This is a genomic window from Streptomyces sp. CB01201 (genome assembly GCF_002803085.1).
GTDB classification, from domain to species: Bacteria; Actinomycetota; Actinomycetes; order Streptomycetales; family Streptomycetaceae; genus Streptomyces; species Streptomyces hundungensis.
Genome location: NZ_NNBJ01000022.1, coordinates 54,854 through 111,422 on the forward strand (window position 1 = coordinate 54,854; position 56,569 = coordinate 111,422).

Consider the following 56,569-nt stretch of genomic DNA (forward strand, 5'->3'; position numbering starts at 1 on the left):
TCAAGACGTCACCCGGATCAGTGAGCTGGTGCGGGACGACGCGGACCTGCGGTCGCTGACGGAGTCCATAGAACGGCAGGCGGCCGAACTCGCCCCCGCCCGGCCGGACTTCGAGCATGCCGCCACGATCGTCGACCCGGGCTCCGACATCTGGGGAGCGGGTCTCAACTACCGTCGCCACAGCGAGGACTTGGAGTCCGAACAGCCCCGCTCCGGTCCCGGTTCCTATCTGCGTCCAGCCAACTGCCTCATCGACAACGGCGGTTACATCGAACTCCCTCGGCAGTCCGGGCGGGTGACGGCGGAAGCGGAGCTGGGGCTCGTCATCAAAACCCGCTGCAAGAACGTCGACCGCTCCGAGTGGCGCTCCGTCGTGGCGGGCGTCACCGCCGTCCTCGACATGACCGCCGAGGACGTGATCCGCGAAAATCCCCGGCACATTCCGTGGGCCAAGGGATTCGACACCTTTTGCAGCGTCGGGCCCGTCCTGGTGACCCTGGACGAATTCAGCGACGCCGACCTCGCTTCGCTCCGGATCGCCACCGTGCGCAACGACGAGACCGTGGCGGCCGCCACGCCCGCCGACATGAAGTTCGGCCTGGACCGTCTCGTGGAGTACTTCAGCGCCGGACGAACCCTCGAACCCGGCACGGTGATCTGTACGGGAACCCCCGGCGCCGTTCCACTCGGCGCGGGCGACACGGTGCGGGCCGTCGTGGAGCACGTCGGCACCCTGACCCACCCGGTCCGCAAGGACGAGGCACACCCCCAGGAGATCCAGCGCCCCGCAACGCACAGCGAAGGAGGCTGACATGGTGAAGGAGGCCGACGTGCCGCCCGAAGGCGAGTCCCCGCAAGACAGCTCGGTGAAGGACAGGCCCGTCAAAGGCGGGACCGTGGCGGGCGACGGGTCCGTGGTCGAGGCCCTGGACCGTGCCGTGCGGGAGTTCCCCGGCCACGACGCGCTGCGTACCGCGGACACGACCCTCACCTACCGGGAGTTCGGCACCCGTGTCGAAGAGTTCGCACGCCGATTACAGGACCTGACCGCACCGGGCGAGTTCATCGCCATCGAAGGCGACCGGGGCCCGGCAGCGATCATCGCCATGGCCGGAGCCTTGAAGGCGGCGCGGCCGTTCGTCTTCGTCGACGACCGCGACAGCGCCTCGTCCAACGCCGGGAAGACCGGCCTCCTGGGTGTGCGCCTGATGGCACGCGCCCCGTCCGGGAACGGCCCGGCTGAGTTCACACCGATCCCCGAAGCATGGCGCACCGGCGACGGCACTCCCGCCGGAGCGCGCCCCGGGGCTCCTCAACTCCCTTTCCAGGAGGGGGAGATCGGGTACGCGATCCACACTTCGGGATCCACCGGAACACCCAAATGCGTCCTCGTCAGGGCGGCCCCGCTCGCCCCGGTCATCCGTGACCACGTCGAGCGGCTCGCCGTCGGACCGGACAGCAGGACGCTCCAGTTCGCCCGGCTCACCTTCGACGGGTGCATCACCGAGATCCTCTGGACGCTGACCGCGGGCGGCTGCCTCGTGGTGCTCGACGAGGCGCACTTGGCGCCCGGCGCCGTCCTGCGCGACACCCTGGAGCGCTTCGCCATCACGCACCTCAAGACGACCCCGTTCGCCCTGACGGTGACCGAACCCGGCGACGCGATGCATTTGGAACACGTGGTCAATGGCGGCGGCCCCTGCCGGCCCGCCGTGATCCGCACCTGGTCCAAGGTGGCGAGCTTCCACAACGCCTACGGCCTCACCGAGACCACGGTGTGCAACCTGCTCAGCGACGCGCTCGATCCGGACGACTGCCGTGACGGGGTGCCCCTCGGGGACCTGGTGGGCGACTGCGGCCACCTGATCCGCGAACCGGCCACGGGCGCCACGGGCCCCGGCGTACAACGGGGCGAACTCGTCGTGACCGGCGCGAGCGTGGCGGCGGGGTACCTCACCGCACAGGGCGTGCGGCCCTTCCTCGGACCGGACGGCACGAGTGCGTACGCCACCGGGGATTTGGTCGAACTCCGCTCCGACGGGCTCCACTTCGTGGAGCGCCTGGACCGTCAGGTGAAGGTCCGCGGCTACCGCCTCGACCCCGGCGAGATCGAAGCGGCGGTGTGCCGGCATCCGGACGTGCGGGACGCGGTGGTCGTCGCCGAGGCCCACGACGAGGGCGACCCCTCCGACCGGGACACGCTGGTCTGCTACTACCGGGGCGAGCCCGGTCCCCGCTCCGTACGTGCACATCTGGAGGGCATCCTCGACCCGTTCAAGATCCCCTCGGTCCTCGAACAGGTCGACGCCTTCCCGCACACCGTGAACGGCAAGGTCGACCGGGACGCCCTGCGGGCGCGCCGCCGCGGCCAGGCCACCCAGGACGCGCCGGCCACCCCGGAGGAGCAGGTGCTGCGCGTGGTGCGCACCCTGACCGGCGTCGAGGACGTACGCCTCGACGACAACTTCTTCGACGTGGGCGGCGACTCGGCCTCGGCCGTCGTGCTCGTGTCCCGGCTGAAGAAGCTCGGCTGGGCCGATGCCGGAGTCCGTGACGTGCTGCGCGCGGCGGACCTCGGGGCCCTCGCCGACCGACTGCGGGAACGGAGCGTGTGACGCATGTGTGGCCTGTGCGGGACCTACGCCCCGGACAAGACCCTCGACCGGTCCGTAGCCGCCGCGATGCACGCCCGGCTGATCCACCGAGGACCGGACGAGACCTACTCGCTCAGCACACCCACCCTGTCCGTGAAACTCGGCCGCCTCGGCATGACCGCCCTGAAGGACGGCTGGCAGCCGGCCGAGGACCCCGGCGGCCGGTACGTGGCCATGACGAACGGCGAGATCTACAACGGCGCGGAACTGCGCGCCCGGCTCGGCGGCGCCCGGCCCGACAACCGGGTCGACGTGGCCGTCCTGCCGGAATTGTTCGCCCGGTACGGGCCGGCCGGCCTCGAAATGGTCGACGGACAGTTCGCCACCGCCCTTTACGACCGGGCGGAGGACCGGCTGTACCTGGGCCGGGACCGCTTCGGAGTGTGCCCGCTCTTCTACACCGTCGTCGGCACGCATGTGCACTTCTGTTCCGAGTTGAAGCCGCTCGTGCAGAGCGTCGAGCACCCCTGGGGGCTCGACGTCGGCGCGGTCGACCAGTACCTGACGCTCGGCAACATCGTGGCTCCGCGCACGCTGGTGGAGGGCGTCCACGCGGTGCCGCCCGGCTGCCTGGTCGGCTTCGGCGATGGCGGGCCCGTGACCGAACGGTATTGGCGCTACGGGGAGTTCACCGAGCCGGACCGCCCCGTGACCGCCCCGCGGATCCGGGACGCGCTTCGGGGAGCGGTGGCCGACCGGTTGCGCGCGGACGTGGAGATCGGCGCCTACCTCAGCGGCGGATTCGACTCCACCGCACTCGTCCTTGAGGCGTCCGGCCTGCGGCGCGAACCCACCCGCACGTTCTCCGTGCTCTTCGACGACATCGCCCTCGACGAGGGACGGTTCCAGCGCGAGGTCGCGGACAAGGTGGGCAGCGAGCACCACCAGATCCACTGCACGCCCGATGATGTCACCGCCCGCTTCGAGGAGATGGTGCGCCACTGCTGCTATCCGCAGCGCGAGACGTACAACGTGGCGGCCCTGATGCTGGCCGGCGAGGCCCGCCGCACCGGGCTCAAGGGCGTGATCTCGGGGGAGGGAGCCGACGAGCTGTTCTACGGCTACGACTCCTACGCCTTCGACGGCGCCCGCAGAAAGCAGCCGCCGAGCCACACCGAGAACGAATCGGCATGGGGCAGGGCCGACTTCTCCTGGGAGGTCGACCGGGCCAGGGCCGCCCGCCGGCGCGAGACGTGTCTCACCTCGCGGGCAGCCGAGGCCCTGGTCGGCAAGGAGTACTGGCGGGACCGCCTGATCCCGTTCGACGAGCGGGAGACCGCCGGGCTGACCCGGATGCAGCTCCGCTCGATCGCCGATGTGTATGTACAGCTCAGTGGTCATCTGCTCGGCGACCACGGCGACACCATGCTCATGGCGAACTCGGTGGAGGGCCGCTACCCGTTCCTGGGGAACTCCGTGGTCGCCCTGGGCCTGAGCATCCCGGACGAGCGGAAGGTGGCGGACTTCGAGGGCAAGGCCTGCCTGAAGGAGGCGTACGCCGACATCGTCCCGCGTGCCGTCCTGGACCGCGCCAAACAGGGCTTCACCGCGTACGGCCTTTCCGCGACGTCCGACGGTGCGACGCTCTCACGATGGCGGGACCTGGTCGCGGCCAGCGGTGTCTTCCGGCCGGACGCCCTGGACACCCTGGCCGCCGACCCCACGCCCGACAAGTGGGACGTCCGTCTGAGCCTCATCAGCATCAGCGCGGTCATCGACGAGTTGGGACTGACCTCATGACGGATCCCATGACGGACACCTGGCACGAGGTGATCCACGCAGACCGGTGGGCATCGTCGTCGACCCTGTGGGTCGAGGACGGCATCGAATACACCGGCGCGCAGGCAGGACGGCTCGCCGCCATGGTCGAGGAGGCCATCCTCGCCCATGGCCCGGCCCGTGTGGTGAGCATTCGCTCCCCGCACAAACTGGGCTGTTTCGCCGGGCAGTTGGGGGCCTGGCGGGCGGGCTCCGTGGCCGTCGCCGACGACCACACCCTCAGCGGGCGCGACTTCGAGCGGGTACGGCCCGACCTCACCCTGGAGGTCCGGTCCGGGCCGTCCCCGACGGTCGAGGCGACCGCTCCGCCGGGGCCCCGGCTGCCTCGGGACCGCATTCCCGAGGAGGTGGTCGCCGTCAACTTCACCTCGGGCAGCACCGGCAGCCGCAAGGCCGTCGCGGTGACCCGCGGCAATCTGCTGGCGCTCTTCGGCTGCCGGGACCTGGACGTGCTCGGCGGCCGGGATCCGGACACCTCCGGCGAAGCACCCGTCACGGCGGGCAGCTTCGCGACCCCCACGTACGACGGCTGGTGGTTCGATACCTGGCGTACGGTCGCGACGGGCGGGCGCGTGGTGTGCCTGCCGCACGTCAACGACGACGTCTTCGCCTGGCCCGACCTCGTGGAGACCTACGGCATCAGCCGCCTGCTGCTGCCGGCCGCCGTCATCACGACCGTCGTCGAAGCCGTACCCGACTGCGTGGCGGACATCCCCTGGCTGTTCAGCGGCGGCGAGCAGTTCCGGCTGTCGACCTACCGGCGGGCCAGGCAAGCCGGCCTGCGGGGACACTTCGTCAACCTGTACGGACCGACGGAGGCCACGTTCGCCACCCACCACTACCGGCTGCCCGAAGATTTCTCGGCGCCGACCATCCCCATCGGCCGCCCCCTGGACGGCTGCCGGCAGACCCTGCGCGACCCCGGTGAAGGACCCCCGGACGCACGGGAGTTGGTGGTGCACGGACCGTTCGTCTGCCTGGGATACCTGGACGACGGCGTTCTGGTCCACCGGTTCCGGGACCCGGCGGGGCAGCCGTCGTACCGCACCGGAGACCTGGTGCGCCCGGACGGGAACGACGACCTCGTGTTCGCCGGACGCCTGGACGGCGAGGTCAAGGTGAACGGGATGCGCGTCGACACCGCGGCCCTGGAACAGCGGATCAGCACCCTGCCCCGGGTCCTCGACTGCCGGGTCACCCAGGACGAACGGCACACCGTCGCCTTCGTCCGGACCGACCCCGCCGCCCTCGACGACCCGTCGGCCCGCGACCGGATCGAGTCCGTCGTACAGGACTTCTCCCCGGCGATCGGGGTGCGGCTGGTGGGTCGCTACCCGGTGAAGGCCGGCGGCAAGGTCGACTTCCGCACCCTCATGGACCGATACCGACAGACAGAGAAGGTGGACGAGACATGACACAGATATCGCCCGACGCCATCACCGACTGCCTGCGCACCGTGCTCGACCGCGAAGTCGCGGCCGACACCGACATCTTCACCGCCGGAGTCGACTCCCTGGCCGTACTGCGCTGCCGCGCCCTCCTCAAGGAACGGACGGGAGTCCGGGTCCCCGGGCACGTCTTCTTCGAGGGCCGCACCCCGGTGCGCATCGCCGATCTGATCGGAGCCGAGCATGCTGGTCGTTGAGGACAGCCCGCTGTACTCACCCGAGTTCTTCGCCGACGACGACCCCTGGGCGTACCTCGCCGGACTGCGCGAGCACGACCCGGTCTCGCTGCACCGCAGGGACGACGGCTACGAGTTCTACGCGCTGACCCGGTACGCCGACGTGTACGCGGCCTATGTGGACCACCGGCGGCTCAGTTCGGCGTACGGCACCATGATCGACGGCTCGTACCTGCCGCAGAAGGACTCGGCATCCGGCCGCATGCTCATCGTCTCCGACCAGCCCGAGCACACCGCGATCCGCAAGCCCATCAAGACCAGCGGCTTCAGCCGGGACATGCTGGGCCGGGTCGGGCAGACGGTCCGGCGCAACATCCGCGGCGCCCTCGACAGCCTGTCCGTGGGCGATCGGCTCGACTTCAGCAAGGTGATCGCGCCCGAGCTGCCCAAGGGCGTCCTGGAGGTGCTCTTCGGCATCGGCGCTGAGGACGCCCGGCACCTCCTGGATGCCACCCGCACGATGATCGGCTACCGCGACGAGGCGTACGCCGGTTCGCGGCCGCTGGACGCGCTGGTCGACGCACAGCTCGACGTGCTGGAATTCATCGACGACCTCATCGTCAAACGCTCGACCACCGGCCCCGCCGAGGACATGATCGGCTTTCTCGCGCAGTGCGTCGCCGAGGGCGCCATGCCCCGGGACGTCGCCGTCCTCAACGGCCTGAACGTCGCGGTCGGAGGAAACGAGACCACCCCGCACACGGCGAGCCTGACCGTCCACACCATCGACCAGGAACGCGAACAGTGGCGGAAGGTGGCGAGCGGCGAGGTGGGGCCCGACGTGGCCACCCAGGAGTTCCTGCGGTGGACCTCCACGAACAGCTATGTGCAACGGCTGACGGTCGAGGACTTCGAGGTCGGCGGACACACCATTCCGGCCAACAGTTTCGTGGCCCTGTGGAACATGTCCGCGAACCGGGACGCCGAGGTCTTCGACGCCCCCGACAGCTTCCGGATCGACCGGACGGAGAACAAGCAGATCGCGTTCGGGGCCGGTGTCCACCGGTGCGTCGGGGCGCCCGTGGCGACCCTGGAGATCCAGACGTTCATCGAGGAACTGGCCGACTGGGACAAGGCGTTCGCGGTGGTCGACCCGCCCCGGCGCCTGCACTCCAACTTCATGCTCGGTCTGACCGAGCTTGAGGTGGAGGTGGTCGACGCGAAGGAACTCGGCACGTGAACGAGCCCCCGGCCGGACCGGACGTCTGCGTCTGCTTCCCGGCCGCCGGCGGCGGCGGTGCCACCCTCGCTCTGCTGAGGGACATCGCCGCCCGCCGCGGCATGACCGTCCTGGCCCTGTCGAACGCGGAGTCCGTGGCCGACTTCGACTCGGGCCGGTGGAAGGACCGGGCCGTACAGGAGGTCCGGCGGGCCGTGGCCGACACATCCGGCCGCCGGGTCGTCCTGGCCGGGCACTCCATGGGTGGGCTTTCCGCCATCTGCCTGCACGCCGCCCTCGGCACGAGGATGAGCGTGCCGACGGGGGTACTGGTCATCAATACCCCGTGCCCCGACTCATCAGGACGCATACCGACGATGTCACAGCTCCCCGACCGCGAGATCGCCCAGGTTCTCGCCCACGACGGCTTCCCGCCGGAGTTACTCGACGACGAGGACATGCTGGCGGAGATCGCACACGGACTGCGCCGCGACGCCGTGGTGGCCGACCGGCTCGCCGAGGTGATCGGCTCCGCGGACCACCTCGACCGGCTGCACGTACTCTCCGGACGCGACGACAGGTTCATTCCACCCGAACGCTGCGCCGCCTGGCGGCACCGGGTCAGCGAGGAGTTCCACCTGACGATCACGCCCGGCCGGCACGCGCTGGACGCGACGCATACCGCCGCAGTGGAGCGAGCCCTCGACGGACTCCTCGCGGCCACTCCGTACCGGGAGGCCGCGGCGTGAGCGGACTGCAGAAGTCACTGGGCGGCGCCGTGGGCACCTTCCTCGCGCTCTCCACCATCCTGGGCAGCGGCATGATGATCCTGCCCGGCACTAGCTACCACGAACTGGGCCGCTCGGCCTGGATGCCGTGGGCCATCGCGGCCGTGTCGGTCATCCCGCTCCTGTACTGCTACGCCTGGCTCGGCCGGCGCTACCCGTCGGCGTCCGGGGTGGCCCACTACTCGGAGGTCGCCTTCGGCCGGCCGGCCGGGCGGTCCGCCGGACTGCTCGCCACGCTCGCCCTGGTGGCCGGCATCCCGGCCACCGCCATCACCGGTGGGCGCTACGTCGCCGAGTTCTCCGGCGTCGCGAGCCTGGCCTGGCTCTTCCCGGTCGTCGTCCTCGCCGCGGCCACCGTCATCGGATGCCTGGGGACCAATGTCTCCGGCAAGGTCCAAGTGGCCCTCGTTCTGGCCCTGTTCGTCCTCGTCACCTGTATCTCCCTGGTCGCCCTCGGCGTGCACGGCGTACGGGCGCCGAGCGCCGAGGTACCGCCGCTGGGTGAACTCGGCAGCGTTCTGACGGCCGTCTACGTCGCCTTCACCGGCTGGGAGACCGTGGCCTTCACCTTCGAGGAACACAAGCGCCCCGATGCCATCCCGCGCATCTTCGCCGCCTCGTACGTGATCGTGGTCGCCCTGTACGGGCTGGTACTGCTCGGCCTGTTCAGCGCGGTGGACCCCGGCGACAAGGCCCTGGACCAGGCCCCGCTGCTGCTGCTGGCGGAGCGCTCGCTCGGTGACCTCGGCCGGCCGGTGACGCTGGCCCTGGTCGTCGCCGCCATCACCGCGAACGTCTGCGCCTCGGTACTCGCCCTGTCCCGGCTGGTGTTCGGCATGGCACGCAGCGGATTCCTGCCCGGTGCGCTGAGCCGGGTACGGGAACGCGACGGAAATCCGGTCACATCCGTGCTCGCGGTGGGCGTGGTCCTGACGGTGATCGCGGTCCTCGGCGCGACGGGCGTCATGTCCTTCACGCTGCTCTTCGTCCTGTCCGGCGGGATCTACTTCGTCCTGTACGGCTTGGGCGCGGCCTCGTACACCAAGCTGGCCGGACACGGCCCGCCCCGGCTCATCGCCGCGCTGTGCGGGGTGACGGTGGTCGCGGTGACCGTGCTCGCGGGGCCGCCCATGTGGATGTGCTGGGCGCTGTTCGCCGTCGTGCTGCTGGTGACCGCCGTCCTGGCGCGCCGCGCGTCGCGACGGGATCCGAGCACCCGGGTACGGGCGGACGAACACGCCCGATGACCGACCTGGAGATCCCGACGACCGCTCTGAAGATACGGAGGCTGTGATGACCGACGCCGTGTTCTTCCCCGGCGCGGGTTCCTTCGGCGGGGAGTTCCGCCCGCTCACCCGAGCGCTGGGACCCAAGTCCCGGCTGGTGCGCTACCCGGGCCGGCAGGGACGGGACTTCGGGGTCCCGGCCCCGTCGTTCGACGCGGTGGTCCGCGCCTGTGCCGAACAGATCGTCCGGCACGCGATGGTGCGCCCACTCCTGTTCGGCCACAGCTATGGGGCCTACGTCGCCTGCGCGACCGCCGCCCGCCTGCGCGAGTCCGGGATCGAGGTCGCCTCGCTGGTGGCGGCGGGCGCCGCCGGCCCAGGGCGCTTGGAGCTGCCGGGGCCGGCTGTGAACGGTCCGGCGGAGGCGGTCGCGTACCTGGAAGAGGTCGACCCGGGCCTGCTGGCCCAGGCGCCCTCGGACGAATGGCGCGAGATCGTCGCGGAGACGACCGTGTGGGATCTGCGTCTGCTCGGCGAATTCGACCCGGCACAGGAGCCGCCCCTGCCCTGCCCGGTCTTGGCGGCGAGGGGGGCCGACGACCCGTTGACGACGGAGGACTCGATCGCCGACTGGGAGAACGCCACGACGGGCCGGTTCACCAGCCGCACCTTCCCGGGCGGCCACTCGGATCTGCTGGCTTCGCCCGACTGCGCCTCCTGGCTCCAGGATGCTGTGCGGACGGCCGGCGCCTGAGCGATCGCCCGGGTCAGTGCGGTGGTGGTACTGATCGGTGTCGCAGGGTGGGGGTACGGCCCCGGGGTGCGTAGGTGCGGCGGACCTGAGGGGGCATGGTGCGGATCAGAAGCTGCACACGACCATGCCTGCGGTGGCTCCGCCCGCCCATCCGATGAGGCCGCCCGGGAGTGCTCCGACTCCGCCGGCGAAAGCTCCCGCGAAAGCTCCGGTGATGGCGGTGCCGACGGCCCACTGGGCCACACACTTGTCCCAATCACCGTCCTTCTTGAGCTTGTCCTCGTACGCCTTCTTCTCTGCATCCGAGCAGGTGTGGCCCTGGTATCTGGCACAGGCGTCACCGACATTGTCCATGGGCGACATCCGCGGAGGCTGCGCCTTCAGGCTCTTCGTCCTGGCCGCAGAAGCCTTCAGCAGCGCGCTTCCGGGGAAGGTGCCCGGGCCGAACGTGACCGAGGACGGGTTTTCGGTTCCCTCGATCGTCGTGCCAGTGGCCGCTTCGATGGACTGGGTGAGAGTGTTCCCGTCGACCGTCAGCTTGAAGGCGTGCTTGACGCCCTTCGTGTCGGTCACGCTGCCCGGCTCCATCCGCATGATGGGCGTGCCCTGCGTATCGACGATCTGCGCGCCGCTCGCGGTGGGAGCGAGGCGGGTTCCGGCCGGGAGGTCGAGCTTGGCACTGGTGGATGTGGCGGCGAAGGTCTGCACGGCGGCCCCTTGTGCCGGGCTGGTGCCGCTGGTGGGCATGTCCGGGCTGGCGTGCGCCACATACATCGTGGAACCCGCCGTGGAGTCGACCACGGGCACGGTCACCGTGGAGTCCGTGGTCCACGGCTGGTGGTCGGTGTCGAACGTCCACGTACCGGTGACCTTCTTGCCGACAGCGGCGAAGTCGACCCATCCGTAATTCTTGCTGGGGACGGTGACCACGACACCGTTGACAGTGGTCGAGTCCGACTGGTAGGTCGTCGTAGCCGTCAACTGGGCAGAGATCATCGCCTGCACGGGCACCGAGACTCCGACCGACGTGGAAAGGCCGGACGACAACGACTGCGACCATCCGGAGTGGTAGACGGTGGTGAAGACCTGGGTGACCTTGTCGGAGGTGTCGTTGTACCAGACCGAGGACGCTTTTTGACGAGGCAGCGCTTCGGGCTGGCCCTCGGAGGTTTCGGTCCATGAGCAGGTCGACGTCTGCTTCGAGCAGAGGTCGGCGTAGTAATCGAGCGCCAGACTCCTGGCCTCAGCCGCCTTGGAGGCCGGTATGGTCCATTCCTGGCTCAGGCTGCCGTTGCAGGGGTTGGGGCTGGCGAGGATGCCCCAGAGGTGCAGGCCGCTGAGGTTGTCCATGCAGTACTCGGCACCGGTGCTGGTGTCGCGGCGGACGATTCCGAAGGTGTTGGGCTTGCCGTCGATGGGGCGGAAGTGCCACTGTTCGCCGTCTTTCCCGCATGACTGCTGCTGGGCAGGCTGGGTGGCGTAAATGCACTTTCCGGAGGAGGTGCTGGCGATATTGAACATGCCGGGTTCGCTCAGCTTGATCAGGCGCCAGTTCGTGAAGTTGGCGCCGTCAGGAGTGACGGAGACCTGGTTTCCGTCGTTGGTGCCCGTCGCGTTGAGGGTGCCGTCCCCGTTGGTGAAGGTGTAGGGGTCGGTCGCGGCGGCTGCGGACGTCGCGGTCACGCCGAGAGCCGGTAAGAGCAGGGCCACAGCGAGCGCTGGCACCGATAGGAGTCGCGCGGCTCTATTTCTGGTTCTCCTCATGATCAATCTCCGTGGTGAGCTTGTGGTTCTCCATGGGTCTGCTGTCGCCGGCGAACGTAGAGCAGCGGAATGAAATCCTGAGGAAATCGCCCACTGATGTGGAGGTCGGCAACTCGGTGCTCGGCCGTGGAGAGCACTTCAGGCAACTCGCGCATGGGTCGTCGGCGACTGGCTCGCCTCGAAAGGAGGGCCGTTCAGCGAACGGAGCCGCGCGGAAAGCGGAGGCCAGGAAGGCTGAGGCGGTGACCAAGTGGTCTTGTGCTCGCTCTTTCTGCGGACGGAAACGCGGGGTACCGGCCTGTCCAGACGCCATGGTCGTCCTGGGAGCGACCGCGTCCTCGAAGGCGGCACGCCTCCGCAAGCGAGGGCAGCACGCCTCCCCAAGCGCTCGCGGTGCTGAAAGGCGAAATTCGTGTCGCTGGCCGACAGCGGCCGGAAGGCAGTTGGTTCCCGACCGGGGCAGGTGGGATCCGTGGCTGTGCCTCCCGGCCTCAAGTGCGTTGACGGTCAGTGCAGTTGGAACTTCTGGGCGGGGCTGCCGTTGCAGTCCCAGATCTGGAGCCTGGTGCCGTTGGCGGTCGCGCCGCTCGGTGAGTCGAGGCACCTGCCGGACTGCGGGTTCAGGAGCGAACCGTCCGACTGGACGACCCACTTCTGGCCGCCGACGCCGTTGCAGTCCCACAGTTCGACCTTGGCGCCGCCCGCCGTGCCGTTGCCGTTGATGTCGAGGCAGCGGCCGAGCGTGCGCAGGGTGCCGTCGGCGAGGTGTGCCCAGTGCTGGTCCTCGGCGTACTTCTGGCAGTCCCAGAGCTGCACCGCGGCGCCGTTCACCCCGGTGTCGTCGGCGGCGACGTCGACGCACGCGCCGCCGGGGCCGGTGAACTGGCGCTGGTCGCCGTTGGGTTCGTCGGTCTGGCCCGTGTAGCCGACCGAGGTGATGTTGGCCTGGACGGCGTTCTCGGCGGCGTCCGTCGGATAGCCGGCGACCATCACGCCCTCGAAGAACGTGCCGCGGTTCCAGTTGCTGTTGTCACCCCCGGTGCCCAGGATGATGCCGCCCTCCTGTTGCATCGGCGCGTAGCCGCCGCGGTTGGGCAGGGCTCCGTCCCACCAGGTCGACAGGCCGCCCGACTGCGCGTCGGCGCCCTTGAGCGCGTACCTGGTCTGCCCGTTGTTCTTGAGCATGGCGGTGACGTACGGGGTGCTGTTGCCGCGGTTGGCGGTGTTGGAGCCGTTGGCACCTTGGAACATGCCGTTCTCCAGGTCGGCCTCGATCCAGGGTCCGGAGCCGGTGCACGGCGCGAAGTAGCAGGTGGTGGCGATGGACACGGCGTCCATGTGGCCGTTGCCGGTGTCGGCGGGGGTGCGTTCGGCGTTGCCGTAGTCGAAGCAGCAGGCGGAGCCAACGTGGGTGCCGCTGGCAACCATGTAGGCGCCCTCGGCCTGGCCGTTGACGGCGGTGCCGGATGCCTGGCCGTTGGAGCGGTAGCCGACGCCCGGCGAGATCCAGATGCCGTACACCTTGTGGCCGCCGGCGGTCACCGAGATCTCGGCCGCGTCGGCGCCCCGGTCGGCGCCCATTCCGGCCGTGCCGGCCGGGCCCGGCAGGAGGTCGTTGTGCCGTGCTGTCTGGTCGTAGACCTTGCTGATCGAGCAGGTGGTGTTCTGGCAGAAGGCGTCCTGCGCCGCGGCGTTGGCGTAGCCGCCCGGGGCGAGCACGCCTATGTCCTTGGCCGCGCCGTCGGAAACCCGCTTCACCTGGTAGAGCGGGCCGTTGTAGGAGGAGAAGAGGGCGCGTGTGGTGCTGTGCGCGGCGACGCACGCGGTGCCGGCGCTGCCGTAGATGTCGCAGGGCAGGGACACGGCGGCCTGGGACGACGCGGGCAGCGCCAGGAGCGTGCCCAGTACGACGCTGAGGACGGCCATGACGGAGAGTGCGGCCCGGCGGGCGCGGCCGGCGGGGCCGTGACCGGAGCTGCCGGTTCCTGTGTGGGGGAGTGGCGCTCTGCGCATGCTGTGCTCCCGAGGGGTGTGGGGTGGAGCCTCAATGGGCGTGCAGGAGACGCGAGTTGCCGTGGTGCGGCTGAGGCGGAACGTAACCCCACTGTTTGATTAGGTCAATGTTTGTTGCTTCTGATTCGATTCTTTGGCGGAAGATTTGGGATTTGGCGCGAGCGCGAGGGTTCCCGGCAGGCCGGGCCTACCTCATGGAGAGGTCGACCCGGTGTCGGAGGAGAAGCGGCTGCCGTCCCATGCGCTGTTACGTCAGGACGAGCCAGCGCCGGCCGTCGATGAGCTCGCGTGCCGCGTCGAGGTGGCCCGCGTGGCACGCGGTTTCGGTGATGACGTGCAGCAGTACATCGCGCAGGGTGTGCAGATGCGGCTCGCCGAACAGATCGCGCGGCCACCAGGCAAGGGCCGTCTCGGGCACGCCGGCCGCACTGATGTCATTGGCGATCTCGGCTTCGCGGCGGTACGCGTCGAGCACATCGGCGGCCGGCACCAGCGGCGGCACGATCCAGGCTTCGTCGCCGCTCGGCAGGCTCCGGATGACGTCCTCGTCCCCGGCCACGACCGCACGGAACCAGAAGCGCTCGACATCGAGCGTGAGGTGCTGGACGAGCCCCAGGCAGTGCCAGCCGGATGGCAGCACGGGCCTGCGCAGCGCTTGCGCGTCGAGTCCGTCGAGGATGCCGAGCACATGGCGCCGCTGCGCATCCAAGGCCTTGAGAAGCGCCCTGATCTCGCCGTGCGCGGAGGTCTCACTGTTGCTGTCGGTCATGGTCCCATGATTCCCGACTCCGTAAGGATCGGGAGCAGAGGTCGGCTATAGAGTGGGGCACGATGACGCCCGCCAACTGCCGTGCAGGCATTGGCCGATGGTGACGAAGTCGGCTCCGACGCCGCGTGAGAGAGTGGCGTGCCCGGGGCCCGGCTCGGGGCAGCCGCCCCTGCCGTCGGCGGTGCCGGACGCCGCGCCCGGACCGTGAGAGGACCCGATGCACGCCAACGAGCAGGCCCAGACTCCCCAGAGCAGGACGCCTCGCAGCGGCGCGGTCAGGGCGCCCGCTCCGGAGCAGGCGACACCCCCTGGCCTGCTCGCCCTCCAGCGGACCGCGGGTAACGCGGCCGTGCTCCAGATGCTCCGCAAGTCCGGCCACGCCTGGTCCCAGGACCAGCACGCGCACACGGACGGCTGCGGTGAACAGCGCCACGGCAGCCGTCCGGAGGCGGCGGTCCAGCGCCGCTCCGCCGTCCACGATGTGCTGCGCTCTCCCGGCCGGCCCCTGGACGACGACACCCGTACGGACATGGAGGCCCGCCTCGGCGCCGACTTCACCGGCGTGCGCATTCACGACGGAGCCGAGGCCAAGGCGTCCGCCGCCGAAGTCGGTGCGCGTGCCTACACGAGTGGCGACCACGTCGTCATCGGTGAGAGCGGCGCCGACAAGCACACGCTGGCGCACGAGTTGACGCACGTCATCCAGCAGCGCCAAGGGCCGGTCACCGGGACCGACCGGGGCGACGGCCTGAGCGTCTCGGATCCCTCGGACCGGTTCGAGCGCGCGGCCGAGGCCAACGCCCGCCGGGCGATGTCCGGCTCGGCGCCGGTCCAGCGGGCTGCCGTACCCGCCGTCGGCCCGACGCATCAGGGTTCCCCGGTGATCGCCCGGATGCCCGCCGAGGAGTCCGCGACCGAGACGGCCAAGCCGTGGCTGGTGTTCGGCGTGGACGGGCGCAACAAGGAACAGCTGACCTCCGCCGTCGAAGCCGGGTACCGGCGCTTCGACACGGCGGAGAGCTACCGCAACACCGAGACCGTCTCCGAGGTGCTGCACGCCCTGCCTCGCGGCAGTTACGAGATCCTGTACAAGTTCGATGTCCGCTCGGGCGAGTCGGCCGCGGTGCTCCGCGCCCGCCTGGAACGCGCCGCCGCGCTCTTCGAGGGACGCCTCGACGGCCTGGTGATCCACAACCTGGACGTCGACAGGAAGGACCTGTCGGACGCCTGGCAGGTCCTCGCCGAGCTGAAGCGCGACGGGATCACCGGGCAGGTCGGACTGGGCAACGTCGGTGAGGACCACACGGAGCTGCTGGCCGAACTCGGCGGGGTCGACGCGGTGGAGAACTCCGTCGAAAGCCTTCTGCTCAGCGAGAACGTGCAGAACGCGATCAAGGAGTCGGGCGCGCACCTGTACTACTACGACGTCATCAGGACGGCCCGCCAGATGGATCTCGACCTGACCTCGCCCGACGACCTGAACGGCCTCATCTACACCATGGCCGGCACCTTCCACCGGCCCGACGGCACCTCCAACGCCACCATGATCAGCAGCAGTGGATCGTCCGGCACGCAGGCGGCCAACCTGGAGAACTACGGCGGCGGCCCCGACCACGAAGACTTCACCGGGGACGAGCAGTACGGTGCGATGGAGAAGATCGACAAGTGGCGTAAGCAGCAGAGCTCCGGCCAGACGAACGACAGCTCGTTCGCGCTCCGCCCCCAGCTCGCCGGCTGGCTGATGGAACTGTGCGAACCGGGCGCCGCCGACACACTGCGCGACAGTCTCCTGGACGCGGCCAAGCAGAAGGGGACCTCGGTGAACCAGGCGTTCATCGAGGAGTGGCTGGTGGAGCAGGGCCGGGTCACGGCGGAGGAGCTCGGCTCGGTACGGATCCCCTCCCGGGTGGGTCTGAAGCGGCGCTACATCGGGATGACCCTGCGGGACACCCTGTCCGCGCTGTTCGGGGTCAAGAACTGCGACTGGAAATGGTCCATCGAACTGGTGCAGTTGATGTTCAGCGACACCGACCAATGGGACAACGTGCTGCGGTTCGCCGCGGGGGAGATCGTCCAGCAGTGAGTGGCGCGGGGTCCGACCCGGTGGAAGACCCGGCCGCGAGCGGGGGCCGTCACGGGCGTGAGGGTGCTGTACGGCGCTCCGAGCGCACCTTCACGGGATGGCCCCCGGAGGCTTTCGACGTGCTGCTGCGGTTGGAGGGGGAGCCTTCGCCGTCCGTGCGGGAGGAGTGCCGCAGGGACCGCGAACGGCTGGTGCGGAAGCCGATGATCGCGCTGCTCAACGACATCGCCGACACGGACCCGGCGTACGAGGACTTCTCCGTCTGGCACTACCGCACCAACTCGTGGTGGTGGCAGCACCAGGGTGCGGTGATCCGGCTCGCGCGCAACGTGGAAATGGGCCTGCGCTTCGACCTCGACGGCCTGCGCATCCAGGGGGCTTGGTGGTACCCCGTTCCGGAGCAGATCAAGAGGTTCCGGCAGGCGGTGGCAGCGGCGGGCAGTGGCCCCCAACTCCTCTCCATCGCGCAGGAGTTGACAGCGCGGAATTATGAAGTCACCGGAGACCTCATGAAGCGGGTTCCGCGGGGCTACCCGGCAGACCACCCGCGTGCCGAACTCCTGCGGCATCGCTCGTTCATCGCCGCCCGGCCGCTGGGATGCGCTGCCTGGCTGCACGCCCCGGAGGCCTTGGACGTGGTCCTCGACGCCATCGACGAGCTCAGGGACATGATGTCCTGGCTGCTCCGGCACGTGAAGGTGTGACCCTGGCCGAGGCATGCCCGGCGCGACGGACCTGCTCGCCCGAGCCCCCCGTCACACCCTCGATGCACTGACCGACCCGAGCCCTGCGCGTGGCGGAGGCGGCCGATCGCGGCGCCGCGCGTCGTGCTGCGGCCGACCGGTCGTGCCAGGTGGTGCGAGGCGGCGCGACGTGGCGTGGGGAGCTGGTCGGATCCGTATTGAGGGGTGGGTAGCGTTGTGCGGGTCGCGCTGGATGACCAGTGCCGACGCGAGACGGCCCCCGGACCTCGTGGGCCCGATGGGGATTGGGAGTGTGGGCGATGAGCAGCAATCTGGAACGGCCTGTTGTTGAGGTTCCCCGTGGCCAGGCGCCGCAGTTCCTTGAGATCAAGGACCTGTGGGTGGGGGAGGGCGACGAGGCCGTGAAGGGGAGCCGCGTCTCCGTGCAGTACGTCGGGGTCGCGCACTCGACGGGCCAGGAATTCGACGCGAGTTGGAACCGGGGCGAGCCGTTCGAGTTCGACCTGTTGGCCGGCCAGGTCATCAAGGGCTGGGACATGGGAGTGAAGGGCATGAAGGTCGGCGGACGGCGCCGGCTGGTCATCCCCGCGCACCTGGGCTACGGCGACCGCGGCGCAGGACCGGCGATCCGCCCCGGCGAGACCCTGATCTTCGTCGTGGACCTGCTCGCGGTGAAGTAGCCGAGGGTAGCGGTCGGCACGCGGCGGGCCCCTGCCCAGGCAGGGGCCCGCCGGGGGTTGGGCCACGCTTCAGGCGGGACTTCCAACTGTGTCCGGACTATGTCTGGCGAGCATCACAGTGTCTTGCCCGCGTGCGTGGTGAACGAGTCGTGAACGAAGGGCCACCTATACCCGGGAATTCCTCAGTCATGTGACGCATCAGTCTCGGGATTCGTCTCCCTTCGGCACCGTGTGAAGGTGACGTGGGCGGGCAGTCGGCGTGAGAACCCGGTCCGCGCAGGGACGGCCAATGCTTCGGCACCGCTCATGGTGTCGGAAAGGGAAGAATTTCCTGCGATGCCCGTCCTTGGGTCGTGACAAGGATCAAGGTATTCAGCTGATGGGCCACAGCGCAGATGAGCTCAACGACGTCCACGCGTTGAAGAGGAATTGCGGCTGGCGGCCGACGGGCGCATCCGGGTTCTCGGGGTCGGAATCGACGTTGGTAGTCCTCACGTCGGTATCGGCATTCGTCCGAACAGAACTGAGGTGGATCGCATGAATGACAACGCCAAGATAGGGGTGGCCGTTGCGGGTGGATACCTGCTCGGCCGCACCAAGAAGGCCCGTCTGGCTCTGGGTCTGGGCATGTATCTGGCCGGGAAGAAGCTGAGCCTCGACCCGAAGCAGCTGCGCCAGATGGTCATGGACAATCCGGTGCTGAGCGGTCTCGGTGACCAGGTGCGTACGGAGTTGGTGGGCGCCACCAAGAGCGCCGCGACCGCCGCGCTGACCCGGCGTGCCGGGTCGCTGGCCGACAGCCTGCGTGACCGGACCCAGGTCCTTCAGGGGCAGGCCGGCCCCGCCAAGGGCGAGAAGGACGAGCCGGAGGACGAGCCCGAAGAGCACGACGAGGACGACGAGGCGGAGCAGCACGACCGCGACGACGACTTCGAGGACGCGGACGAGGAGCAGCCCGCGAAGGCGCCCCGTCGCAAGACCGCCACCCGCGCGAGCGGGAAGGCCACCGGTACATCGCGGACGCAGGCGAAGGCGTCGGGCAAGGCGTCCGACGACGAGGACGCCGAGCGCCCGCGTCGCAAGGCCACGAACGGCTCGCGCAGCAGCTCCGGCAGCGCACGCGGTACCGCCCGTAAGTCCTCGGAACCGTCGGGTCGCAAGGCCCCGGCGCGCAAGACGGCTGCCCGTAGGACGTCCACCCGAGGGGGCGACGATGCCTGAGCAGACTTCGAATTCGATCAAGGACCGGATCGCGGGCAACCCCGCGGCCGGCCGCCTCAAGGAAGAGCTGGGGAACTACCTCCAGACGCGCGCGGAGCACGCGGTGAGCGGGCTCGGCGAGAAGCTGGGCAATGGCCTCGCCAGAATGGGCGAGGGCCGCAGCAGTGACGGCGATGGCTCGTCCGGCGGGCTCATGAACGCTCTGGCCAAGGGGGGAAAGGTCCTCGCGGACGGCGGTTCGCCGGCCAAGGCGGCGCTCTCCGCGGGCGGCGGGGCACTCAAGGACAAGGTGACCGGGCTCTTCAGCAAGGGCAAGGGCAAGGGCGGCGGCGGCTCCAAGAGCGTCAATATCGTCGAGGACATCGACGTCGGTGTGCCCGTGCGGGAGGCCTACGACCAGTGGACGCAGTTCCAGGAGTTCAGCACGTTCGCCAAGGGCGTCGTGAGTGTCGAGAAGAGCGACGACACCAGCAGCAACTGGCGGGTCAAGGTCGCCAAGTCGACTCGGAGCTGGAAGGCGAACGTCACTGAGCAGATACCCGACGAGCGCATCGCCTGGACCACCGACGGGGCCAAGGGGACGGTCAAGGGAGTCGTCACCTTCCACCCGATCACGGACAACCTCACCCGGGTACTGCTGAACCTTGAGTACTTCCCCCAGGGACTGTTCGAGAAGACGGGCAACATCTGGCGTGCACAGGGCAGGCGGGCGCGGCTCGACCTGAAGCTGTACCGCAAGTTCATCATGATGCGCGGCGAGGCCACGGACGGCTGGCGTGGGGAGATCCGTGACGGCGAGGTCGTGGTCGAGCACGACGACGCGGTGGCGCGAGAGGAGAACGGCGACCAGGTCGGCCCGGACGAGGAAGAGAACGACGGCCACGCCGCCGACTCGACCGAGGACGTCGACGAGTACGCCGATGAATACGCGGACGATGACGCTCCGGATGACGGAACCGAAGGCGACGCAGCGGCAGAGCACGAGGACGAGGACGAGGACGCGGACGACGTCGACTACGACGACTACGAGGACGCGGACGAGGACGCGGACGCGGACGAGGGTCGCGACGGTCGGCCTGCGCGTGCCCGGGCCGATGACGACGAGTACGAGCAGGACGAACTCCCCGAGGGCCACGGCGACGCCCGGACCACCGGAGACGCTACCGAGGACGACGAGGACGAGGACGAAGGCGAGTTCGACGACCTCGACGACGAGGACCTTGAGGATGCCGAGGACGACGGCCACCCGGAGGACGACGTCGACGAGGCGGAGCGACCCGACGAGGACGACGAACAGCCGCGGAGGCGGCGTACAGCTTCCCGACGCTGATCGCTGATCGCTGATCACTGACCGCCGGCCGGTGACCGCTGATCGGTCACCGCTGGAGGGGTCCCGAGGCATCCGAGCCGCCGGGCCTCAGAGGCGGCCGCACGGCATGGCCCCGTCAGAGGCAGCAGTAGTCCTGGCGACCCTTCGGTGCGGCCGTCGCGGGGCTCTCGCGCGGTACCCGCGCGTCCGCCACGCATGCGTAGACCCAGCCCACATATTCGGCGCCGGGGACGAGGCATATGAGGTGCGAAGGCGGGCAAGCGGCCACGACACGCACATCGGGAATAGCCGTTCCCGTGCCGCTGAAGCACCAACGAAGGCAGCAGCCACAGCAGCAGCGAAAGGAGTACCGCATGGCCTCCGAAACAGCCTCGGACACGACGGCCGAACGGACCTCGGAAAGAAGCAAGGCGAGGTCGGCGTCGACGGGTGAAAAGTCGACGGGTGAGAAGTCGGAGACGCGCGAGGGCGAAAGGCCCCGACCGCGGACCAAGCGGGCTCCCGCGAAGCCGTCCATGCGCGTAGTGATGAGCAAGGCAGTCGAAGAACTCTGCGAGCTTCTGCGCTGCCCCTCCGGTTCGGTGTCCGCCATCAAGCCGTCCGATTCCGGATGGACGGCGGACATCGAAGTGATGGAGCTCGAAAGGATTCCTGACACCAGCAGTGTTATGGCCTCCTATCGAGTGCAGCTCGACGAGCGTGGGGAACTGACCGGATACGAGCGCACCCGGCGCTATCAGCGTGGTGCGGTGGACCGCTGAGCGCATCGGGCGCTCGCCGGCGAATTCTCCGCGTCCCGATCCGATGAACCCCGTATCCAATCGCGTGGCGAAACAGCAGCAGCCACCAGCAACAGGAAGGACTCGTCATGACCGTGGTACCGCAGGCAAATGCGCCGACCGGAGGATCCGGCGGCGGATCTTCCGGTCTCTACGACGTCCTCGAACTGGTCCTGGACCGCGGCCTGGTGATCGACGCCTTCGTCCGTGTCTCCCTGGTCGGCATCGAGATCCTCAAGATCGACATCAGGGTCGTGGTGGCCAGCGTGGACACCTATCTGCGCTTCGCCGAGGCATGTAACCGCCTGGATCTGGAGTCCGGTAACAAGGCTCCCTCCAAGATCACCGACTTGATCGGCGATGCCACGGAGAGCGGGGCCCACGGCAAGACCAAAGGGGCACTGAGCGGTGCGGTCGAGGCGATATCCGACTCCCTGAAGGGCGGCGGGGACGACGATGACGACCGTGAGCCCGCTCAGCGCAAGTCGTCCTCCGGCACCCGCCGCACCACAAGCCGTCGTCGAGAGGCCTGATCCGTGTCCACATACATCTACGCCATCCTCCCCGCCGACCGACCGCTCAACCTGGACGGTCTTCAGGGTGTCGGCAAGGAACCCACCGCGCTCCGGACGCTCAGCAGCGACAAACTGACCGCTGTCGTCAGCGAGGCCCCGGAGGACCTGCGGGCCAAGCGCCGTGACGTCCTGGCGCACCAGGCGGTCCAGGAGCGCCTGCTCGCCGACGGCTCCGTCCTGCCCATGCGCTTCGGACTTGTCGGACCGAACGACGAGGCCGTGCTCGCCGAGCTCGACGCGCAGGCCGACGCGTACCTCCACCGGCTGGAGGCGATCGGCGACTGCATCGAGTACAACCTCAAGGCCTCGCGGGACGAGAGCGACCTGCTGCGTGAGGTGGTCGCCGAATCGGACCTGGTGCGCGACCTCAACGAGCGCACAAGGAAGAACCCCCAGGCGCAGGGCGACAAGGTCGCTCTCGGCCAGGCGATCTCCCAGGAGGTCGAGCGACTTGAGAAGCGCGACGCGAGCACGGTCATCAACGGACTCGCGCCCTCGGCTCAGCAGTACGCTACGGCGGACGTGCCGCAGGCGCACTTCCTGAACGTGTCGTTCCTCGTGCCCCGCGCTTCCGCCGCGGAGTTCTGCGACCGCGTCGACGAGATGGCGAAGCGTCTGGAACCGGTGTTCCAGCTCAGCCTGCGCGGTCCGCTGCCGCCCTACAGCTTCGTCTGAGGTCAGCCCCCCGATTCGTCCGAGGCTCGCCCCCGGAAGGAGGCAGTACCCAACGCATGGGATTTGTCTCGCAGTTGCTCACCCTGCCCCTGGCCCCTCTGCGCGGAACCTTCTGGGTCCTGGAGCAGGTGACCGAGACGGCGGAGCGTGAGTACTACGACCCCGAGAAGGTTCGCCAGGAACTGGCGGTTCTGGAGGGCGAGCTCCTGGCTGGCCGTATCGACGAGGACGAGCACGACCGCCGTGAGGACGAACTCCTGGACCGCATGGAGGAGTTCAAGCGAAGACAGCAGCAACTCGGCTGAGCGACACCCGCCCCGAGCGGAACGAAGAGAGGCCACCACATGTCTGAATCCATCTCCGGTCGGCTCGGCGGCTCGACCGGAGTCTCCCCCTACGGCCAGCCGCAGGGATCGTCGGCCAACCTGGCGGACATCCTGGAGCGCGTGCTGGACAAGGGCATCGTCATCGCCGGTGACATCAAGATCAACTTGTTGGACATCGAGCTGCTGACGATCAAGCTGCGGCTGCTCGTCGCCTCCGTCGACAAGGCCAAGGAGATGGGCATCGACTGGTGGGAGCACGACCCCTCGCTGTCGTCGCGCGCACATGCGCAACCCAACGCTGCCGGGGCGGCTCCGTCGCGCGATGGGCTCGAAGCCGAAAACGCCCGTCTGCGGGCCGAGTTGGACGAGCTGCGAGCGGCCGCCGGGCTCCCGGCAGGCGCGCAGGGCGAGAAGGCGGAGGAGGACCGCAATGCCTGACCACAGGACGGCAACGCCGGACCCCATGACGGTGCCGTCGGCGTCTCTTCCCGCGACCGGTGACGACCGGCTCTGGTACGTGTACGCCGTGGGCCGCGCCGAGGAGGCGCTGCGGGCCGTGGCGCGCGAGACGTCCGGCCTCTACGGCGAGCCGTTGCATGCCATCGAGTGCGAGGGGCTTGCGGTCCTGGCCTCGCCCGTACCGGCTGCGGACTTCCACGAGCAGGCCCTGAAGGCCCAGTTGGAACAGCTCGACCGGCTGGAGACACTCGCCCGGATCCATGACGGTGTCGTTGCCCGGGCCGGGACTCGGACCACGGTGCTGCCCATGCGGCTCGCCACCGTGTACGTGGACACCGAGCGGGTGGCGGAGATGCTGAGGCAAGGCTCCGGCCAATTCACTTCCCTTCTGGCTCATTTGACGGGCCATCAGGAGTGGGGCGTCAAGGTGTATGCGCTGGCCGCCCCAGCCACTCCGCCTTCCTCGCCGGTGTCGCGGGCGTCGGCCGGGCCCGAGAGGTCCGTCAGCCCTGGCCGGGCGTTCCTTCAGGAGCGGCGAGCGCAGCGTCGTAGCCGCCAGGACGCGTTCCGCGCCGCTGGGGCCGTCGCCGCCCGGGTGACGGACACCGCGACGGCGTTCGCCCGTGACCGCGTCGCCCACCGGCCGCAGCAGGGCGGCCCGCTGGCGACGAAGGCCGGCGAGAACATCAGCAACGAGGCCTATCTCGTGCCGGTCGAGCATGCCGCGGCCTTCCGGGACGAGCTGACGGCGCTGGGTGACGCGGAGGCGGGGGTGCATGTCGAGGTGACCGGGCCCTGGGCCCCGTACTCCTTCGCCACCCCGGGGAACGCGGCGGCCGCCGGTCGGGGCGCGGAGCACGGCCGGGACCCGGACGAAGGTCAAGACCATGTCGAGTGAGTCCGTATGGGCCCGGAATGAGGCGGACGAGGATCTGCTCGGCGGCCGACAGGTGGCCCTGATCGACCTCCTCGACCGGCTGCTCAACGGTGGCGCCGTCCTGACCGGCGACCTCGTCCTGTCGGTGGCGGACGTCGACCTCGTACGCATCAACCTCCGGGCCGTCATCCACTCGATCACTCCGGACAGCCCCTCTCCCTGGTGAGGCGGGCATGAAGCCCAGGGGCCAACGGCCCACAGGAGGCAGACCCATGACAGACCCGCGACAGGCCGATCACACGGCAGCGGCCGAGGACGACGACTTCCGGCGTGCGTTCGACCTCCTGCCTTCCGTGTCCGACGGCCTCAGGGCCGACCCCGCGCCGTCGGGAACCGGTTCCCCCGCCGCACGTCTGCACACCGACCCCGACACCGTCGAACGCGACCTGATTCGGCTTGTGCTCACCATCGTCGAGCTACTGCGTCAGCTGATGGAGCGCACCGCGTTGCACCGGGTGGACCAGGAGGACCTGACGGAGGATCAGGAGGAGCGCATCGGGCTGACCCTGATGATCCTTCAGGACCGCATGGCCGAACTGTGCGACCGCTACGACCTGACCCCGGAGGACCTCAACCTGGACCTCGGCCCCCTGGGCAGTCTGTTGCCCCGGAACTGAGTGGTCCGGCGGCCCTCGCCACGAGAGCAAGAGGTACACGAGGTCAAGAGGTACTGGACCGGACCCGGAGGGGCTCCGCGGGACGGCGTCCCGCAGGACGAGGTCCCCGCAGGACTCCGACCGGGTGGCAGTGCGGCGCCCTCGCTGTGGCCCGCCCTGCTCGGCCCGTCCGGGCGCCCACACTGTCCCGTGACCACCGCAGTCTCGGATCTCGGAGCCGTGTGATGACCCAGCCCTCCACCGGACCGGCCGGAGCGACCACCTTCCTGGCCGAATGCGGCCACACGCACCTCTTTCCAGGGGCCCGCTGCCGTGTTCAGGGGCTCCAGGACCCCGCTGCCTTCGCAGCCGACCCGTGGCCGGTCGAACTGGAGCTGCGGCTGTCCGACGACGTGGTGACGGAGGCGGAACTGCGCACCATGGACCCGACGGGCCCTGCACTCGCTGTCCCGTCCTACACCACGGCTGCCGGCACCGCCATCGAAGCCCGCACGTGGCTGATCAGGGAGTTCATCCAACGGGGAGACGACGTCGAGCTGACCATCGGGGGCCGGGTCTCGCTCTGAGGAGCGCCAAGTCGACATGGCCGGCTGATGGTGCTGGGTAACGGGTCCGATCTGCCACCGGAGCCCGTCAGCCGGTAAGCGAGGTCGAATGCCCGGGCCAGACGCACCGCATCGAGATACGACTCCGGCCGGGTGGTGGCGTTTGATACGGGAACCGCCGGCACGCTCGGCGAACAGCGCGGAGCAGTTCCACGACTTCGCCATTCACGCGACCGGCGAGCGCACCCCACGCCGCGACCAGCTCGCCCGCTCGCTCGGACCACCCCTTGGTCCGGAGTGGCCGGCCGGTCGCCCAGGAACAAGACGGGGGCGCGTCGGCACGTCCCGGAAGCCGCTCAGGGCGCCTAGATGTTCTGCGGGATGTGCGACGGCTCCCAGACCGAGCAGTCGTGGGCGAAGAGGACGCGTCGTGGGTCGAAGTCGGCGAGTCGTTCCAACCAGGGCTGGTAGGTGGGAAGGGGCTGCTCCACGCCGTGCAGCGACGCTTGGCGGGCCAGCTGCTCCGACGCGAAATGCGAAGCGAAGTCGTGTGCCTGACCGGCGAGGACGACCGTGCCGTCCGGTTGCCGGAGAACCAGCGACTGGTGGCCCGCGGTATGTCCTGGTGTGGGAATGATCCAGACTCCCGGCCAGATCTCGGCCTCACCGGTGAGTTCCTCGTAACGCGCGGAGGGGAAATCCAGTAGCTCGTCGAAGGTGTAGTCACCGTTGCGGGCGGTGGCCAGCTCGACGTCCTGGACCAGAATGGGCTTGCCGCCCATGAGGGGGTTTCCACCGCAGTGATCGAAATGAAGATGGCAGTTCACGACGAGGGAGATGTCCGCGAGGGCGACTCCGGCCGTGGACAGGGCATCCCGCAGGTCCCGGCGTTGGGGACGGTAATGGGCTTCGGTCTCGGGGTCCGCCTTGCCGATGCCGGTGTCGAAGAGGATCAGGCCCTGATCGTGCCGAACCAGGTAGGCCAGCACGGGTTCGACCCGCGGTTGCGGGCCGCCCGTCTCCTCGGCGGGACGGATGAAGTACCCCAAGTCGAGTCGCCGTAAGGTCGTGTTGTTACCCATACGGCCAGCCTGGCACATGCTGGCGTTCTGAACCATCCCTCCCCAGAAGCCGACGCGAGCCACGTCAGTGGCCGTGGCGCTCGCCTGTCACTCGGCGAGATTGAGCTGCCAGGAGACGCCGAAGCGGTCGTTCACCCAGCCGAACTTGGCGCTGAAACCGTAGGAGCCCAAGGGCATGAGTTCCGTGCCCTGGTCGGCGAGCGCGCCATAGAGGCGGTCGAGCTCGGCCTCGGTGTCGCATTCGACGAACAGTGACATCGCCGGGGTGAATCCGAAGCCGTGCTTGACGTAGCTGTCGATGCACATGAGCCGCTGCCCGGCGAGCGCGAACGTGGCACGCTCGACCGTGCCCGCCTCACCAGGACCCTCGGCCCCGTAGCGGGAGATCTCGACGACCTCTCCGTCGTCGAACAGCGAGGTGTAGAAGGTCAGCGCCTCCTCCGCGCGTCCTTCGAACATGAGGAATGTGGTGATCTTCTGCGGCATCGATGCCATGGCCCTGCCCTCCGGATGCTGAAGTCGGCCCCCTCCATGACGAGGCTAGGGCCTACCTCTGACAACGCCCCGCCCCAACACCGCGAGACCGCCGCCCGGCGGGTCGCGCCGGGGCCTCGACTTCACGTCCCCCCGAACGCCGTGTGTGTCCCGAAGTGAGCGGTGCGTCGTCAGGGGCCAGACTTGGGGCATCGGGTCCGGCTCGGGCCGGAGCGCCTCCGACGTAAGGGAACGACATGACCTGGGCATCCTGGACCACGGTGGGCATCCACGTCCTCCCTGGCGTAGTGCAGGCCGAGGGCTTCGGCCAGATGCAGGGCGACCTCACCATCCACACCACCTGGTCGGAGCACGAGGCACACCTTGCCGTGCAGTACTCAGGCGCCTCCGACTGGTACACCCTCGTCGGGAGCCCGGTGCCCTGCCACTCGGAGGAGGACAGCCGCGTCTACCACCAGGCCGTCGTGGATGGTGTGCGTGAGGGAGAGCGGGCGCAGGACGTGCTGAAGAAGCTCTCCCGTACGGCCTGACGGAACTGCCCGACGGTACGGCCTGAGGGAACCGGAATGGCCCCTGCGGCCTGTGGGGTCAGCTGCGCTGCCACAGTGCCGGGACGTTGGGTGGCTCCCATCCGGTGATGGCGGTATGGGCCTGGAGGCAGCGGTAGGTGGAACCGCCGTAGGTGACGACGTCGCCGGCGTGGTAGGGCGTACCCGCGGCCCACGTCCCGCCGGACGGAGGCGTGGTGGGGGGTGTGGTCGGGTCCTGGGGAGCGTCCAGTACGAAGTCGAACGTGGCTGCGCGCGCCGGGCCGACCTGCCGGACGTTCATGAGCAGCCGTGCGTCGAAGATGGTGTCGGTGCTGTTGCGCGGCTCTCCGGGAAAGTACAGCTGCGTGGTGACGATCGGCTGTCCGGGGGACTGGAGCTTCACATGGAGGTGCCGCGTGCGGCCCGGGTACAGGCCCGGCACGATGGTGGTCAGGCTGAACGCGCCCTGGTTCGTGCTGAATTGGTGGCCGCGGAAGGTGTAGCCGGCGTTGTCGTAGTCGCCGTTGTCGTCGGCCTGCCAGAAGTCCAGGAGCGCGCCGGCGATCGGCCGGCAGGTGCGGCTGAAGACGTAACCGGTGACGGTCAGCCGCGTTCCCGACGTGCTGTCGGTGACCAGGGAGGTGCGGAGCGGCGAGTCGGGTTTGAAGTACGGGCCTTCGATCTGCTCGATCGTCGGCTCGTCCCCGTCGTGGCACTGGGGAGTCGCGTCCAGCGGCCTTGTCGTCGTACTCCGGTCGCGGGCCAGTGCCACGCCGCCGCGGGCGACCAGGGGAGCCGCGCCGAGCGCGGCGGCGGCGCGCAGCACCGCTTTGCGACTGATCCGGGGGGACGCGGTGTTCGGGGTGGGCACTGCCGGCGGTTCTTCGGGAGCGGGCATCGAGGACCTCCTGTAGTGGGGCGGGGGTCGGGTGAGTGGTGCCTGCCGACCGGGCCCGTTGCTGGGGGTCGGCGGGCCCCGGCCGGGACCGGTCGGCAAGCTGTGGGGGTGCTGACAGGGGTGTCTGACGGCTACGGTCAAGCTATGTGCTGTCCGGGCAGGCGGCGATGGACTGCACCCGGGGATCGTGGTGATTTCCTCCGGCATCCGCCCGGAACTCGCCGGGTGACATGCCCGTCTCCCGCCGGAAGAACCGGCAGAAGTAGGCGGGATCCTCGACTCCGACCAGAGCCGCTACCTGACGGACCGTCAACTCGGTACCCATGAGGAGGCGTTTGGCCTCAAGGGTCCGCTGTCGGCGGATCAGCACCCCTGGTGTCAGACCGGTGGCCTGTCGTACCAGTGCCTGGAGGTGGCCCGGGGAAATGCCGAGCTCCTGCGCGTACGACTCCACCGACCGGCGGGTGCCGCCCGGGAGGGCGACGAGCCGGGTGAAGTCCGCGGCCGCTCCGGTCGCCCGGTTGCGGGTCGCTCGCCCGTCAGCATGTGAACAAGTCCGCAGCGCACGGAGAATGAGGATGTGCAGACTGGCGCGGAGCAGTTGCTGATAGCCGGACTGGAGCGCCCGGTACTCGCTTTCCATGTCGCCCAGGAGGGCTTCGATCGGCCCGGACTGATTCCCTGGGGCGTGGCCGGGGTCGGCGGACAGGGCGCGTAGCGCGGCCACGTCCTGCGCACGGGAGAGCAGGAAGTCCTCATTGAACAGAACCACATGGCCGGTGAGGTCCACCGCACTCTCCCAGTGGTGGACCTGGCCGGGCGCGATGACACACAACTGCGGTGGTTCGAGCGGCCGTTGGGCCGAGTCCAGCACATGGGCGCCATGACCGCCGGTGACGTACACGATCTCGTAAAAGGTGTGCCGGTGCGGGAAGTTGGCGCGCGAGAGCGCCCCGATCGTGTCAAAGGTGCCGATGGCGAAGGGCAAGAGGTGCGGCAGGGGAACGTCCAAGCGATGCAGCGGGATGTCGAAGCGCCGGGTGTTCCGTGGCTCGTCCATGGTCGCAGTCTGGGACAGCGGGCATTGACAGGTCCAGACCAATCGCCGTAATCGGGCCATGCTCGCCCTCCCGTGCGTCCCCGAGCCGAGGACACCTGCCGGGCTGCTCTCCGGCGGTCTTGCTGTTCTTCACGTGCGCGCCTTGGGTCCCAGCGTGGCGGAAGCACCGCTCAGAGGAAGACGCGGGCGATCTCCAGCCAGGTCTCCGCGTCCTGGCCGGTCGCCGTCAGATCGGTCCGGGACAGCGGCCGGCGGTGAGTGACGCGCAGGCAGAAGTCCCGCGCGCTGCCGCGCACCCGCTGGTCCGCGTCCCGCGTACCCCACGTCCAGACCTGGCCGTCCGGGCCGGTCAGCTCGACCCGGAACTGCCGGGTGGGCGGCGTAAGTTGGGCGGCGGCGAACGACAGGCCCACCCCCTTGACGCCGAGCAGGGCCACCGTCCTCAGCCGTGTCGTCGCGGGATGTGCGACGCCCACCGTGTCGAAGACGTCCTGCCCGTGGGCCCAGGTCTCCATCAGTCGCAGAGGCGCCATGAGCGCGGGGGTCACTGCCGACCCGAACCACGGGAACTCGGAGTCGCGCGGCATCGCACGCAGCGCCGCGACCAGCTCGGACCGGCCGGAGCGCCACTGTTCGAGCAGCGCCGCACGCGGCTGGGCCGCGGCAGCGGCGGCGATGTCGTCCGCGTACCGGCTGCCTCCGGCCTCGGCTTGCTTGCTCACCGCGCCGAACGCGTCGGGGGTACGCACGGCGATCAGCACGTTCGCGTCCGCGGCGGCGAGGTGGGCGATCTGGTGCGCGATCGTCCAGCCCACCGCGGGTGTGGGCCGCGTCCAGTCGTCCTCGGCGGACACCAGGGCGTCGAGGAGGTCGCCCTCGGCGGCCAGGTCCGACAGTGCGAGGCCGTAATCCACGTCGGAGACATCGATGTCGTAGTTCAGCACACGGAATTGTATCGCCGATGGTGCCCCAAATCGGCTTAGAAAAAGCGGAGTTGAGTTTTCCGCTGCGCGGGAGGGCGGAGCGGTGGCTCGATGAGGACACCGCTCCCCGCTCATCGCTCCGCCCTCGCGGACCAGCCCGTCAGCAGCTCCCGCAGAGCCGTACGGGCCGGTGTCTCCTTCTCCTCGTTGCGTACGGACGGGGAGAGTTCGGCGTGGACGAAGGTCCCCGAGCGCTTCTTCGCGTCCTCACCCTGGACGTTGGTGGTGCCCTCCAGCGGGCATCGGTCGGACCAGCTCCTACAGACCCGGAGGTCCTGGTCCTTCATGAGGTCCGCCAGCTTCCTGGCGCTGTCGGTGCCGCTGCGGGCGACGCCGCTGGAGAGGATGGCGTCGTAGGGGCGGTCCTGCCCCTCGGCGAATCCATGCAGTTGGACGCCGGGGATGTCCCGCTTGTGCATCTCCGTGACGATGGCGTGGAACACGCTGTCCGTACGGTGCGCCACATCCGCCGCGTCCCCCCGGCCCGCAGTGCGGTGGGCGCCCGCGAGGACGAGCGCACCCCGGGGCGTCTCTTCCAGGAGCCGCGCGCCGAGACGTTCGGTGCCGCTGTCGGAGACCGGGTGGGGCACCTGGACGCTCCAGCGGACGCCGGCGTCGGCGCTGACGTACAGCCGGCCCCAGCATTCGCGCGGTCCCGGCTTCCGCGCGGCGACCTCGTCGTAACGACGGCCGGTGGCCGCGTCCGTGAGACGGTTCAGCCGGAAGCCGGCCGCGTCGAAGAACTCCTCGGCGCCGGCGGCGTCGCCGTCCAGCAGACGGCCGACCCCTTGCGCGATCTGCTCCCTCTCCTCGGCGGCGGGGGGCGTGTACGGCTTGCGCTCGGCCGCCTTGCGGGCATAGCCGACGATCCGGCTGTCCAGGTCGACCAGCTCACGCGAAGCGGAACTTCCCTTTTCGCTTTCTTCACGCTTCTCCCGGCTGCATGCGATGAGAATCACACTTGACCCGGCGAGGCAAAGAACACAAAGGAAAAGTAATGCCCTCGTAATCCTCCGCGGGGCCCCGGCCGGTTTCGCTATGCGAAGATCAGGTCGTGACATTCTGTGAATCTCTCCCTACAAGTCGTGCGCTGGCTGTCGTTGCCGCACTCGCCGTCCTTGGCGCGGCTTGCGCGGCGAACCCGCCGGAGTCGCAGGTCAAGCCCGGCGGACGCTCGTTCACGGTGGCCGCTGCCGGAGATGTTCTCATTCATCCCGAGTTGGTGGAGCAGGCGGCCAAGGACGCGAAGAAGACCGGCAAGGGGATCGCAGGACTCGACTTCGGGCCGCAGCTGGCGGGCATCCGGCCCGTCATCAGCAAGGCCGACTTGGCCATCTGCCACATGGAAACACCCGTGGGCAACCCCAAGGGGCCTTTCGAGGGATATCCAGAATTCCTGGTGCCGCCGCAGATCCTCACGTCCCTCAAGGACGTGGGGTACGACACCTGCTCCACCGCCTCGAACCACACCTTCGACCACGGCCTGCCGGCCGTCCGTCGCACCCTGGACGCCATGGACAAGGCCGGCCTCGGCCACACCGGGTCGTCACGTACGCCTGCCGAGTCGCAGAAGCCCAACATTCTTGACGTCAACGGGGTCAAGGTGGCCCACCTCGCCTACTCCAGGGAGTCGTTCCTCAACCCGACGCCCGAGAAGGAGAAGTGGGCCTTCAACCGGAGCAGCACGGAGGAGATCAAGAAGGCCGAGGCCCGCGCCCGCGAGGCGGGCGCCGAAGTGGTGATCCTCTCGGTCCACTGGGGCCTGGACCGCTACAACGAGCCCAGCGTCCCCCAGCTCGAACTCGCCCAGCGGATCACCAAGGAGACCGGCATCAACCTGATCATCGGCCACCACGCGCATGTGGTGCAGCCGATCGAGAAGGTGAACGGCACTTGGGTCGCGTACAGCCTCGGCAACCAGCTCGCCCGTCACTCCACGCCCTCCGGCCTCACGGAGGAAGGGGCGATCGGCTGGTTCGAGTTCCGGGAGACCAAGAAGGGCTGGGACGTCGTTCCCCGGTACCGCACGACGCTGGTCGACATCCCGCCCGAGCGCCAGGACGCCGACGAGAAACTGCCCCGCGACGCCGTGCAGGACGTCCGGCTCGTCGATGTCCGTGCCGCCCTGGAGCACCCGGACGAACTCCCGGCGGACCGCCGGGCCCGCTACCGCCTCGCCGCGACCCGGGTCGAAGGATTCCTCTTCAACCGAGGCGCCCCGGGCCGTGACGGTCTGGCCGAGCTCTCCCTCAAGGACTGAGCGGGCCCGGGCCACTCGACGACCAACGCCCCAGCGGTGGCGCGCTCTTCGCTCGCCGGCCGCCCTTCCGTGTGCCGTGCCACGGGAGCCCGAGCCGCAGGAAACAGGAAAGAACAGACGTGACATCGAAGAAGGCGCCGTACTCCGTGCGAGGGGGACGCCGGCGAAGCCGACGGCGCGCGGACATGCCGCTGCTCGGCGGCATCCGGCCGCCGATCGCGGTCCTGTGCATCCTCATCCTCGCCCTGTCCGGGCTGACCGCCAAGGTGCTCGGGCCCACCAAGGACACCGTCGTACCCAAGGCCGTGCTCTCCTCGCAGCGGTACTTCGCGGAGGACGGTGCGATCGCGCTCCGCTCGTCCATCGACGAACGCGTCGCCGACCTGGAGCGCACGGCGACCGCGGTCAACGGCGGAAGCTCCGTCAAACCCGAACGCGTCCTGTCCGACCTGAGCCGTGCCTACCAGAAGTGGACCGGCACCACCGTCCTCGACCTGGAGAGCGGCGAGGTGCTCGCTGCCCGGGGTGAGACCATCCCCCTCGCCTGGCTGGACGAGGACACACTGACCGGCGGCAGAGCCCTCAAGCCGCGCATCGTGCGCCTTGAGACCGGTGACGTCCGCCTGATGACCATGGTGGTCCTGGAACAGGCCGGACAACCTCAGCAACTCCTCATAGCGGCCAGCAGTTTGACCGTGCCGGCCATCAACCTCGGCCCCTTCCGCAGCATGTCGGTCGTGGCCGAGGACGGCGAAGTGCTCGCCACCGCCGGCTTCGAGCGGGCCGAGTCGCTCAACTCCGACGAGGAGCGCTCGGAACTGTCGTTCCGGCACCAGCAGATGGCCCGGCTGGCCGACCAGGCCGCGACACGGACCGAGCAACACCCCGTCCGTGCCAAGGAGCCGGGCGCCCGGGGCTACCCCGGGGTCAGCGGCACCCTGCTCGGCGGCGAGTACAACGGCCGGGTGGCCACGGTCGGTTACGCCTCCCTCGCCTCCTCCGACCCCGACGACAAGCAGAGCGTGGCGGCCGGACTCGGGCTCAGCGTCGTGTCCCTGCTGCCCGTCGTCCGGCAGGAGGCCGCTCAGTCCGACCGTGCACTGCTCGGCCTGGCCGCGGCCGGAGCCCTGGTGCTCCTCGGACTCGTCGCGGTCGCCGTGCTGTGGCGGAACGTGCAACGGCCCCTGCTCCACCTGTTCCTGGAGTCCCGCAGGCTGGCGCGGGGCGATCTGCACCGGCCGGTCTCGGTGCCCAAGCGCGGCGAGGCAGCGCGCATCGGCGTCGCCCTGGAACGCCTGCGCCGCCGGCTGACCGGGGACGAATCGGCCGAGGACCTGGCGGCCCCGCGGCGCCGGCTCCGGATGGGCACACGCGGACCGCTCGTCATCACCGGCGTTCTGCTGCTCCTGTGGTGCGTTCCGGTCGGGCTGCTCCTCAACCGCACCGACGCGACCGTCAGCGTGCCCACCACCATCGTCAACGACCAGCGCGAACGCACGGACATGATGGCCGACCGACTGCGCCGGGCCCTCAACGAAGCACAGGCCGACCTCGTCTCCGTCTCCCACCTCATCGAGGAGGAGAACGGACGCCCGGCCGACAGCCTCCTCAAGGAGGCCCTGACCAAGCACAGCCGCTACCAGTCCCTCTACGTGGTCGACTCCGCCGGCGCCGTCTCCGCCCGGGCGGGCGGAGAGCCGCACGCCTGGAGCAGTGGCGAGGGCGGGCCGGAGGTCCAGGTCAGCGGCAAGGGCGGCAAACTGCCCGTCCTCCAGGCGTCCGCCCCGGTCGCCGAGGGCAAGGGCGGCACCCTGGTCGGGGAGATCCGGGTCCAGTTCCTGAACTCCCTGCTCGTGCGGCCGGGCCTCGGCGAAGTGCGGGTGGTGGACGCCGACGGTCTGACCATCGCCTCCAGCGGCGGGTTCACGGCCTTCGAGAAGCTGCCCGGCGAAGCGCTCGACAACCTGGTCCGGGCGGCCAACGTCCGCGTCGGCGCGGGCCCGGTCGAGAACGGGCTCCTCATCCGCGGTGGCGGCAAGGTCACCGTGGCAGCGGCGGCCCCCTTCTCCGGCGGCGGCGTCACCGCCGACATCGGCTGGACCCTCGTCAGCCGACAGGACGCGGGGCACCTCCAGATCGCCCCGTACGAGCGCGAGGACCGCAGCGTTCTCGCCGGCATGCTCGGACTCGCGGCCGTCATCGTCTGCCTCGGCTGGATCCACCTCGTGGTCGTCCGGCCGCTGCGCGCCCTGGCCAGCAGCGCCGAGAAGCTCGCGGACGGAGACCTGAAGACCGTGCTCTACCCCCGCTACCAGGACGAGGTGGGCGCCGTCGTCCGCAGCCTCGAACTGCTGCGTCAGCAGGCGCAGGCCCACCGGCAGAACCCAACGCACCGGACCGCGGACCCCCGCGTCGGGGGAAAGTGACAAGGCCGTGCTCTACCTCTACTTCGTCCTCCTGATCAGCGGGACGGGACTGCTGATCGCCGGCATCGTCGAACAGCGCCGGCACTACGCCGCCCTCCACGCGATACCCACCCGGGTCCTCGTCAACGGCATCCGCGGCAAGTCGTCCATCACCCGCCTGTGCGCGGGTGCCCTGCGCGGCGGCGACCTCGTCACGGTCGCCAAGACGACCGGAACGGCCGCGCGCTTCATCCATCCCGACGCCACCGAGGAGCCGGTCTACCGCAAGTTCGGCATCGCCAACGTGGTCGAGCAGATCGGCATCGTGCGACGGGCCGCTTCCTACCGGCCGCACGCCCTCGTGATCGAGTGCATGGCCGTCATGCCCGCCCTCCAGGAGGTCAACCAGAGCAAGCTGATCCGCTCGACCATCGGCATCCTGTGCAACGTCCGCGAGGACCACCTGGCCGAGATGGGCCCCACCCTCGACGACGTGGCCCGCTCGCTGTGCCGCTCGATGCCGGAGGACGGCATCTGCGTCACCGCCGAGAAGGACCGCTTCGCGATCCTCCAGGAAGAGGCCGACGCCCGGAACTGCCGGCTCATCTACGCCGACCCCGAGACCGTGTCCGACGAGGAACTGCGGGGCTTCAGCTGGTTCACCTTCAAGGAGAACGTCGCGATCGCGCTGACAGTGGCCGAACTCCTGGGCGTGGAGCGGGCCGTGGCCCTCCAGGGCATGTACGACGCGCCGCCGGACCCGGGTGTGCTCTCCGTGGAGCGCTATGTGACGCCCACGGGCAACCGCCTGGCGTTCGCCAACGTCTTCGCCGCCAACGACCCCGAGTCCACCTTGATGAACGTCAACCAGTTGCTCGACCTCGGTGCGATCAACCGTCCCCTGAACGTCGTCATCAACTGCCGCCCCGACCGGGTCGAACGCAACGGCCAGATGGGTGAGATCGTCCCCGATCTGAAGCCGGACCACGTGTTCGTCATCGGGCACCCCGCCAAGAGCGCCATCGACGCCATCCCCGCCGAGTGGCGGAACCGGGCCGTGGACCTGGGGGGCGAGAAGCGCGCCGCCGAGGAGTTCATGCCGGTGATGCTGGACGCGATGCCCGACGGGTCCTCCCTCGTCGCCATCGGCAACATCCACGGGCAGGGCGAGGAACTCCTGGAGTTCCTCGCCGAACTCCCCGCCGACGACACCCCCGCCACGGCCGGACCGCACACCCCGCCCCCGGCAGTCGCCCAGCCGGCCCGCCTGGATCCGTACGCCGCCTACCCCGCTGCCTACGAGGAGCGCTATCAGGCGGCCCAGACGATGGAGTTCCCGGACAGGCCGCAGGCCGCCTTCGGCCATGGCGGGAATCCGCCGCCGCCGTACGGGGCCGGTCCCGGGGAGCCCGAGTTCCAGCACACCGAATGGCCGGGCCGGTTCGGCTCCGCCCCCGGGGCCGACCCGGACGCGCGCCGGCCGTGACCCGCCGCGCCCGCACCACGCGACCGCCCCGCCTCACTCGTCGTTTCCCTGCCCGGAGTTCCCGTTGACCACCGCAGCCCTGACCCCCGAGATGGCCGCCCTCGGCATCGCCATCGGCCTGCTGTTCTCGCTGATGTGCTACCTCACCACCAACCTCTCGCCCGGCGGAATGATCACGCCGGGATGGCTGGCGCTGACCCTCATCGAGGACCTTCAGCGCGCCGCCATGGTCGTCGGCGTGACCGCTCTGACGTACGCCGGCACCAAGCTCATGCAACGGCTGGTCATCCTCTACGGCAAGCGCTTGTTCGCCGCCGTCGTGCTCCTGGGCGTAACGCTCCAGGCCACCGTGATCATCGTGCTGTCGATCGAGTTCCCGCTCATGTACGGCAACCAGACCCTGGGCTTCATCGTCCCCGGGCTCATCGCCTACCAGCTGGTGCGCCAGCCGAAGGGGCCGACCCTGCTGGCCACGGCCACGGTCTCCCTGCTCGCCTACATCGTCGTCGCCGCCGGGCTGCTGCTCGGCATCATGCCCGGTGCCTGAGAACCGCCCGGTGCCTGAGAATCGAGGAAGAACCATGGCTCGGAAGAAGAAGACCCGTCCCGTGCTCACGGGCGTCACCATCCTCGGACTCGTCGGAGCCTCGGGATACCTCACGCTCGAACTCCGCAAGAAGGACGAGCCGGGGGTCACCCAGGTGCGCAATGTGGGCGTGCTCAACGGGAACCACGACAAGGCGGCCGGCCCGCAGGCCGCGGGGGACCGCTGGTCCCGCCTCGACGGCCCCGCGCGCAGCGTCCTGCGAGGCGCCGACGGCCAGATCAAGGCCGTCCTGAGCGACGGCGCGCGCACCGCCACGCTCAAGGGCCCCGAGCGAAGCTTCGCCGAGCCGGCCGCGACCTCGTCCAAGGTCTCCACGACCGACTGGGTGCGGCTCATGCCCAAGCCCTGGACCAAGGGCGCCGAGAGCCAGGAATGGTTCAAGACCTGGTACAAGCAGTACGCCAACAGCCGCGAGGACGACATCTTCGCCATCGCGTTCCAGTACGCGGCGGGCGCCCCCGAGCGCAAGGAGAAGGACGGCCGCCTGATCGCGGGCGACGCGAACTTCGGCCCCCTGAACACCACCGGGGCCGAGGGCGGAGACCTGCGCCTCGAACAGTCCGACTTTTACGACTACATGGGCGCGCCCTACCCCTTCCGGGACGGCGTCGTCGGCAAGCCGGACGCCATCCGGGCCCGGTCCCTGGACTGCTCGGGCTTCATCCGCATGGTGCTCGGCTACCGGTCCCGCTACCCGCTGATGTCCTCGGACAAGTCCGGCAACGGCCTGCCGCGCACGGCCAACGGGATGGCCCGCTCCAAGGAAGGAGCGGACGTCCTGCCCCTCAAGGGCATCGCCCCCAAGGACCGGCCCTCCGCCATCGACCAGCTCCAGCCGGGCGACCTCGTCTTCTTCAAGCTCGACACCCGCACGGGCCAGCGACTCGATCACGTCGGCATGGTCGTGGGCCACGACAAGGAGGGCCACCTGATCTTCGTGTCGAGCCGCGAAGAGGTCAACGGCCCGACGATCGGCGACATCGGCGGCGTCTCGCGCCTGGACGGCAACGGGTACTACGCGAAGACCCTCCGCAGCGCCAAGCGCCTCTGAGGGTCTTCGTCGGAGAAGCCGGCCGCCCGTGCCCGGACGGCCGGCCTGTGGTCAGTGGCTGAGCGACTTGAGGGCCGCCGCGTCGTACGCCGTCAGCTCGTCGAAGCGGTTGCCGAGGACCTTCGCCGCCCACTGCGGGTCCTGGAGCAGGGCCCGGCCGATGGCGACCATGTCGAACTCGTCGCGCTCCATGCGGTCCAGAAGGTTGTCGATGGCACCGAGCTCGGCGCCCTCACCGGCGAAGGCGCGGAGGAAGTCGCCGTCGAGGCCGACCGAGCCGACGGTGATGGTCGGCCGGCCGGTGAGCTTCTTGGTCCAGCCCGCCAGGTTCAGGTCCGAGCCCTCGAACTCCGGGAGCCAGTAGCGCCGCGTCGAGGCGTGGAACGCGTCCACGCCCGCGGCCGCCAGCGGGGCGAGGATCGCCTCCAGCTCCTCCGGAGTCTGCGCGAGCCGGACGTCGTAGGCCTCCTGCTTCCACTGCGAGTAGCGGAAGATCACCGGGAAGTCGGCCGGGACGCGCTCGCGGACCGCGGCCACGATCTCCGCGGCGAACTTCGTACGGGCCACCGCGTCGCCACCGTAGGCGTCGGTGCGGCGGTTGGTGCGCTCCCACAGGAACTGGTCGATCAAGTAGCCGTGGGCGCCGTGCAGTTCGACACCGTGGAAGCCGATCCGGTGCGCCTCCTGGGCGGCGTCCGCGAACGCGCCGATGACGTCATCGATGTCGGCGAGGGTCATCGCCTTGCCGGTCCCCTCCGTACCGTCGACGCGGATCCCGGAGGGGCCGACGGCGGGTGCCTCGGGGTAGGGGGCCTCGCCCTGCTTGCGCACCATGCCTATGTGCCAGAGCTGCGGGACGATCGTGCCGCCCGCCTCGCGCACGGCCGCGGCGACCTTCGCCCAACCCGCCAGCTGGTCCTCGCCGTGGAACCGCGGCACCCGGTCGCTCTGCCCGGCGGACTCGTGCCCGACGTAGGTGCCCTCGGTGACGATCAGGCCCACGCCCGCGGCGGCACGGCTGGCGTAGTACGCCCGCACGTCCTCGCCGGGAACTCCGTCGGGGGAGAACATCCGCGTCATCGGAGCCATCGCCACGCGGTTGGGGACGGTGAGGCCGTTCAGGGTGACGGGCCGCGACAGGATCTCGGCCGCGCGTGCTGAGGTGGACGTGGTGACGGTCATGCGGGTCCTCCGGGGTGAGGCTGTGGCTCGTTGGGTGACAACGAGAAGTGCATAGTACACATGGTATGTATCATGCATATTGCAGGGCTCGGGCCCGGCCCCGCGTCGTCCACCGCGCGCACGGCCCCGGCCCGCGGGTCCATCCGTCCACGGGTCCGCAATAATGAAGTGCCCTAGGGAGTGGGAGGCGAAGTGCTGGAAAGGCTGGAGCGGGAGCTGATGCTGCTCTCACGACACCAGGTGCTCGCCCGGCGCGAACGCGACCCCGAACGTCTGGAGCGGTCGGCCTACCTGCTGCTCAGCCGGATCGACACCCAAGGCCCCATGTCCATCGGCCAGTTGGCGGAGGCCTTCGGGCTCGACACCTCGACCGTGAACCGCCAGACGGCCGCATTGCTGCGCTGCGGCCTCGCCGAACGCGTCCCATGTCCGGACGGCGGCCTGGCACGCAAGCTGCGCATCACTGTGGAAGGCACGCGTCGGCTCGAAGCGGACCGCGAGGTCAACCGGTCCTGCCTGGCCCGAGTGGTCGCCGACTGGTCCCCGGAGGAGATAAGGGAGTTGGCGGACGTCCTGGTCCGGCTCAATCGCAGTGCGGAGGCGCTGGAAGGACGGCACTGGCCGCGCGCGGAGGAGGCGCCGGGGGGCACGTGCTCCGCATGACCCGTGAGGGGGCCCGTCAGGGTCCCACGAGAGGGATCGCCGGCGCCCACAGGCGGTTGCCGCCACGGTCGCGCAGCCTGCGCAGGAAGGTCAGCACGCCGGTGCCGCCGGTCGCCCACGCCAGGTCGGAGCCGATCAGCGAGTTGTCCGGGAACAGCGGCAGACAGGCGCCGCCGCTACGGGCCAGGATCAGCGCGGCGACATCCTCCGCCGCGTGCCACAGCTCGTCGTCCCCCGTGGCGACCGCGGCATCGACGAGAAGGTCGCCGACGCCCGACAGACCACAGCACTGAGACACCAGGCTCATCCGCGGCGCGATCCGATGGCAGGCGCGGGCGCCGCTCAGCCCGAGTGCGAGCCACTCGGTGTGCTGCTCGCCGCTGCCCGCTTCGATCAGGAGAGCCGCCAGCCCCGTGAGCCCTCGGCACCAAGAGCCGTAGCGTCGGCTGGCTTCGGGGCGTTCGGCCGTTGCCAGCAGGCCCGGCACACGGGCTGCGAGGCTGTCCAGGCCGGCGAGGGCTGCCGCGCGCACCACAGGGTCGGCGGTGACGCGCTGATACGCGTACAGGAAATGGATGATGCCCGCCGCGCCGTGGGCGAAGCCGAGTTCGTACGCCGCGTCCGACGAGGCCGCCGGACGCGAGGGTTCCGGGGCCGTGCCGGGCATCTCGGACTGCCGGGCCAGGAGCGTGGTGGCGCAGTCGCCCGCCATCGTCAGATGGCGGGCCGCGTCGGTGGGGCGTCCGTCCGCCTCGGCACGGGCCGCCAGGATCAGGTGGCCCGTCCCGGTTCCCGCGGTTCCACCGATCTGGTCGCCGGTGTCGTCGGGCGGGGCCGGATCGCAGGGTGGTGCCTCGATGGGACCCTTGGCGGCTGCCAGGAACAGGTCGACGCCGGTGCGGCCGATGTACAGGGCCGCGCTCAGCCGGGGCAGTTCGGGATGGCGCGCGCTCTGATCGGCCAATTCGGCAACGGCCCGCGGCACGCCCGGCCGGTCCAGGTGGTGCAGCAGTTCCAGACCGACGCCTGCCGCGCCCGCGTACAGGGTGAGCGACGAGCCGGGGTGATGGGTGCCCGGCCCGGCACACAGGTGGGGTGCCGCGTCCACGCTCCTCGCGACCGTGTGGCCGATCACCTCGTCCAGGAGCCCGGGGGAGGGGCGCGGCACGGACGGTGTGCCACGCCTGCCGGGCAGAGCGGGCAGGCCCGCCGCGAACCGCCGTGCGGCGGTGGTCCGTTCGGCCGGGTCGAAGCTCATCAGTCCGCCGACCAGGTCACGCAGCTGCCGCAGGGCGGCGCCGGGCGCGGCGGTGGCCAGGCATGCCAGTGTCCGGTCGCGGTTGATCGTGTGGTCGGGGTCGACGACCACCGGGTCCATGCCGGTGAGCGCGTAATGCAGGGTGGCGCCGAGCGCGTAGAGGTCGTCGGCGGGCTCGGGTCGGATGCCGGGACGGTATACCGGGAGGGAATAGCCGGGTGTCCCGCCGGCCGGGCGGAAGCCGTCGAGGGCGCTGATCCCGAAGTCGACGAGCCGGGCGGCTCCGCCGGGGCCGAGCACCACGTTGCGCGGCTTGAGGTCGCCGACGACCACCGCGCGGTCATGGACCCCATCGAGAACGGCCATCAACTGGAGCGCCAGCAAAGCGAGTTCCGCGGCCCCGCGATCACCGCGAGCCGCGTAGGGCCCGTTGTCGAGCACGTCGCGGCACAGGTCCGCCGGCCCGCAGTCGGTCATGACGAGGTACTCGTCGTCACCGTGCCTCACGTGGTCGACGACACGTGGCACGCCGTCCGTGCCGTCGAGCGCCACCAGCACCCGGTGCTCGTGGCGCAGTCGGTCGCGTGCGTCGATCCCCTGCTCGTCCTCCGCCACGTACGGCCTGGCCTGTTTGATGACCACCCGATCGTCGGTGGTCGCGTCCACGCCCCGGTACACATCCCCCCGCGGTGAGCGCACGATGCCCGTGGTGATCCGGTAGCGGCCGCCCACGAGCCGGGTGCCGGGGACCGCGTCGGGGGCGGGACGACCGAACGGGTCGCTGGCCCACGGGGGTTGGCGGTAGCGGGCACCCCCTTGGGCGCTGAAGGCCCGGCCGTCCGGGCCGACCAGGACGGACGCTCGGCCATCGGGCGCGCTGATCCGGAAGGGCCCGTACCGGTAGTGCACCGGTGAGCCGACCCGCACCCGGCGGTCGCTGAGTACGCGGGGGCCCGTGCGGCCCTCCAGGACGTCGGCCAGTTCGTTGGCGATCGCCGCGAAATCCCGTTCGCGCGGATAGACGGTGGCTGCCTTGCCCACGAGGTGGGGGTGCCGCTCGCCCCCGTTGAGGTCCCGCAGCACGGACGGGCTGACCGCGAACTTCGCGTCGCAGGTGTGCCGCAGCAGAACCGGAACGACCAGGCCCACGGTGTCGAGGAGGTCCTCGGCGCGGGTGGAGATGTGGAGCTTCCAGCCGTGCTCGCGCACCGGCATGCCCGGGTCCAGCAGATAGAGCCAGCACTCGTCCGAGGCGAGGCGTCGAGGGGCTCCGGCCAGCAGCTCTTCGAGGCGCCGCCGCAGGCCGGCGGCGTCGTCGGGGTCCAGGTCCGGTACGTCGTCGCGGTGGGCCGGTCGCATGTGCTCCCCGTTCCCCCTTCCCTGGCTCCCGTTTCCTGCTTCCCGTTCTCGCGTCTTCGCCCTGTTCTTCGTCCGTTGCCCGGTCCGCGTCCTCGTGCGGCACGGTGTCGCCCGGGAGCGCCCGATTCTGCCGCTGTGCGCGGGAGTGCCGTGCCGCTGCGGCCGTAAGGGGCCGCAGCGGGAGGGCGGGCCTCAGTCGCAGGCGACCCGGGTGGTGGCCGTGGGCCACGGGTCGGCGAGGCAGGCCTCGATGCGGCGACCGGTGTCCGCGTCGTCCTCGAACTCGATGAGCTGCTCCTCCATGTCGAGCGGTTCCGCTTCGCGAATCTGGAGCTCCAGGGGGCTCATGGCGATCCTTCCTGCTAGTCCCGGTGAAATGCACAGGTGATCTCGTCCTGCGTAGGTACAGGGCGCTGTGCACTGGTCGACGGCATATGCACCGTCGGTTCGAACAGCAGGAGCCACTACAGCCGAAGCGGGGCCCGGACCCAAGCCGGTCGAAAAGAAAGCCGACAGGAAACCAGCCAGGAACCAGGCAGGAATCCAGGGGGACATGGTGCGTGGCCCGGCGGAGCGCGAGGTCGGTCGACCCCGCTCCGGCCGAGGGCGCTGTTCCACGTGAAACAGGCTGAAACCGCAGTGAGGCGACGCTGAAACCCGCGCGGCTCATTCTCCTCAGGACAACGCGGCCAAGAGGTCGCGAAGGGCAACGAGAAGATGGAGCACGTCATGCAGAAGTTCGCCACCGCCGCCCCCGTGACCGCAGTCCTCGACATCCCCGCCGGGCGGGTTCGGGTCACTGCGACCGCTGAGGGCAGTGCCACCGTCGAGGTCAAGCCGGCGGACGCCTCGAAGGGCCGTGATGTGAGGGCCGCGGAGCAGACCGGGATCGTCTTCGTGAACGGGGTCCTGCGCATCGCGACCCCGATGAGGAATCAGCTCTTCGGCAGCTCGGGCGCCGTGGACGTGTTCGTCCAACTCCCCTCCGGCTCACGGATCGTGGCCAAGGCGGGTGCCGCCGAGTTGCGCACGTCCGGTTCTCTCGGCGACGTGACCTTCGACGGCGCGTACGGCGTCGTACAGGTCGAGGAGGCCGCCAGCCTGCGGTTGAGCGTGCACGCCGGGGACGTGCAGATCGGCCGGCTCGCCGGTGACGGTGAGATCACCGTGGCGGCGGGCGACATCCACGTCATGGAGGCCGCACGCGGCGCGCTCACGCTGGACACCGGTTTCGGGACGATCACGGTCGGCGCGGCCCATGAGACCTCGGCGACCCTGGCCGCGGACACCCACTACGGCCGTGTCCGCAATGCGCTCAGGAACGCCGATGGCTCGGCGGCCACCCTGAACATCCACGCGAGCACCGCGTGCGGCGACATCACCGCACGCAGCCTGTGAGCGAGGAGGTCAGGACTTGGCGAGGACGGGGGTGGCGTCGGCCTGCGCAGCGCGGTCCGGTTCGCCATCGGGCTCGGGGATTCCGGTACGCAGCACCCGGTTGACGCGTTCGGTGTCCAGAGCCCGTTCCCAGCGGGCGACGACGAGGGTGGCGACGCTGTTGCCGGCGAGGTTGGTCAGGGCACGGCATTCGGACATGAACTTGTCGATGCCGAAGACCAGCATGATGCCGGCGGCGGGGACGGTGCCGACGCTGGAGAGCGTGGCGGCCAGGGCGATGAACCCCGCACCCGTGACGCCGCCGGAGCCCTTGGAAGTCAGGATCATGACCGCGAGCAGGCCCAGTTGCTGACCGATGGTGAGCGGGGTGTCGGTGGCCTGGGCGATGTAGACGGCGGCCAGGGAGAGGTAGATGGAGCTGCCGTCGAGGTTGAAGGAGTATCCGGTCGGCACGGTCAGGCCGACGATGTCGCGCCGGACTCCGAGCCCTTCGAGCTTCACCATGGCACGGGGCAGGACGCTTTCGGACGACGAGGTGCCCAGGACGACGAGGAATTCCTCGCGCAGATAGCGCAGCAGCCTGAAGACGCTGATCCGCAGCAGGGCGAGGACACCGCCGAGCACGACCACGACGAAGAACAGGGAGGTGCCGTAGAAAACGGCGATGAGGCGGCCGAGACTGGTCAGGGTCGAGACGCCGTACTTGCCGATGGTGAAGGCCATGGCGCCGAAAGCGCCGACGGGGGCGGCGAGCATGATGTAGTGCAGGATCTTGAAGACGACCGTGCTCAGCCGGTTGATGCCGTCGACGAGCGGCTCTCCGACGGGCCCCACGGCTTTGAGTGCGACGCCGAACAGGACGGCGAAGAAGATGACTTGGAGGATGTTGCCCTCGGCGAATGCTCCGATCGCGCTGGAGGGCACGATGTCGGTGAGGAAGTGCCACCAGCTCTGGTTCTCTCCGCTCTTGACGTACTGAGCGGCATCGCCGGACAGGTGGAGGGCACCAGGGTGCGCGTGCACCCCGGAACCGGGCTGGAACAGGTTCACCGCGGTCAGGCCCACGGCGAGCGCGACCAGGGTCCCCGCCTGGAAGTAGACCAAGGACTTCAGCCCGACCCGGCCGACCCGGCGCAAGCTGTCGACACCGCCGATGCCGGCGACGATCGTGAGGAAGACGATCGGCGTGATCAGCATTTTGATCGCGGAGACGAACGTGGTCCCGACCGGCTCCAGGGCGATGCCCACGGACGGCCGGAGCCAGCCGGTCAGGATGCCGGCGACGATCGCGATCAGGACCCAGGAGTACAGCTGCCGGTACCAGGGCCTGGGCCGTGGGGTTTCCGTCGGAGTGGCAGGAGTGGAAGGTGGTGCGGTTGCTGCCATGGCGTTTCTCCTCGTCGAGGAACGTGGACGCAACCGGGACGCGACCCCGGCCGTGCGCGTGTCAGAGAAGCCCGAGGAGCTTGTCCGTGAATTCGGCGGTGGTGGCGTCGCCGCCCAGGTCGGGGGTGCGCACGTCGGACTTGGCGAGCACGGCGGCGATGGCATCGGTGACATCCTCGGCCGCTTCACCGTGGCCCAGATGGTCGAGCATCAGCGCCGCCGACCAGATCGCCCCGAGAGGGTTGGCGATGCCGCGCCCGGCGATGTCGGGGGCGGACCCGTGGACCGGCTCGAACATGGACGGGAAGGCGCGCTCGGGGTTGAGGTTGGCGGCCGGCGCGATCCCGATGGAACCGGCCACGGCGGCGGCCAGATCACTGAGGATGTCACCGAAGAGATTGGAGGCTACGACCACGTCGAAGCGGGCCGGATCGAGGACGAACTTGGCTGCCAGCGCGTCGATGTGCTCCTGGTCCCACGTCACCTGTGGGTGATCGGCGCCGCGCTCGGCGACCAACTCGTCCCAGAACGGCATGGTGTGCACGATGCCGTTGGACTTGGTGGCCGAGGTGAGCCTGCCGCCGCGGCGGGCGGCCAGCTCGAAGGCGTAGTCGAGGACGCGGGTCACCCCCGCGCGGGTGAACACGGCCTCCTGCACGGCCATTTCCTCCGGAAAGCCCCGGTTGAGCCGCCCGCCGATCTCGCTGTACTCGCCCTCGACGTTCTCGCGGACGACGACGAAGTCGACCTCCCCGGGGCCCGCGCCGCGCAGCGGACTCTCGACTCCCTCGAAGACACGGATGGGACGGAGATTGACGTACTGGCGAAAGCCGCGCCGGATCGGGATCAGCAGTCCCCACAGGGAGACGTGGTCGGCAACTCCCGGGTAGCCGACCGCACCGAGCAGGATGGCGTCCTTGTCGCGCAGCTGGTCGAGGCCGTCGTCGGGCATCATCGCGCCCTCGCGGACGTAACGCTCGCACGACCAGTCGTAGGAGGTGTACGAGAAGCCGAAACCGTGGCGGGCCCCGACGGCGTCGAGCACCTGCCGGGCAGGTGGCAGGACCTCGGCTCCGATGCCGTCGCCGGGGATCAGAGCGATGTGGTGGTTGGTCATGGCCCGATTGCAGCAATCGGGCCACGTGCCCGTCCAAGACGCTCTGCCGATCTGCCTCATAGGACCCGCTTATGAGCTCGCGATCGCGGCGAGTGCGCAGGTCAGGAACGCATCGGCGGCCGGCGACCGCTCGGCGCGACGACCGACCAGGGCGATCCGGAGCGTCGACTTCGGCTCGATGTCCAGGACGAGTGCACCGGCCCGCTCGGCCATGGTGCGCCAGGACTCGGTGACCACGGCCAGACCGACCCCGGCGAGGACCAGCGGCAGGATGGCCACCCGGTGTTCGGTCTCCGCCGCGATGGTGAAACCGATCCCGCGCTCGCGCAGCCCGTCGACGTAGGCGCGCATCCCGGTGCCGCGTTGTCCGACGATCAGCCGCTGTCCCGCCAGCTGCTCACAGCGCACTGAACTGCCCCTGGAGAAAGGCCCCTTGGGTGGAGCGATCAGTACGAAGCGCTGCTCACCCGCGGCATGCGAGATCACCTCCTTGTCGGGCAGGGGACCGGATGTCGCGAGGAGACCCAGCTCGGCGGCACCGGTGCGCACCATGTCGATCACATCGCGCGAGGTGAAAGCGGCCCGGATGCTCACCGACACGCCGGGATGGCGAGAGCTGAAGCCGCGGATCATGGTCGTGAGCGGCTCGACCGCCTGGGACGGCATCGCGGCGATGTCCAAGCGCCCGTCGCGCAGTTCGTGTACCGCGGCGACCCTGGCCCGGGCCGTCTCCAGACTGCGCACGGCGGCCCGGGCAGGGTCGATCAGCGCGGTGCCGGCTTCGGTGAGCACGGCCCGGCGGCCGATCCGGTGGAACAGGCTGCTGCCCAGGTCGCGTTCCAGGGCCTGCACGGCCTGGGACAGCGAAGGCTGCGAGAGGTAGAGGGCCGAAGCGGCCCGGCCGAACCCCCCGTGATCCACAATCGCGAGGAAGTACTCCAGCTGACGAACATCCATGGGTCCATCCTGGCGCCAGGGCGCCGACTTCCGGCCTCCGACTTCCGGCCTCCGACTCAAGGGCGGGCCGGGCGGGCCGAACCCCGGAGCGCCATGCCGGCTGACCCGTGTGAGCATGTTCGCATGGCAGTTGGACGGATCATCTTCCTCAACGGCACGTCCAGTTCGGGGAAGTCGAGCATCGCCCGGGAGTTGGTCGACATCCTGGACGACGGAGTCTTCTTCCACCTCGCGGTCGACAGCTTCAACGCGATGCGCACGAAGCGGAACCTCGCGCAGAAAGATCTCGATGTGGCCCTGCGCCGGACAAGGTTGGGATTCCACCGGTCGATCGCCGCCATGGCCGAAGTGGGCAACGACGTGGTCGTCGACCATGTCCTCAGTGAACCATGGCGGTTGATCGACTGCCTGAGCGTGCTTCCCCCGGACAACGTGCTGTTCGTCGGTGTCCGCTGCCCCTTGAGCGAGCTGGCCCGCAGGGAGCAGGCGCGCGGAGATCGACCCCCGGGCCTGGCCGCGCTCCAGTACGACCTGGTCCATCAGCACGGCGACTACGACATCGAATGCGACACCAGCGCGGCGAGCCCGCGTGATTGCGCGGAGCTGATCAAGGAATTCCTCCCGCGGCGGCCGACGCCCACCGCGTTCGCCCGCCTTCGGGTGCGGTACCTGGAGGACGAATGCCGGGCACCTTCACGGTGACGATGGCTGCGCCGGAGTGTTCGTCTGGTTCATGGCTCCGATCGTCTGCCACAACTGCCGTGCCCGCTCATGGTGTTGACGGGCCAGGTGATGGATCCCGGCCGCCGCGTCCAGATCGCCGATCAGCTGCCAGCAGGTGGCCTCGTCCTGACGGTCACCGTGCCGGTGGAAGAGCTCCGCCGCGCGCTCCAACGCCGGATTCGCCTGGACCCGGTCATTCCGGCCCGCGTGGACGCGGCCGACTTCGAGCAGTGTGTACCCGGCACACCGCTCATCGGCCAGTTCCTCGAAGGTGGCCAGCGCCTGCCGCAGACACCGCAGCGCCTCGTCCGGATCGCCACGCCGATCGTGCAACCTGCTGAAGCGCCGCAGGACGACAGCCACGCGATGGTCGTCGTCCAGCGCCCTGGCCAGCCGCAAGGCACCGGTGAACCAGGACTCCGCCTCGTCCAGGTCGCCCTGCATGAGTCGCATCACGCCCATGGAGCAGGACAACTGCGCCTCGATCTGCCGGTCTCCCTCACCCACCGCGATGGCCAGCGCCTGCTCCACGCGTTCGAGTGCTTCGTCGTCACGGCCCTGCACCCGGCTGACCGTACTCAGCATCGCCACCGACAGGGCCTCGCCGCGTTTGTCCCCGATGTCCCGGCACAGCTCGATGGAGGATTCGAGCACGCGCGTCGCCCGGTCGAACTCGTCCTGGTAGATGTGCAGTTGACCAAGTCCGCGGAGCAGTACCGATGCGCCGGCCGCGTTGCCCGCGGCCTCCGCCGCGTCCAACGCGAGCCGGTGCCCATGCTGCCAGTCCTGGTACACACACCGGTGGTCGTAGTACGTCGCCGTACCGGCCGCGAGCTCCCAGGCCAAGTCGTCCAGGCCCCAGTCCACGGCCAGTTTCACCGCGCCCAGCAGGTTGTCGCGTTCCGCGTCGAACCAGCCGAACGCATCGACCATGAGGCGATCCACCACCGAGTCGGGCAGCGACCGACCCGGGGTCGACCCGCGCGCGGCGGCCAGCAGCCCGCCCGGCAGCCGGTCGGTGCCGCGTCTGACGAGGTCGAGCCAGACGGACAGCACCCGGACGATCGCATCCCGCTTGTCCGCCGTCGCCAGCGGGGCGGCGATCTCCACGGCACAGGTCCTGATCAGGTCATGCAGCCGGTAGCGCGGTTCGCCGAGAGCATCGGTGGCGATCAGCCGGACCAGGCTGGCGTCGACGAGGGTGTCCAACACCTCCTCTCCGTCCGGGCGGTCGAGCAGCGGGCCGACCACCCAGCCGGGCAGCGTGTACGCGCCCAGCAGGCCCAGCAGGCCCAGCGCGCGCACCGCTTCGGCCGGCAGCAGGCGCAGGCTCAGCTCGACGCTGGCACGCACACTGAGGTCCCCGATCCGCAGCTCGGCCAGCCGCCGGGACTCGTCCTCGATCCGCTCCCGCAGCACCCGCAGGGACCAAGCCGGCCGGCCCGCGAGTTTGCCGCTGGCGATCCGGATGGCCAGCGGCAGGTTGCCGCAGCAGTCCAGGATCGCGTCGGCCTCGTCAGGTTCCCGCTCGACCCGCTGCCGCCCGACGATCCCGGTGAACAGCTCCCGCGCCTCGGCCGGGCTGAGCACGTCCAGGTCGATGTGCCGCGCGCCGGGGAGTTGCGTCAGCAGGGTACGGCTGGTGATCAACACGGCGCAGCCGTCGGCGCCGGGCAGCAGCGGCAGTACCTGGTCGGCGCGGCCGGCGTCGTCCAGCACCACCAGCATGCGCCGGTCCACCAACAACGACCGGTAGAGCGCCGCCCGCTCGAAGAGGCTGTTCGGTATCGCGCTGCCGGCGATCGAGAGCGCGCGCAGGGCCTCGGCCAGCATCAGCCCCGGATCCCGCGGATCGTCCGACATCGCCGCGAGGTTGAGATACAGCTGGCCGTCGGGGAAGTTGGCGCTCGCCAGCCGAGCGGCATGCGTCACCAGCGACGACTTGCCGACACCGGGGCCGCCCACGACGACGGCCACCGGCGCCCGGTTCGCCGGCGACCCGTCGAGCAGCCCGGCGAGTTCGGCCAACGCGTCGTTCCGGCCTACGAAGTCGGTGACGTCCAGCGGCAGTTGACGTACGGGCATTGCCATGGCCGTCCCGGCGCCTGCTGCCGCGACAGGGAACTGCGATGACGCGCCCGATACGCGAAGCGCCGAAGGTGATCCCGAACCCGAATCCGAACCCGAATCCGGAGCGGGAGATTGCGGCGCTCCTGAACCTGAATCTGAACCTGAGTCTGAAACAGAACCTCGGTCCTGAGCCATCAGGGCGGGATCTGCGGTCAGGATGCGCCGATGCAGGGCCTGGAGCGGCGGGGTGGGGTCGACGCCGAGCTCGTCCGCCAGGGTCCGGCGCAAACGCTCGTACGCTTGCAGCGCCTCGCCTTGTCGCCGACACCGGTAGAGAGCGACTATCAGATGCTGGGCGACCTCTTCGTCGTACGGGTGCTCGCGGAGCAGGTCGGTGAGTTCGTCGATGACCTCCCGATGGCGCCCGAGGTCGAGTTCGATCGCCAGACACTGTTTGTGCGTGGCCGCGCGTCTCTCGTTCAACCGCGACGCGTCGATCTCCAGAACCCGGCTGGAGACGTCGACCAGGGCATTTCCGCGCCAGCAGGCCAGCGCCCGCCGCAGCGCGACGGCCCGCTCAAGCGGGTTCGCACCTTGCTGGGCCAGGTCCCGCTCGTGGTCGAACTCCAGCAGGTCGAGTTGCACTCGCGCCACATGGATCTCATAGCCGCCGCGGCGCGTACTGATCAAGGAGGGAGCAGCTCCGCACGCGACCAGATTACGGCGCAGCCCGGAAACGGCGTCCTGCACTTGGCGCACCGCGGTGGCGGGCGCGTTCGCATCCCACATGACGGCGACGAGCCGCTCCATGGAGACGATGGTGTTGGCGTCAATCAACAGGGCAGCCAGCATCTTGGCCTGCCGCGGTCCGTTCAACTGGACCGTACGTTCGGCGATCTGGGCATGTAACGGCCCCAGTAGGCCGAATTTCATGTTCCCCCCGGCACGTGACGATTTGGTGCCCGACCCCCGTCTGACCTCGCACTAGGACGAATCTAGGACGGTCGACGGATGCGTGTCCATAGGGTCTCCCGAGCACGGCTCACCGACGACGAGCGGACGGGCAGTGAGTCAGGGGAGTGCCTACGCCTGGTACCTGGGCAGCACCCGGGCCGGTATGCGGGGGGCAGAGGCATTCTCCTGGCCGGCAGCCGCGGGCTCGTCGAATGGACGTGGATCGTCGTCCGGCAGGGCGGATCCTCGCTCTGCGGGCCGTCGGCGAACGGGTCACTCGGGCACCCCGCCCTGCCCTGCCCCGCCCCGGTCACGACTGCGGTCGGCTGTGGCCGCGCCGGGCCGCACCTGGGTGAGCCGGGTCAAGCCTGGGCCGAGCCGGTGGAACTGACGATCAGCTGCCGTGAGCTGCGATGAGCTGGGGATTTGCCGTCGCTTGCGGAGAAGTGCGTGCGCGGCGTACATCTTGGGTTCGTTTGCACTGCGGCCGACCGGCCGTGGGCGTGTGTTGTACGGAGGCGAATGTGCTGATCACCGTCGCGGATGTGGAAGCCGCGGCCGCGCGGATCGCCGGGCATGTCATTCGGACCCCGACGGTGCCGAGCCCCGGGCTGTCCTCGCTTCTGGGTGCGCAGGTCACCGCAAAACTGGAACTGCTACAACGCACCGGCTCGTTCAAGGTACGTGGCGCGACGGCGAAGCTGCTCTCGCTCGACGAGGCCGAACGCGCTGCCGGTGTCGTGGCGGTGAGTGGCGGCAACCACGGCATCGCCGTCGCGGTCATGGCCGGTGCGCTGGACATCAAGGCAACCGTCGTCATGCCCCGGTCCGCCCCGAGGCGAGCCGTGGGGATCGCCGAGGCCGCAGGCGCGAACGTCATCCTTGCCGACGCCATGGACGGCGCGTTCGCCCTCGCGGAGCAACTCCGCACCGAGGGGCTCACCCTGGTCCACCCCTTCGACGACCCCGTCGTCATCGCGGCCCAGGGCACGGTCGGCCTGGAGTTCGCGGAGGAAGCGGGGGACCTGACGGACGTACTCGTCAGCATCGGCGGCGGGGGGCTGATCGCGGGGGTCGCCACCGCACTGCGTGCGCGTCGCCCCGGTGTCCGGATCTGGGGCGTGGAGACCGAGGGTGCGCGAGCCATGTCGGAGGCTCTGGCCGCCGGAGGCCCGGTACCGGTCCAACTGGCCTCGATCGTCTCGACGTTGAGCGCGCCCAGCGTCTCACAGCTCACCTACGATCATGTCTCGGCACTGGTCACCGACGTCCTCACCGTGACGGACGCCGAGGCGGTCCAAGGCACCCTCGACCTCGCCGACCACGCGAAGGTCTGGGCCGAGCCTGCCGCCGGCTGCCTGGTGCCCGCAGCACGCAAGGTCCTGGACCACGTCGGCGAGAGCGCCAGGATCGGGCTGGTCGTCTGCGGCGGTAACGCGTCGGCCGCCGATGTGACCACTTGGGCCGAGCAGTTCGGGCTGCACTGACACAAGTACGGCAAGTACGGAGAGAGGGAGGGTGCTTCGACGTCCTCGTCCCTGCGGGTCCGGGCCGGGCCGGGCCCGCTGAGCATGCGCCCCCAGGTCTGCGGCCCTCAGCCTGCGCTGGGTCAGGAGCGGAGGTGCGGAAGTTGGGTACCACAGGAATGAGGGGGCGTCGGAGGGGCGACAGGCACGGTGTGCCAGAGTGATCCACATGGTTCTTCTTGGTCAGGCACCTCACTACACCGCCCATAGAGGCCCCTCCCGCAGAAACCTCCTGCTGGCGCTCGCAGTTGGCCTCGTCATCTGCCTCGGTATCGGAGCCGTAGCGGTGTCTGCCTTCAACGACAAGCCGCTGTTCAGCGAGGACGTCGCCTATGAGGGCGGTTACGTGGTCGCCCTCGCCGGAATGAAGGCGGACCCCACCGGAGGCACACAGGGCTTCCTCAAAAACGGAGGCTGCGACCAGTGGCGCCGCGATCAGGGCGGCCCCAAGGCCGCGGCCTCCCCGGAGCGTTGGCTCCAGGGCTGCCGTGACGCGGCTGACGACGGCGACTGCCGGGACGGCCAGGCCGTGGCCAAGCCCAAGGGATCCACGGGGATCAGGGGGCTCGTCTGCGACAGCGGCAAGGGCGTCAGGAAGCCCGTCGCGGGATAGCACTCCTAGGAGTGCAGGCTGGCCGCGGCGCCACCGGCCGAACATGTTGGTGCTGCGCAGGCCTGTGTAGGGCTGTATGGGGCTGCCGTACGGACGGATTGGGGGTGGCCTGGCCGCCCGCTGTGGTGCCCGTGTCGAACTCCTTTAAGTAGCGACCAAGTTGACCAATGCGACTGCGCGTGGCGTCAGCGCTACGGATCCGGCCTCGGGCGAACTCCGCTCCGCCAGCCCGATTCTGCCACTCCTGAACGAGTCGCCCGAGTAGCGGGCGCCTGCTCCGTGAGGCGCTGCCCGACGTGCTGTGAGACTTGGTCGATTCTCGGCAAGCGGCAGCGCGCAGCAAGTGCGCAGGGCTTGTGTCGACTGTCCATCATCTCAGCCGCAAATGCCGTTCCCGGCGCGGGTACCAGGTGTGCTCACTTGGCGGCCAAGTCAACGACGAAGCCGCGGAGTTCGTAGTAAGCGGGGTCCCTGCTCGGCCGATCTGCGACCATGCCGTCTCGTCGCGGGCCTGACCGGATGCGCGGACGGACGCGTACTCGGTGAGCGACCGACACCGGCACCGGCACCGGCCAGTGTGGGCGACGCATGCCCGCGAGGTGACCGCGCGTGTGCAGCGGCGCTCACGTCTTAGGTGTGTCGAGCAGCAACTGGCTTAGAATTCGGGCTAGTTCGTGGGGTCGGGAGAACATTGGCCAATGCCCGGTGTCCATCTCGATCAGACGCCAGTGCTCGTTGGTGAGTAGCCGCGTCACGTCGTCGCCCGGCTCGGGGTCACCGAGCGTGCACTTGATGTACGTCACCGGGAGATCGTCGAGCGGCTGCTCCAGCGTGGCGGGTTCGGTGAGCGTGCGGCCGGGATGAGGCGTCGAGTTGCTTACGATGCGGGCGATCTGCTCATCGGTCAGGCCATGGCCCTGGTAGTGGGTCGCGGCCGCAACAGGCCAGAGGCCTCCGTTCGCGGCGAGCGATGTCCTCATCGCCGCCCCACCGTCCGGCCACTCGGCAACGAACGGTTCCCCGTCAGCCGGAACGCTTGCGTCGACGAACACCACGCGAGCCAGCCGGTTGCCGATGCGCCTCGCGGCCTGCCCGACCGGGATGCCCGAGTAGCTGTGTCCTACCAGGACGACATCGCGCAGATCCTGACGCTCGACCTCGTCGACGATGTCCTGAACGTGGGTCTGCTGGCCGGCCGGCACCCCTCGCTTCTCGGCAAGACCGGACAGCGTCAGCGGGTGGACGCCGTGGCCGTCCGCAGCCAGGCGCGGCACCACCTCGTCCCACGCCCCACGAGCCGCGCTCGGCGATCGGGCGGGTCATAGGGTTACGGCATGACGACCGTTGAGGACATGAACGTTGAGGACATGAACTACGAGTTCCGCACTGCCCGGCGCGAGGACACCGAGGGCATCGAGGCACTCGACGGATCGTTCACCACGCATACGGTGTTCCACGTAAGCGTCACCGGGGCCGGATCGGCAGGGTCGCCGACCGCGACCACCGAGACCACTGGGTCCACCGTCGGCACGGTGTTCGCGCTGCGGGAGGTCCCGGTGGACCCCCCGATCCGCAAGGTTTTCCCACTGGACGACACCGACGATGAGGGCGACTCCGCGCCCGAGGACAATCCGAACCTCCGTACCGTCGTCGCCATCGACGCCAACGAGTGTCTGGCGGGTTACGTCGTCGTCTCCTTCGATTCCTGGAACCGGCGACTGACCATCGTGGACGTGGCGGTGGCTCCGGCCCACCGTGGCCGTGGTGTGGGCCGGACCTTGATGGGGCACGCCGCCGAGTTTGCGCGTGAGCGGGGTGCCACGCACATCTGGCTGGAAGTCACCAACATCAACGCCCCGGCGATCCATGCCTACCAGCGCATGGGATTCACCTTCTGCGGTCTGGACACGACGCTTTACGACGGCACACCGTCGGCCGGCGAACAAGCCCTGTACATGAGCATGCCTTGCCTCTGAGTTGTCAGTGAGAGCTGCTCAGTGTGAAGAGATAGGGCGGCTCCGGGCCTCAACGAAGGGTGAGTTGGCCGACCGGCAGGACAGAACCCGCCATGGGTGCGGACGCGAGGCCGAGGCTACGGCTGCTCGTCGGGCTCCTGGTCGGGGGAACGCCCCTTGTGGGGTGATCCCGTCCCAGGGCTGCCCGCCATGCCGTCTCCCATCAGGAGCGCGAAGACGAGAACGACGACGGAGCCACAAAGGGCCGTGCCGGACCATCCAGCCCGCTGAACCCTGGCAGAGTTGCACGCCAGTGCCTCATTCCAGAACGTCATCGCCTGAGGGCACCAGGACCGAGCCGCAGGTGACTTTGTCGGTGGTTTTTGGATCGTTCGAGTCCAGGCCCTTCACCGTCTTCGACACCGGCAGGAGAGCGAGGGCGATCGCTGCCAGTGCTGCTAGCAGGGCAATGGTCGCGCCGGCCCTGACTACGCCGGGCAGCGTGCCCAGTGGTCCGCTTGCTGCCGGAGTCTCGTTCCTCGCGTCCGCCATTGCCGTCCCCCGTGATCCTTGTCTCTGACGGCGTAACCGTAACGGGTGCTGTAGAACTGCTGCGCAGGGGGCAAGGCTTGGCCGTCCGCCGAGGCCGCGCCCCTGGGGCTGTGAGCCCAGGGCCCTTCCTGCGGATCAGGCCGGGGCGAGGCGCGCGCGGCAGCGTGAGCAACTGTCACCAGACTTGTGCCAAAGCGGACTTGCAAGCTTTCGGGAATGAATCCCAGGGTTTTGTGGCTGTCGATCAAGCCGGGCTGATCACAGCTGCCCGGCTCCGTACGTGTGCAGTTTTGAGGGAGTGTCAGCAGCATGTCCGTAACACAGCAGCCTGCCGCGGAGCGTGTGCGTGTCTCCGCGGAACCCGACTGGTACGAGTCGGCCGGTATATCGCTCGGCGTCCGGGTCGGGAACTTGGTCTTCACGTCAGGGCAGGCACCGATCGATGCCCAGGGCGTCACGGTCGGCGTCGGGGACTTCG

At 69.5% G+C, this 56,569-nt stretch carries 54 protein-coding genes (2 of these 54 cut by a window edge); 36 read left to right on the forward strand and 18 right to left on the reverse strand.

The window, feature by feature from the left end:
* The 9 genes in view from CG740_RS33740 to CG740_RS33780 are tightly spaced (at most 46 nt apart) and all read left to right on the forward strand, a layout consistent with a single transcriptional unit that may run on beyond the window.
* Positions 1–811, forward strand: partial view of a fumarylacetoacetate hydrolase family protein gene (locus CG740_RS33740; RefSeq protein WP_100579170.1) — the 3' portion only. Its footprint begins 95 nt before the window's first position; the window shows 811 of its 906 coding nt (coding positions 96–906); the start codon falls outside the window, past its left edge; its stop codon occupies positions 809–811.
* 1 nt (position 812) lies between these two features.
* Positions 813–2,615: a non-ribosomal peptide synthetase gene (locus CG740_RS33745; RefSeq protein WP_100579117.1), complete on the forward strand. Its 1,803-nt coding sequence runs from the start codon at positions 813–815 to the stop codon at positions 2,613–2,615.
* 3 nt (positions 2,616–2,618) lie between these two features.
* Entirely contained in the window at positions 2,619–4,394 is a 1,776-nt protein-coding gene (asnB, locus tag CG740_RS33750) for an asparagine synthase (glutamine-hydrolyzing) (RefSeq protein ID WP_100579118.1), read from the forward strand.
* Positions 4,391–5,848: an AMP-binding protein gene (locus tag CG740_RS33755; protein WP_159030470.1), complete on the forward strand. Its 1,458-nt coding sequence runs from the start codon at positions 4,391–4,393 to the stop codon at positions 5,846–5,848. The genes asnB and CG740_RS33755 overlap by 4 nt, the downstream gene beginning before the upstream one ends.
* Positions 5,845–6,078, forward strand: a complete 234-nt coding sequence (locus CG740_RS33760) for an acyl carrier protein (RefSeq protein ID WP_100579120.1) — start codon at positions 5,845–5,847, stop codon at positions 6,076–6,078. Before CG740_RS33755 ends, CG740_RS33760 begins: the two co-directional genes overlap by 4 nt.
* Positions 6,065–7,297: a cytochrome P450 gene (locus CG740_RS33765; protein WP_100579121.1), complete on the forward strand. Its 1,233-nt coding sequence runs from the start codon at positions 6,065–6,067 to the stop codon at positions 7,295–7,297. The genes CG740_RS33760 and CG740_RS33765 overlap by 14 nt, the downstream gene beginning before the upstream one ends.
* Positions 7,294–8,025: a thioesterase II family protein gene (locus CG740_RS33770; protein ID WP_100579122.1), complete on the forward strand. Its 732-nt coding sequence runs from the start codon at positions 7,294–7,296 to the stop codon at positions 8,023–8,025. Before CG740_RS33765 ends, CG740_RS33770 begins: the two co-directional genes overlap by 4 nt.
* Positions 8,022–9,311 carry an APC family permease gene (locus tag CG740_RS33775; protein ID WP_100579123.1) on the forward strand — a complete coding sequence of 430 codons (1,290 nt, stop codon included), beginning with the start codon at positions 8,022–8,024 and terminating at the stop codon, positions 9,309–9,311. Before CG740_RS33770 ends, CG740_RS33775 begins: the two co-directional genes overlap by 4 nt.
* 46 nt (positions 9,312–9,357) lie before the next feature.
* On the forward strand, positions 9,358–10,044 hold the full coding sequence (locus CG740_RS33780) for a thioesterase II family protein (protein ID WP_100579124.1): 687 nt from the start codon (positions 9,358–9,360) through the stop codon (positions 10,042–10,044).
* A 105-nt stretch (positions 10,045–10,149) separates the two neighbouring features.
* Here CG740_RS33780 and CG740_RS33785 read toward each other — a convergent pair whose 3' ends face one another.
* From CG740_RS33785 to CG740_RS33795, 3 genes are all read right to left on the reverse strand, one after another.
* Complete coding sequence (locus CG740_RS33785) at positions 10,150–11,727, reverse strand: hypothetical protein (protein ID WP_159030471.1); 1,578 nt, start codon at positions 11,725–11,727, stop codon at positions 10,150–10,152.
* Between the two features lie 588 nt (positions 11,728–12,315).
* Positions 12,316–13,734 carry an arabinofuranosidase catalytic domain-containing protein gene (locus tag CG740_RS33790; protein WP_234376637.1) on the reverse strand — a complete coding sequence of 473 codons (1,419 nt, stop codon included), beginning with the start codon at positions 13,732–13,734 and terminating at the stop codon, positions 12,316–12,318.
* 334 nt (positions 13,735–14,068) lie between these two features.
* The gene (locus CG740_RS33795; RefSeq protein ID WP_100579126.1) at positions 14,069–14,590 is read right to left on the reverse strand and encodes a DinB family protein; all 522 of its coding nucleotides are present in this window, start codon (positions 14,588–14,590) and stop codon (positions 14,069–14,071) included.
* Between the two features lie 217 nt (positions 14,591–14,807).
* Between CG740_RS33795 and CG740_RS33800 the strand changes: the two genes are divergently transcribed.
* The 14 genes from CG740_RS33800 (at position 14,808) to CG740_RS33865 (ending at position 25,542) form a co-directional block, all read left to right on the forward strand.
* Positions 14,808–16,673, forward strand: a complete 1,866-nt coding sequence (locus tag CG740_RS33800) for an aldo/keto reductase (RefSeq protein WP_100579127.1) — start codon at positions 14,808–14,810, stop codon at positions 16,671–16,673.
* A gap of 119 nt (positions 16,674–16,792) precedes the next feature.
* Positions 16,793–17,377: a DUF2461 family protein gene (locus tag CG740_RS33805; protein WP_234376638.1), complete on the forward strand. Its 585-nt coding sequence runs from the start codon at positions 16,793–16,795 to the stop codon at positions 17,375–17,377.
* 299 nt (positions 17,378–17,676) lie between these two features.
* The gene (locus CG740_RS33810) at positions 17,677–18,057 is read left to right on the forward strand and encodes an FKBP-type peptidyl-prolyl cis-trans isomerase (protein WP_100579129.1); all 381 of its coding nucleotides are present in this window, start codon (positions 17,677–17,679) and stop codon (positions 18,055–18,057) included.
* A 537-nt stretch (positions 18,058–18,594) separates the two neighbouring features.
* Positions 18,595–19,278 carry a hypothetical protein gene (locus CG740_RS39970; protein WP_159030472.1) on the forward strand — a complete coding sequence of 228 codons (684 nt, stop codon included), beginning with the start codon at positions 18,595–18,597 and terminating at the stop codon, positions 19,276–19,278.
* The gene (locus CG740_RS33820; RefSeq protein WP_100579130.1) at positions 19,271–20,608 is read left to right on the forward strand and encodes an SRPBCC family protein; all 1,338 of its coding nucleotides are present in this window, start codon (positions 19,271–19,273) and stop codon (positions 20,606–20,608) included. The genes CG740_RS39970 and CG740_RS33820 overlap by 8 nt, the downstream gene beginning before the upstream one ends.
* A gap of 353 nt (positions 20,609–20,961) precedes the next feature.
* Positions 20,962–21,369 carry a gas vesicle protein GvpO gene (locus CG740_RS33825; RefSeq protein ID WP_100579131.1) on the forward strand — a complete coding sequence of 136 codons (408 nt, stop codon included), beginning with the start codon at positions 20,962–20,964 and terminating at the stop codon, positions 21,367–21,369.
* A 107-nt stretch (positions 21,370–21,476) separates the two neighbouring features.
* On the forward strand, positions 21,477–21,920 hold the full coding sequence (gvpJ, locus tag CG740_RS33830; protein ID WP_100579132.1) for a gas vesicle protein GvpJ: 444 nt from the start codon (positions 21,477–21,479) through the stop codon (positions 21,918–21,920).
* 3 nt (positions 21,921–21,923) lie between these two features.
* Complete coding sequence (locus tag CG740_RS33835) at positions 21,924–22,637, forward strand: GvpL/GvpF family gas vesicle protein (RefSeq protein ID WP_100579133.1); 714 nt, start codon at positions 21,924–21,926, stop codon at positions 22,635–22,637.
* A gap of 56 nt (positions 22,638–22,693) precedes the next feature.
* A complete protein-coding gene (locus CG740_RS33840) occupies positions 22,694–22,942 on the forward strand; it encodes a gas vesicle protein GvpG (protein ID WP_100579134.1) in 249 nt (82 codons plus the stop codon).
* 39 nt (positions 22,943–22,981) lie between these two features.
* Positions 22,982–23,401, forward strand: a complete 420-nt coding sequence (locus CG740_RS33845) for a gas vesicle protein (protein WP_100579135.1) — start codon at positions 22,982–22,984, stop codon at positions 23,399–23,401.
* Positions 23,394–24,320 (forward strand): GvpL/GvpF family gas vesicle protein, encoded by a 927-nt coding sequence (locus tag CG740_RS33850; RefSeq protein ID WP_234376639.1) that lies wholly within the window; start codon positions 23,394–23,396, stop codon positions 24,318–24,320. The genes CG740_RS33845 and CG740_RS33850 overlap by 8 nt, the downstream gene beginning before the upstream one ends.
* On the forward strand, positions 24,310–24,525 hold the full coding sequence (locus CG740_RS33855) for a gas vesicle protein (RefSeq protein ID WP_100579136.1): 216 nt from the start codon (positions 24,310–24,312) through the stop codon (positions 24,523–24,525). The genes CG740_RS33850 and CG740_RS33855 overlap by 11 nt, the downstream gene beginning before the upstream one ends.
* Positions 24,526–24,571: 46 nt before the next feature.
* The gene (locus tag CG740_RS33860; RefSeq protein WP_100579137.1) at positions 24,572–24,976 is read left to right on the forward strand and encodes a gas vesicle protein K; all 405 of its coding nucleotides are present in this window, start codon (positions 24,572–24,574) and stop codon (positions 24,974–24,976) included.
* A 224-nt stretch (positions 24,977–25,200) separates the two neighbouring features.
* Positions 25,201–25,542 (forward strand): hypothetical protein, encoded by a 342-nt coding sequence (locus tag CG740_RS33865; RefSeq protein WP_100579138.1) that lies wholly within the window; start codon positions 25,201–25,203, stop codon positions 25,540–25,542.
* Positions 25,543–25,886: 344 nt separating this feature from the next.
* Here the strand turns inward: CG740_RS33865 and CG740_RS33870 are convergent, their stop codons facing one another.
* Both CG740_RS33870 and CG740_RS33875 read right to left on the reverse strand, forming a co-directional pair.
* A complete protein-coding gene (locus tag CG740_RS33870) occupies positions 25,887–26,603 on the reverse strand; it encodes an N-acyl homoserine lactonase family protein (RefSeq protein ID WP_100579139.1) in 717 nt (238 codons plus the stop codon).
* 87 nt (positions 26,604–26,690) lie between these two features.
* Entirely contained in the window at positions 26,691–27,098 is a 408-nt protein-coding gene (locus CG740_RS33875) for a VOC family protein (protein ID WP_100579140.1), read from the reverse strand.
* A 236-nt stretch (positions 27,099–27,334) separates the two neighbouring features.
* Here CG740_RS33875 and CG740_RS33880 point away from each other — a divergent pair, with 236 nt between their 5' ends.
* Positions 27,335–27,628: a hypothetical protein gene (locus tag CG740_RS33880; RefSeq protein ID WP_100579141.1), complete on the forward strand. Its 294-nt coding sequence runs from the start codon at positions 27,335–27,337 to the stop codon at positions 27,626–27,628.
* A gap of 58 nt (positions 27,629–27,686) precedes the next feature.
* On the opposite strand, the gene CG740_RS33885 is transcribed toward CG740_RS33880, so the two are convergent.
* The 4 genes from CG740_RS33885 to CG740_RS33900 form a co-directional block, all read right to left on the reverse strand.
* Entirely contained in the window at positions 27,687–28,526 is an 840-nt protein-coding gene (locus tag CG740_RS33885; RefSeq protein ID WP_100579142.1) for a dioxygenase family protein, read from the reverse strand.
* A 142-nt stretch (positions 28,527–28,668) separates the two neighbouring features.
* A complete protein-coding gene (locus tag CG740_RS33890; RefSeq protein WP_199846651.1) occupies positions 28,669–29,586 on the reverse strand; it encodes a helix-turn-helix domain-containing protein in 918 nt (305 codons plus the stop codon).
* A 170-nt stretch (positions 29,587–29,756) separates the two neighbouring features.
* Positions 29,757–30,530 (reverse strand): TIGR03084 family metal-binding protein, encoded by a 774-nt coding sequence (locus tag CG740_RS33895; RefSeq protein WP_100579144.1) that lies wholly within the window; start codon positions 30,528–30,530, stop codon positions 29,757–29,759.
* Positions 30,531–30,640: 110 nt separating this feature from the next.
* Positions 30,641–31,528 carry a hypothetical protein gene (locus tag CG740_RS33900; protein ID WP_234376640.1) on the reverse strand — a complete coding sequence of 296 codons (888 nt, stop codon included), beginning with the start codon at positions 31,526–31,528 and terminating at the stop codon, positions 30,641–30,643.
* Positions 31,529–31,623: 95 nt separating this feature from the next.
* Here CG740_RS33900 and CG740_RS33905 point away from each other — a divergent pair, with 95 nt between their 5' ends.
* The 5 genes from CG740_RS33905 to CG740_RS33925 all read left to right on the forward strand — a co-directional run bounded on the left by CG740_RS33905 (position 31,624) and on the right by CG740_RS33925 (position 38,378).
* Positions 31,624–32,829, forward strand: coding sequence for a CapA family protein (locus CG740_RS33905; RefSeq protein WP_100579145.1), 1,206 nt, complete (start codon positions 31,624–31,626; stop codon positions 32,827–32,829).
* A gap of 185 nt (positions 32,830–33,014) precedes the next feature.
* Complete coding sequence (locus CG740_RS33910; protein WP_100579146.1) at positions 33,015–35,255, forward strand: HAMP domain-containing protein; 2,241 nt, start codon at positions 33,015–33,017, stop codon at positions 35,253–35,255.
* A 7-nt stretch (positions 35,256–35,262) separates the two neighbouring features.
* Positions 35,263–36,720 (forward strand): poly-gamma-glutamate synthase PgsB, encoded by a 1,458-nt coding sequence (gene pgsB / locus CG740_RS33915; protein WP_100579147.1) that lies wholly within the window; start codon positions 35,263–35,265, stop codon positions 36,718–36,720.
* Positions 36,721–36,784: 64 nt separating this feature from the next.
* Positions 36,785–37,267: a poly-gamma-glutamate biosynthesis protein PgsC/CapC gene (locus CG740_RS33920; protein ID WP_100579148.1), complete on the forward strand. Its 483-nt coding sequence runs from the start codon at positions 36,785–36,787 to the stop codon at positions 37,265–37,267.
* 34 nt (positions 37,268–37,301) lie between these two features.
* On the forward strand, positions 37,302–38,378 hold the full coding sequence (locus CG740_RS33925; protein ID WP_100579149.1) for a C40 family peptidase: 1,077 nt from the start codon (positions 37,302–37,304) through the stop codon (positions 38,376–38,378).
* A gap of 51 nt (positions 38,379–38,429) precedes the next feature.
* Here the strand turns inward: CG740_RS33925 and CG740_RS33930 are convergent, their stop codons facing one another.
* Entirely contained in the window at positions 38,430–39,560 is a 1,131-nt protein-coding gene (locus tag CG740_RS33930; protein ID WP_100579150.1) for an NADH:flavin oxidoreductase, read from the reverse strand.
* A 219-nt stretch (positions 39,561–39,779) separates the two neighbouring features.
* Here CG740_RS33930 and CG740_RS33935 point away from each other — a divergent pair, with 219 nt between their 5' ends.
* Complete coding sequence (locus tag CG740_RS33935; RefSeq protein ID WP_100579173.1) at positions 39,780–40,223, forward strand: MarR family winged helix-turn-helix transcriptional regulator; 444 nt, start codon at positions 39,780–39,782, stop codon at positions 40,221–40,223.
* A 16-nt stretch (positions 40,224–40,239) separates the two neighbouring features.
* Here the strand turns inward: CG740_RS33935 and lanL are convergent, their stop codons facing one another.
* On the reverse strand, positions 40,240–42,840 hold the full coding sequence (lanL, locus tag CG740_RS33940; protein WP_100579151.1) for a class IV lanthionine synthetase LanL: 2,601 nt from the start codon (positions 42,838–42,840) through the stop codon (positions 40,240–40,242).
* A gap of 192 nt (positions 42,841–43,032) precedes the next feature.
* Positions 43,033–43,188, reverse strand: a complete 156-nt coding sequence (locus tag CG740_RS40505) for an SflA family class IV lanthipeptide (protein ID WP_199846652.1) — start codon at positions 43,186–43,188, stop codon at positions 43,033–43,035.
* A 381-nt stretch (positions 43,189–43,569) separates the two neighbouring features.
* Here CG740_RS40505 and CG740_RS33945 point away from each other — a divergent pair, with 381 nt between their 5' ends.
* Positions 43,570–44,238: a DUF4097 family beta strand repeat-containing protein gene (locus tag CG740_RS33945; RefSeq protein ID WP_100579174.1), complete on the forward strand. Its 669-nt coding sequence runs from the start codon at positions 43,570–43,572 to the stop codon at positions 44,236–44,238.
* A 9-nt stretch (positions 44,239–44,247) separates the two neighbouring features.
* Here CG740_RS33945 and dctA read toward each other — a convergent pair whose 3' ends face one another.
* The 3 genes from dctA to CG740_RS33960 form a co-directional block, all read right to left on the reverse strand.
* Positions 44,248–45,624 carry a C4-dicarboxylate transporter DctA gene (gene dctA / locus CG740_RS33950; RefSeq protein ID WP_100579152.1) on the reverse strand — a complete coding sequence of 459 codons (1,377 nt, stop codon included), beginning with the start codon at positions 45,622–45,624 and terminating at the stop codon, positions 44,248–44,250.
* Between the two features lie 61 nt (positions 45,625–45,685).
* A complete protein-coding gene (locus tag CG740_RS33955; RefSeq protein WP_100579153.1) occupies positions 45,686–46,741 on the reverse strand; it encodes a tartrate dehydrogenase in 1,056 nt (351 codons plus the stop codon).
* Positions 46,742–46,810: 69 nt separating this feature from the next.
* On the reverse strand, positions 46,811–47,698 hold the full coding sequence (locus CG740_RS33960) for a LysR family transcriptional regulator (protein ID WP_100579154.1): 888 nt from the start codon (positions 47,696–47,698) through the stop codon (positions 46,811–46,813).
* A 123-nt stretch (positions 47,699–47,821) separates the two neighbouring features.
* On the opposite strand from CG740_RS33960, the gene CG740_RS33965 reads away from it, so the two are divergent.
* Entirely contained in the window at positions 47,822–48,400 is a 579-nt protein-coding gene (locus tag CG740_RS33965) for a chloramphenicol phosphotransferase CPT family protein (RefSeq protein ID WP_100579155.1), read from the forward strand.
* Here CG740_RS33965 and CG740_RS33970 read toward each other — a convergent pair.
* The gene (locus CG740_RS33970) at positions 48,392–51,424 is read right to left on the reverse strand and encodes an AfsR/SARP family transcriptional regulator (RefSeq protein WP_100579156.1); all 3,033 of its coding nucleotides are present in this window, start codon (positions 51,422–51,424) and stop codon (positions 48,392–48,394) included. The two genes, CG740_RS33965 and CG740_RS33970, sit on opposite strands and share 9 nt — an antisense overlap.
* A gap of 548 nt (positions 51,425–51,972) precedes the next feature.
* On the opposite strand from CG740_RS33970, the gene CG740_RS33975 reads away from it, so the two are divergent.
* A complete protein-coding gene (locus tag CG740_RS33975) occupies positions 51,973–52,932 on the forward strand; it encodes a threonine/serine dehydratase (protein WP_100579175.1) in 960 nt (319 codons plus the stop codon).
* A gap of 208 nt (positions 52,933–53,140) precedes the next feature.
* A complete protein-coding gene (locus CG740_RS33980) occupies positions 53,141–53,584 on the forward strand; it encodes a hypothetical protein (protein ID WP_159030473.1) in 444 nt (147 codons plus the stop codon).
* Positions 53,585–54,207: 623 nt separating this feature from the next.
* Here CG740_RS33980 and CG740_RS33985 read toward each other — a convergent pair.
* Entirely contained in the window at positions 54,208–54,861 is a 654-nt protein-coding gene (locus tag CG740_RS33985; protein WP_100579158.1) for an alpha/beta fold hydrolase, read from the reverse strand.
* A 57-nt stretch (positions 54,862–54,918) separates the two neighbouring features.
* Between CG740_RS33985 and CG740_RS33990 the strand changes: the two genes are divergently transcribed.
* Positions 54,919–55,560, forward strand: coding sequence for a GNAT family N-acetyltransferase (locus CG740_RS33990; RefSeq protein ID WP_100579159.1), 642 nt, complete (start codon positions 54,919–54,921; stop codon positions 55,558–55,560).
* Positions 55,561–55,857: 297 nt separating this feature from the next.
* Here CG740_RS33990 and CG740_RS39975 read toward each other — a convergent pair whose 3' ends face one another.
* A complete protein-coding gene (locus tag CG740_RS39975; protein WP_159030474.1) occupies positions 55,858–56,091 on the reverse strand; it encodes a hypothetical protein in 234 nt (77 codons plus the stop codon).
* 309 nt (positions 56,092–56,400) lie between these two features.
* On the opposite strand from CG740_RS39975, the gene CG740_RS33995 reads away from it, so the two are divergent.
* Positions 56,401–56,569, forward strand: the 5' portion of a protein-coding gene (locus CG740_RS33995; protein ID WP_100579160.1) for a RidA family protein. 245 nt of this gene lie beyond the right edge of the window; the window shows 169 of its 414 coding nt (coding positions 1–169); the start codon lies at positions 56,401–56,403; the stop codon falls past the right edge of the window.

Bases quoted from the DNA above. Each gene is read 5' to 3' on its own strand.
- CG740_RS33765 (WP_100579121.1), top strand. From the start codon at position 6,065: ATGCTGGTCGTTGAGGACAGCCCGCTGTACTCACCCGAGTTCTTCGCC.
- CG740_RS33945 (WP_100579174.1), top strand. From the start codon at position 43,570: ATGCAGAAGTTCGCCACCGCCGCCCCCGTGACCGCAGTCCTCGACATC.
- CG740_RS33850 (WP_234376639.1), top strand. From the start codon at position 23,394: ATGCCTGACCACAGGACGGCAACGCCGGACCCCATGACGGTGCCGTCG.
- CG740_RS33780 (WP_100579124.1), top strand. From the start codon at position 9,358: ATGACCGACGCCGTGTTCTTCCCCGGCGCGGGTTCCTTCGGCGGGGAG.
- CG740_RS33960 (WP_100579154.1), bottom strand. From the start codon at position 47,698: ATGGATGTTCGTCAGCTGGAGTACTTCCTCGCGATTGTGGATCACGGG.
- CG740_RS39975 (WP_159030474.1), bottom strand. From the start codon at position 56,091: ATGGCGGACGCGAGGAACGAGACTCCGGCAGCAAGCGGACCACTGGGC.
- CG740_RS33840 (WP_100579134.1), top strand. From the start codon at position 22,694: ATGGGATTTGTCTCGCAGTTGCTCACCCTGCCCCTGGCCCCTCTGCGC.
- CG740_RS40505 (WP_199846652.1), bottom strand. From the start codon at position 43,188: ATGAGCCCCCTGGAGCTCCAGATTCGCGAAGCGGAACCGCTCGACATG.
- CG740_RS33755 (WP_159030470.1), top strand. From the start codon at position 4,391: ATGACGGATCCCATGACGGACACCTGGCACGAGGTGATCCACGCAGAC.
- CG740_RS33745 (WP_100579117.1), top strand. From the start codon at position 813: ATGGTGAAGGAGGCCGACGTGCCGCCCGAAGGCGAGTCCCCGCAAGAC.
- CG740_RS33790 (WP_234376637.1), bottom strand. From the start codon at position 13,734: ATGGCCGTCCTCAGCGTCGTACTGGGCACGCTCCTGGCGCTGCCCGCG.
- CG740_RS33800 (WP_100579127.1), top strand. From the start codon at position 14,808: ATGCACGCCAACGAGCAGGCCCAGACTCCCCAGAGCAGGACGCCTCGC.
- CG740_RS33980 (WP_159030473.1), top strand. From the start codon at position 53,141: ATGGTTCTTCTTGGTCAGGCACCTCACTACACCGCCCATAGAGGCCCC.
- CG740_RS33880 (WP_100579141.1), top strand. From the start codon at position 27,335: ATGACCTGGGCATCCTGGACCACGGTGGGCATCCACGTCCTCCCTGGC.
- CG740_RS33810 (WP_100579129.1), top strand. From the start codon at position 17,677: ATGAGCAGCAATCTGGAACGGCCTGTTGTTGAGGTTCCCCGTGGCCAG.
- CG740_RS33955 (WP_100579153.1), bottom strand. From the start codon at position 46,741: ATGACCAACCACCACATCGCTCTGATCCCCGGCGACGGCATCGGAGCC.
- CG740_RS33865 (WP_100579138.1), top strand. From the start codon at position 25,201: ATGACCCAGCCCTCCACCGGACCGGCCGGAGCGACCACCTTCCTGGCC.
- CG740_RS33970 (WP_100579156.1), bottom strand. From the start codon at position 51,424: ATGAAATTCGGCCTACTGGGGCCGTTACATGCCCAGATCGCCGAACGT.
- CG740_RS33925 (WP_100579149.1), top strand. From the start codon at position 37,302: ATGGCTCGGAAGAAGAAGACCCGTCCCGTGCTCACGGGCGTCACCATC.
- CG740_RS33860 (WP_100579137.1), top strand. From the start codon at position 24,572: ATGACAGACCCGCGACAGGCCGATCACACGGCAGCGGCCGAGGACGAC.
- CG740_RS33845 (WP_100579135.1), top strand. From the start codon at position 22,982: ATGTCTGAATCCATCTCCGGTCGGCTCGGCGGCTCGACCGGAGTCTCC.
- CG740_RS33825 (WP_100579131.1), top strand. From the start codon at position 20,962: ATGGCCTCCGAAACAGCCTCGGACACGACGGCCGAACGGACCTCGGAA.
- CG740_RS33990 (WP_100579159.1), top strand. From the start codon at position 54,919: ATGACGACCGTTGAGGACATGAACGTTGAGGACATGAACTACGAGTTC.
- lanL (WP_100579151.1), bottom strand. From the start codon at position 42,840: ATGCGACCGGCCCACCGCGACGACGTACCGGACCTGGACCCCGACGAC.
- CG740_RS33885 (WP_100579142.1), bottom strand. From the start codon at position 28,526: ATGCCCGCTCCCGAAGAACCGCCGGCAGTGCCCACCCCGAACACCGCG.
- CG740_RS33870 (WP_100579139.1), bottom strand. From the start codon at position 26,603: ATGGGTAACAACACGACCTTACGGCGACTCGACTTGGGGTACTTCATC.
- CG740_RS33965 (WP_100579155.1), top strand. From the start codon at position 47,822: ATGGCAGTTGGACGGATCATCTTCCTCAACGGCACGTCCAGTTCGGGG.
- CG740_RS33760 (WP_100579120.1), top strand. From the start codon at position 5,845: ATGACACAGATATCGCCCGACGCCATCACCGACTGCCTGCGCACCGTG.
- CG740_RS33855 (WP_100579136.1), top strand. From the start codon at position 24,310: ATGTCGAGTGAGTCCGTATGGGCCCGGAATGAGGCGGACGAGGATCTG.
- CG740_RS33910 (WP_100579146.1), top strand. From the start codon at position 33,015: ATGCCGCTGCTCGGCGGCATCCGGCCGCCGATCGCGGTCCTGTGCATC.
- CG740_RS33875 (WP_100579140.1), bottom strand. From the start codon at position 27,098: ATGGCATCGATGCCGCAGAAGATCACCACATTCCTCATGTTCGAAGGA.
- CG740_RS33930 (WP_100579150.1), bottom strand. From the start codon at position 39,560: ATGACCGTCACCACGTCCACCTCAGCACGCGCGGCCGAGATCCTGTCG.
- dctA (WP_100579152.1), bottom strand. From the start codon at position 45,624: ATGGCAGCAACCGCACCACCTTCCACTCCTGCCACTCCGACGGAAACC.
- CG740_RS33890 (WP_199846651.1), bottom strand. From the start codon at position 29,586: ATGGACGAGCCACGGAACACCCGGCGCTTCGACATCCCGCTGCATCGC.
- asnB (WP_100579118.1), top strand. From the start codon at position 2,619: ATGTGTGGCCTGTGCGGGACCTACGCCCCGGACAAGACCCTCGACCGG.
- CG740_RS33820 (WP_100579130.1), top strand. From the start codon at position 19,271: ATGCCTGAGCAGACTTCGAATTCGATCAAGGACCGGATCGCGGGCAAC.
- CG740_RS39970 (WP_159030472.1), top strand. From the start codon at position 18,595: ATGAATGACAACGCCAAGATAGGGGTGGCCGTTGCGGGTGGATACCTG.
- CG740_RS33935 (WP_100579173.1), top strand. From the start codon at position 39,780: ATGCTGCTCTCACGACACCAGGTGCTCGCCCGGCGCGAACGCGACCCC.
- gvpJ (WP_100579132.1), top strand. From the start codon at position 21,477: ATGACCGTGGTACCGCAGGCAAATGCGCCGACCGGAGGATCCGGCGGC.
- CG740_RS33795 (WP_100579126.1), bottom strand. From the start codon at position 14,590: ATGACCGACAGCAACAGTGAGACCTCCGCGCACGGCGAGATCAGGGCG.